Origin of the sequence: Bacillus sp. FSL R5-0416 (assembly GCF_037975425.1) — a bacterium.
Lineage (GTDB): Bacteria > Bacillota > Bacilli > Bacillales > Bacillaceae > Bacillus > Bacillus subtilis.
On the sequence record NZ_CP150252.1, the window covers coordinates 102,501 to 158,438 of the forward strand.

Below are 55,938 nucleotides of genomic sequence, written 5' to 3' on the forward strand. Positions count from 1 at the left end.
GACGACTGGATCGAAGAAAAAGTTGATTATGCATTCAATGAGCAAAGAGGATACTTAACCAGCTGTCCTACAAACGTAGGTACAGGTTTAAGGGCTTCGGTCATGATGCATCTGCCGGCACTGGTTTTAACTAGGCAAATAAATCGAATTATACCGGCAATTAATCAATTAGGCTTAGTTGTTAGAGGAATTTATGGGGAAGGCAGCGAAGCAGTAGGGAATATCTTTCAAATTTCAAATCAGATCACGCTTGGTAAGTCAGAGCAGGATATTGTAGAGGATCTTAACAGTGTTGCTGCTCAGTTGATTGAACAAGAACGATCTGCCCGAGAAGCGATTTATCAAACTTCTAAAATCGAACTTGAGGATCGGGTATATCGGTCTTATGGGGTCTTGTCTAATTGCCGGATGATAGAATCGAAAGAAACTGCAAAGTGCCTTTCAGATGTTCGGTTAGGCATAGACCTAGGCATTATAAAAGGACTTTCAAGCAACATACTTAACGAACTTATGATTTTGACGCAGCCAGGATTTTTACAGCAATACTCGGGAGGCGCTTTGCGTCCGAACGAAAGGGACATTCGAAGAGCGGCTCTCATCAGAGAACGGCTTCACTTAGAAATGAATGGGAAAAGACAGGAGGATGAATCGATATGATGTTTGGAAGATTTACAGAACGAGCTCAAAAAGTACTGGCGCTAGCACAGGAAGAAGCACTTCGGTTAGGTCATAATAACATTGGCACTGAGCATATTTTATTAGGACTGGTAAGAGAAGGAGAGGGCATTGCTGCTAAAGCTCTTCAAGCGCTTGGACTCGGTTCAGATAAAATTCAGAAAGAAGTAGAAAGTTTGATCGGGCGCGGGCAGGAAATGTCTCAAACGATTCATTATACTCCTAGAGCTAAAAAAGTCATTGAGCTTTCAATGGATGAGGCAAGAAAACTCGGTCATTCTTATGTTGGAACAGAACATATTCTTCTTGGTCTGATTCGTGAAGGAGAAGGTGTTGCTGCGAGAGTTCTGAATAATCTCGGTGTCAGCTTAAATAAAGCAAGACAGCAGGTGCTCCAGCTTCTAGGAAGTAATGAAACAGGATCATCAGCGGCAGGAACAAACAGCAATGCGAATACGCCTACGCTTGACAGCTTGGCAAGAGACTTAACTGCTATTGCGAAGGAAGACAGCCTTGACCCTGTAATCGGCAGAAGCAAGGAGATCCAGCGTGTCATTGAAGTGTTAAGCCGCAGAACGAAAAACAACCCTGTTCTCATTGGGGAACCAGGTGTAGGTAAAACGGCAATCGCAGAAGGTTTGGCACAGCAAATTATCAATAATGAAGTACCCGAAATTTTGCGTGATAAACGTGTGATGACATTAGACATGGGAACAGTTGTTGCCGGCACAAAATACCGCGGAGAATTTGAGGATCGCCTGAAGAAGGTCATGGATGAAATTCGCCAGGCAGGAAATATCATTCTATTCATCGATGAACTCCATACATTAATCGGGGCAGGCGGAGCAGAAGGTGCTATTGATGCATCTAATATTTTAAAACCTTCACTTGCTCGCGGCGAACTCCAATGTATTGGTGCAACGACTCTTGATGAGTACCGTAAATATATTGAAAAAGATGCAGCACTGGAACGCCGTTTTCAGCCGATTCAGGTTGATCAGCCATCTGTAGATGAAAGTATTCAAATTTTACAAGGTCTGCGTGACAGATACGAAGCCCACCACCGCGTTTCTATCACTGATGATGCCATTGAAGCTGCGGTTAAGCTTTCTGACAGATATATTTCTGACCGCTTCCTTCCGGATAAAGCAATTGACTTGATCGATGAAGCAGGTTCAAAGGTGAGACTGCGCTCATTTACAACGCCTCCTAACTTAAAAGAGCTTGAGCAGAAGCTTGATGAGGTTCGCAAAGAGAAGGATGCGGCAGTGCAAAGCCAAGAGTTTGAAAAAGCTGCTTCCTTGCGTGATACTGAACAACGCCTGCGCGAGCAAGTAGAGGATACGAAGAAATCATGGAAAGAGAAGCAAGGGCAGGAAAACTCAGAGGTTACTGTGGATGATATTGCGATGGTTGTATCCAGCTGGACCGGTGTGCCTGTATCTAAAATCGCCCAAACTGAAACTGATAAGCTTCTCAATATGGAAAACATTCTTCATTCCCGCGTCATCGGCCAGGATGAAGCGGTTGTAGCTGTTGCAAAAGCCGTCAGACGTGCGAGAGCAGGATTGAAAGATCCTAAACGCCCAATCGGCTCATTCATTTTCTTAGGCCCTACAGGTGTAGGTAAAACAGAGCTTGCACGAGCACTTGCTGAATCCATTTTTGGCGATGAAGAATCCATGATCAGAATTGATATGTCTGAATACATGGAAAAACACTCAACTTCAAGACTTGTTGGTTCACCTCCAGGATATGTGGGATATGATGAAGGCGGTCAATTGACAGAGAAAGTCAGAAGAAAACCTTACTCTGTCGTGCTTCTTGATGAGATCGAGAAAGCGCACCCTGATGTCTTCAATATCCTTCTGCAAGTTCTTGAAGACGGACGATTGACTGATTCTAAAGGACGCACAGTCGATTTCCGCAATACCATTCTGATCATGACATCAAACGTCGGAGCAAGTGAGCTGAAACGCAATAAATATGTCGGCTTTAACGTTCAGGATGAAACTCAAAATCATAAAGACATGAAAGATAAAGTGATGGGTGAATTGAAACGAGCGTTCAGACCTGAGTTCATCAACCGTATTGATGAAATCATTGTCTTCCATTCACTTGAGAAAAAACATCTTACTGAAATTGTGTCATTAATGTCTGATCAATTAACGAAACGCCTGAAAGAACAAGATCTTTCTATCGAATTGACAGATGCAGCAAAAGCGAAAGTCGCGGAAGAGGGCGTTGACCTGGAATACGGTGCCCGTCCGTTAAGAAGAGCGATCCAAAAACATGTCGAGGATCGTTTATCTGAAGAACTCCTCAGAGGAAATATTCATAAAGGACAGCATATTGTTCTTGATGTAGAAGATGGCGAATTTGTCGTAAAAACGACTGCTAAAACGAATTAATATAGAAGACGGAAATGAGGCATACAGCATGTAAGTGTATGCCTCACTTTCATATCAAGAAATAGAACAAGGGAGAGGTCTTACACTATATATGGCTAAAACAAAATCGAAATTCATCTGCCAATCCTGCGGCTACGAGTCTCCAAAATGGATGGGGAAATGTCCGGGCTGCGGTGCTTGGAATACAATGGTGGAAGAAATGATTAAAAAAGCACCGGCCAATCGGAGAGCGGCTTTTTCTCATTCTGTTCAAACTGTACAGAAACCTTCACCTATTACATCAATCGAAACATCAGAAGAACCCCGCGTCAAAACCCAGCTTGGCGAGTTTAACAGAGTACTCGGCGGAGGTGTCGTTAAAGGCTCCCTCGTTTTAATTGGCGGTGATCCTGGTATCGGAAAGTCAACGCTATTACTGCAGGTTTCCGCTCAATTATCAGGCTCATCAAACAGTGTCCTGTATATTTCGGGAGAAGAATCTGTAAAGCAAACGAAGCTGCGAGCAGACCGTCTTGGCATTAATAATCCGTCACTACATGTTTTATCTGAAACCGATATGGAGTATATTTCGTCTGCTATACAAGAGATGAATCCAGCGTTTGTCGTTGTTGACTCTATTCAAACGGTTTACCAAAGCGATATTACATCGGCTCCAGGCAGTGTGTCACAGGTCAGAGAATGTACTGCTGAGCTGATGAAAATCGCAAAAACAAAAGGTATTCCGATTTTTATCGTAGGGCACGTGACGAAAGAAGGGTCTATTGCAGGTCCGAGACTGTTGGAGCATATGGTTGACACTGTTTTATATTTTGAAGGAGAACGCCACCATACTTTCCGTATTTTGCGGGCTGTAAAAAACCGTTTCGGATCTACAAACGAAATGGGCATTTTCGAAATGCGGGAAGAGGGGCTCACTGAGGTTTTGAATCCTTCGGAAATTTTCTTAGAAGAACGCTCTGCTGGTTCCGCAGGCTCGAGTATCACTGCCTCTATGGAGGGCACTAGACCGATTCTCGTTGAAATTCAGGCGCTCATCTCGCCAACAAGCTTTGGCAACCCAAGGCGTATGGCAACGGGAATAGACCATAACAGGGTTTCTCTGTTAATGGCTGTGTTAGAAAAAAGAGTTGGACTGCTGCTGCAAAATCAGGATGCTTATTTGAAAGTGGCTGGCGGCGTTAAGCTTGATGAACCGGCAATTGATCTTGCGATTGTGATTAGTATCGCATCAAGTTTTAGAGACACACCTCCAAATCCTGCAGATTGTTTTATTGGAGAAGTGGGATTAACCGGAGAAGTCCGGCGGGTTTCAAGAATTGAACAGCGTGTGAAAGAAGCGGCAAAGCTTGGCTTTAAACGCATGATCATACCCGCGGCAAATCTGGACGGATGGACAAAACCAAAAGGGATTGAGGTTATCGGAGTAGCAAATGTTGCAGAAGCGCTTCGTACTTCATTAGGAGGATAATAGATGGAAAAAGAGAAAAAAGGGGCGAAACACGAGTTAGACCTGTCATCTATATTGCAGTTTGTTGCTCCGGGTACACCGCTCAGAGCGGGGATGGAAAACGTCTTGAGAGCAAATACAGGCGGTCTGATTGTTGTTGGATATAATGATAAAGTAAAAGAAGTGGTGGACGGCGGCTTTCACATAAACACGGCTTTTTCTCCGGCGCATTTATATGAGTTGGCTAAAATGGATGGAGCGATCATTTTAAGTGATTCGGGTCAAAAGATCCTCTACGCGAATACTCAGCTGATGCCGGATGCCACAATTTCTTCATCAGAAACAGGAATGCGGCACAGAACTGCCGAAAGAGTAGCTAAGCAAACTGGCTGTCTTGTAATCGCTATTTCTGAAAGAAGAAATGTCATAACGTTATATCAGGAAAACATGAAGTATACACTAAAAGACATAGGATTTATTTTAACCAAGGCGAACCAAGCCATTCAAACACTTGAAAAGTATAAGACAATCCTCGATAAAACGATTAATGCACTGAACGCGTTAGAGTTTGAGGAACTTGTTACCTTCAGTGATGTCTTGTCTGTCATGCATCGTTATGAAATGGTACTGAGAATCAAAAACGAAATTAATATGTATATCAAAGAGCTGGGGACAGAAGGGCATCTGATCAAACTGCAAGTCATTGAATTGATTACGGATATGGAAGAAGAGGCCGCTTTATTTATTAAGGACTATGTAAAAGAAAAGATTAAAGATCCGTTTGTTCTCTTGAAGGAGCTGCAGGATATGTCCAGTTATGATCTGCTGGATGATTCCATTGTGTATAAGCTTCTCGGTTACCCTGCTTCTACTAATCTTGATGATTATGTATTGCCGAGAGGATACAGGCTGTTAAATAAGATACCGCGTCTTCCGATGCCGATTGTTGAAAATGTTGTAGAAGCATTTGGAGTCCTGCCAAGGATTATTGAGGCGAGTGCAGAAGAATTAGATGAAGTAGAGGGAATCGGTGAAGTACGAGCCCAAAAAATCAAAAAAGGATTAAAACGCCTGCAAGAGAAGCATTATTTAGACAGACAACTGTGATTTCGGTTAAAACCTTATGAATACGGGTATATTAATGTTGGTTTTTGTTTATTCTGATATTCGTAGGATGCATAAGACTTTGTGAAATTAAAATGTTAAAAAAGGAGGTGGGGGTATGTTAAAACGAATAGTTCAGGCGTTCTTCATTATTTTTGGCGGCGTTGTTGGTATATTTTTGATACCTGAATTGTTTGTACTGTTAAATATACAGGACATACCTTTAATAACAAACGCATATACGTCTGCGGCAATAGGAGCAATTATCTTTTTTCTCATCAGTATATGGGGTACAGAATACGTTGTGAACTGGGTGAAGTGGATAGAGGATTCATTGTTAAAAGCGCCGGTTCCAGATTTGTTATTTGGAAGTCTTGGCTTAGTTTTTGGACTTATAATTGCTTATCTTATCGTAAATGTTATTCCTTTAGACAATATACCTTACCGCATATTCAGCACAATAATTCCTGTATTTTTGGCTTTCTTCCTCGGTTATCTCGGCTTCCAGGTGGGCTTTAAGAAAAAGGATGAATTGATCAGCCTGTTTTCCATTTCCGCCAGAATGCAAAAGAAAAAAGGAACAGCTGATGAAGAACATGAGGTTCAAGACAAGAAGCTGAAAATTTTGGACACTAGTGTTATTATTGATGGGAGAATAGCAGATATTTGTCAGACTGGTTTTTTAGAGGGAGTTATCGTGATTCCGCAGTTTGTCCTTGAGGAATTGCAGCATATTGCAGACTCTTCAGATGTTTTAAAACGAAACAGAGGACGCCGCGGTCTTGATATCCTGAACCGCATTCAGAAAGAATTAGACATTGAAGTTGAAATTTACGAAGGCGACTTTGAAGATATTCAGGAGGTTGACAGCAAGCTCGTCAAACTTGCTAAGCTGACATCCGGGGTCGTTGTGACGAATGATTTTAATTTAAATAAAGTGTGCGAGCTTCAGAAGGTAGCAGTATTAAACATTAATGACCTTGCCAATGCGGTCAAGCCTGTTGTGCTTCCTGGCGAGGAAATGAATGTTCAGGTCATTAAGGACGGGAAAGAGCATAATCAGGGAGTTGCCTACTTGGATGACGGTACGATGATTGTCGTTGAAGAAGGACGCAATTATATCGGCAAGCATATTGATGTACTCGTCACAAGTGTGCTGCAGACAGCAGCGGGACGAATGATTTTTGCGAAGCCTAAGCTGTTGGAGAAGGCGCTGTAAAGGGAGAAAAAACAATGAGTTATGATGTGGTGATTCCTGCAGCCGGTCAGGGAAAGCGGATGAAGGCAGGGAGAAATAAACTGTTCATTGAGCTGAAAGGAGACCCGGTGATCATACACACGTTAAGAGTGTTTGACAGCCACCGGCAGTGCGAAAAAATCATCTTGGTGATTAACGAGCTGGAGCGGGAGCACTTTCAGCAAATGCTGACCGATTATCCGTTTCAAACATCGATTGAGCTTGTTGCAGGCGGAGATGAGCGTCAGCACAGTGTGTATAAGGGGCTGAAAGCCGTAAAGCAGGAAAAGATTGTCCTTGTACATGACGGTGCCCGCCCATTTATAAAACATGAACAAATTGACGAACTGATCGCAGAGGCGGAACAGACAGGAGCGGCCATCCTTGCTGTTCCGGTAAAAGATACGATTAAACGCGTTCAAGATTTACAAGTCAGTGAGACGATTGAACGTTCAAGCTTGTGGGCTGTCCAAACGCCACAAGCTTTTCGTCTTTCTTTATTGATGAAGGCTCACGCTGAGGCCGAGCGTAAGGGATTTTTAGGGACGGATGACGCCAGCCTCGTTGAACAGATGGAGGGCGGTTCGGTCCGTGTTGTAGAAGGCAGCTATACAAATATTAAGCTGACGACGCCAGACGATTTGACGTCAGCTGAAGCTATCATGGAATCAGAAAGTGGGAATAAACATGTTTAGAATTGGACAAGGATTTGATGTGCATCAATTAGTTGAGGGCCGTCCTCTCATTATTGGCGGAATTGAAATCCCGTACGAAAAAGGGCTGCTTGGCCATTCTGATGCAGACGTATTGCTGCATACTGTCGCTGACGCCTGCCTGGGAGCTGTGGGTGAAGGAGACATCGGCAAGCATTTTCCTGACACAGATCCCGAGTTCAAGGACGCAGATTCTTTCAAATTACTTCAGCATGTCTGGGGAATCGTGAAACAGAAGGGGTATGTCCTTGGGAACATTGATTGCACCATCATAGCGCAAAAGCCGAAGATGCTGCCGTACATAGAAGATATGAGAAAAAGAATTGCTGAAGGCCTTGAGGCAGAAGTTTCTCAAGTAAATGTAAAAGCAACAACGACAGAAAAGCTTGGATTTACAGGCCGGGCGGAAGGAATAGCGGCTCAGGCGACAGTACTGATACAAAAAGGCTAACTTGTTTTGATGCCGGGTCTATTTGGTGGTAGAATAGATTCATACATTTTTGCCTGAGGCCATACATGACATGAAAGGAAGTATTTGAAAATGGGAAACGAAGTACGCGTCCGTTATGCACCGAGTCCAACCGGACATTTGCATATTGGAAATGCCAGAACGGCGCTTTTTAATTATTTATTTGCCCGCAATCAAGGCGGTAAGTTTATCATTCGAGTTGAGGATACAGATAAAAAGCGCAATATTGAGGGCGGAGAACAAAGCCAGCTGAATTATCTGAAGTGGCTAGGTATTGACTGGGATGAGAGTGTGGATGTCGGAGGAGAGTACGGCCCATACCGTCAGTCCGAGCGTAACGATATCTATAAAGTGTACTATGAAGAGCTTCTTGAAAAAGGGCTTGCTTATAAATGTTACTGTACGGAAGAAGAGCTTGAAAAAGAGCGTGAAGAACAGATTGCCCGCGGAGAAATGCCTCGTTATTCCGGAAAACACAGAGACCTGACTCAGGAAGAACAGGAGAAATTTATCGCTGAAGGCAGAAAACCAAGTATTCGTTTCCGCGTGCCGGAAGGAAAAATTATCGCCTTCAATGATATCGTAAAAGGCGAAATTTCTTTTGAATCAGATGGCATCGGCGACTTTGTTATTGTGAAAAAGGACGGAACGCCGACTTACAACTTCGCGGTAGCGATTGATGACTACTTAATGAAAATGACACACGTGCTGCGCGGTGAGGATCATATTTCTAACACACCGAAACAGATTATGATTTATCAAGCATTCGGATGGGATATTCCTCAGTTCGGACACATGACGCTGATCGTAAACGAAAGCCGTAAAAAGCTCAGTAAACGTGATGAATCCATTATTCAATTCATCGAGCAGTACAAAGAGCTTGGCTACCTGCCAGAAGCGCTGTTCAACTTTATCGGACTGCTAGGCTGGTCACCGGTTGGAGAAGAAGAGCTTTTCACAAAAGAGCAGTTTATTGAAATTTTTGATGTAAATCGTTTATCTAAATCACCAGCTTTGTTTGATATGCATAAGCTAAAATGGGTTAACAACCAATATGTGAAGAAGCTGGATCTTGATCAGGTTGTTGAACTGACGCTTCCGCATTTGCAAAAAGCGGGCAAAGTTGGCACTGAGCTTTCTGCTGAAGAACAAGAGTGGGTTCGTAAACTGATTTCCCTGTATCATGAGCAATTAAGCTACGGTGCGGAAATTGTTGAGCTGACTGATTTGTTCTTTACGGATGAGATCGAGTATAATCAAGAAGCGAAAGCTGTTCTGGAAGAAGAACAGGTTCCTGAAGTGCTCAGTACATTCGCAGCGAAGCTTGAAGAGCTTGAGGAGTTCACTCCGGATAACATCAAAGCATCGATCAAAGCAGTGCAGAAAGAAACTGGCCATAAAGGGAAAAAACTGTTTATGCCGATTCGTGTTGCTGTAACAGGGCAAACTCACGGTCCGGAACTGCCGCAATCAATTGAATTGATCGGTAAAGAGACTGCAATTCAGCGTTTAAAAAATATCTAAATAAATGATTGTTGACAGGGAAGAGTATAAAGCTTTAGGCCATTACAGAAAGGATCTCCATTGGCTGAGAGAGATCCATGAGCCGGGTTTTAGAAGTGCGCCCTTAAGACCTTTGAAGAACGTTTTTTGAAACCAGTATTCAAAGGCGGCCGCCGCCGTTACAGGCTGAAGTTGGGAGAGCAGAAGTCTGCTTTTCAAACAGAGTGGAACCGCGCGGTTAAAGCGTCTCTGTCATGTTTACATGCAGAGACGCTTTTTTTATTGGGTAGAGGAAATCAGATAGAGAAACGGGGGGAAGCATGTGTTTTTTAGAATGCTCAAAGAAGACATTGATACTGTGTTCGATCAAGATCCCGCAGCAAGAAGCTATTTTGAAGTGATTTTAACTTATTCCGGTTTACATGCTATATGGGCGCATCGGATTGCACATGCTTTATATAAACGAAAATTTTATTTCCTTGCACGCCTTATATCTCAAGTAAGCCGATTTTTTACCGGGATAGAAATCCACCCCGGCGCTACAATCGGGAGAAGATTTTTCATAGACCACGGCATGGGGGTTGTCATTGGGGAGACATGTGAAATCGGCAATAACGTAACCGTTTTTCAGGGGGTTACCCTCGGGGGAACGGGGAAAGAAAAGGGAAAAAGGCACCCAACGATTAAAGATGACGCATTGATAGCCACAGGTGCTAAAGTGCTCGGTTCTATTACGGTCGGTGAAGGCTCAAAGATTGGGGCTGGTTCAGTAGTGCTGCATGATGTTCCTGATTTTTCAACAGTTGTCGGTATCCCTGGACGGGTCGTTGTACAAAATGGCAAGAAAGTAAGACGCGATTTAAACCATCAGGATTTGCCCGATCCAGTTGCTGACCGCTTTAAGTCTTTGGAACAGCAGATTTTAGAGCTGAAGGCAGAACTTGAAGACAGAAAAGAAAGGATCAATCAAAAATGACAATCACACTTTATAATACATTGACTAGACAGAAGGAAACATTCGTTCCTCTTGAAGAGGGAAAAGTGAAAATGTATGTATGCGGACCCACGGTTTACAATTACATTCATATCGGGAACGCGCGTCCGGCAATCGTTTACGATACAGTTAGAAACTATTTAGAGTATAAAGGCTATGATGTGCAGTATGTCTCTAACTTCACAGACGTAGACGATAAATTAATTAAAGCGGCAAATGAACTCGGTGAGGATGTACCCACCATTTCAGAGCGTTTTATTAAAGCATACTTTGAAGACGTAGGTGCGCTCGGCTGCCGAAAAGCCGACCTTCATCCGCGAGTAATGGAGAACATGGATGCCATTATCGAATTCGTAGATCAGCTCGTGAAAAAGGGCTACGCATATGAATCAGAAGGTGACGTATATTTCAAAACCAGAGCATTTGAAGGGTACGGAAAGCTTTCTCAGCAATCAATCGATGAACTTAGATCAGGTGCACGCATCCGAGTCGGCGAGAAAAAAGAAGATGCTCTTGATTTCGCACTGTGGAAAGCGGCAAAAGAAGGAGAAATTTCTTGGGATAGCCCTTGGGGGAAAGGACGTCCGGGCTGGCACATTGAATGCTCAGCAATGGTGAAAAAGTATCTCGGTGACCAGATTGATATCCATGCGGGCGGACAGGATTTAACATTCCCTCACCATGAAAACGAAATTGCGCAATCTGAGGCGCTGACAGGCAAAACGTTTGCGAAGTACTGGCTTCATAATGGTTATATCAATATTGATAATGAAAAAATGTCAAAATCACTAGGCAACTTTGTGCTTGTGCATGACATCATTAAACAGCATGATCCGCAGCTTTTGAGATTCTTTATGCTATCTGTTCATTATCGCCATCCGATTAACTATTCAGAAGAGCTTCTGCAGAATACGAAAAGCGCGTTCAACCGTTTAAAAACAGCGTACAGCAATCTTCAGCACCGTCTGAACAGCAGTACGAATTTAACCGAAGATGACGATCAATGGTTTGAAAAAGTTGAAGAACACCGCAAAGCATTCGAAGAAGCGATGGACGATGATTTTAATACGGCGAATGCGATTTCTGTCTTGTTCGACTTAGCGAAACACGCCAATTACTATCTTCAGAAAGATCATACGGCTGATCATGTGATTACGGCGTTTATTGAGATGTTTGACCGCATTGTTTCTGTCCTTGGTTTTTCGTTGGGTGAGCAGGAACTTCTCGATCAAGAGATTGAAGACTTAATCGAAAAGCGAAATGAAGCGCGCCGGAATCGCGATTTTGCATTGTCAGACCAGATCCGCGACCAGCTGAAAAGCATGAATATCATTCTTGAAGATACGGCTCAAGGCACTCGCTGGAAACGGGGAGAATAACAGATGCTTGAATTTGATACGATAAAAGATTCTAAGCAGCTTAACGGTCTTGCGCTTGCTTATATAGGTGATGCCATTTTTGAAGTGTATGTCAGGCATCACCTGCTTAAGCAGGGCTTTACCAAACCAAATGATCTTCATAAGAAATCAAGCCGGATTGTTTCAGCAAAGTCACAGGCTGAGATCCTATTTTTTCTGCAGAATCAATCATTTTTTACGGAAGAAGAGGAAGCGGTGCTGAAAAGAGGCAGAAATGCCAAGTCAGGGACAACACCTAAAAATACAGATGTTCAGACGTACCGCTACAGTACAGCATTTGAAGCGCTTCTGGGCTACCTTTTTCTAGAGAAAAAAGAGGAACGACTTAGTCAGCTCGTAGCCGAAGCTATACAATTCGGGACGTCAGGGAGGAAAACAAATGAGTCAGCAACATGATTACGTCATAGGGAAAAATGCAGTGATCGAGACGTTAAAATCTGATCGGAAGCTGTATAAGCTGTGGATGGCGGAAAACACCGTAAAGGGACAAGCACAGCAAGTGATTGAGCTTGCCAAAAAGCAGGGAATCACGATTCAATACGTCCCGAGAAAAAAACTCGATCAAATGGTGACAGGACAGCATCAGGGCGTAGTGGCACAGGTTGCAGCGTATGAATATGCAGAACTGGACGATTTATATAAAGCAGCCGAAGAAAAAAATGAACAGCCTTTCTTCCTCATTCTGGACGAGCTTGAAGACCCTCATAATCTTGGTTCCATTATGAGGACAGCAGATGCGGTCGGCGCTCATGGCATCGTCATTCCAAAACGGAGAGCTGTCGGGCTGACAACAACAGTGGCAAAAGCTTCAACAGGAGCAATTGAGCACATTCCTGTAGCAAGAGTCACCAATTTGGCACGGACGTTAGAAGAGATGAAAGAGCGGGGAATCTGGGTTGTCGGAACGGATGCGTCCGCGCGTGAGGATTACCGTAATATGGACGGCAATATGCCTTTGGCTCTAGTCATCGGAAGTGAAGGAAAAGGGATGGGCCGTCTTGTAAAGGAAAAGTGCGATTTTCTCATTAAACTCCCGATGGCCGGAAAGGTAACTTCACTAAATGCATCTGTCGCGGCTGGTCTTTTGATGTATGAAGTCTACCGGAAACGAAACCCTCTGGGAGAATAAAGACCCATGGATATCCTGTTAGTAGACGGGTACAACATGATTGGAGCCTGGCCGCAGCTGAAGGATTTAAAAGCGAACAGTTTTGAAGAGGCGAGAGACGTACTGATTCAGAAAATGGCGGAATATCAATCGTATACAGGAAACAGGGTTATTGTTGTTTTTGACGCGCATCTCGTAAAAGGGCTTGAGAAAAAACAGACCAACCATAGAGTTGAAGTAATTTTTACAAAAGAAAATGAGACGGCTGATGAGCGGATAGAAAAGCTCGCTCAGGCTTTGAATAATATTGCGACTCAAATTCACGTTGCGACCTCTGACTATACTGAGCAGTGGGCGATTTTCGGACAGGGGGCATTGCGGAAATCGGCCCGGGAGCTTTTGAGAGAGGTAGAAACGATTGAAAGGCGAATAGAGAGACGGGTAAGAAAAATCACTTCCGAAAAGCCGGCGGGTAAAATTGCTTTATCGGAAGAGGTTTTGAAAACGTTTGAAAAGTGGAGGCGGGGAGACTTAGATTAAGTTGACGCTTTTTTGCCCAATACTGTATAATATTTCTATCTACGTGCGCCGGGGGGATCGGAGTGAATCTACAGAACAACAAGGGAAAATTCAACAAAGAGCAGTTTTGCCAGTTGGAGGACGAGCAGGTCATTGAAAAGGTTCATGTTGGGGACAGTGATGCGTTAGATTACTTGATTACGAAGTACCGAAACTTTGTTCGGGCAAAAGCAAGATCCTATTTCTTAATAGGGGCGGACAGAGAGGATATTGTTCAGGAAGGCATGATAGGCCTCTATAAGTCTATTCGTGACTTCAAAGAGGACAAGCTTACCTCATTCAAAGCTTTCGCAGAATTATGTATTACCCGCCAAATTATTACCGCAATAAAGACAGCTACTCGCCAGAAACACATTCCTTTGAATTCCTACGTCTCATTAGATAAACCGATTTTTGATGAAGAATCAGACCGAACGCTGCTGGATGTCATTTCAGGAGCGAAAACCTTAAATCCTGAGGAAATGATCATTAATCAGGAAGAATTTGATGATATTGAAATGAAAATGGGAGAACTATTAAGTGATTTAGAGAGAAAAGTACTCGTCTTATATCTCGATGGGAGAAGTTACCAAGAGATTTCTGATGAACTGAACCGACATGTGAAATCGATCGACAATGCCCTTCAGCGTGTGAAACGCAAGCTGGAGAAGTACTTGGAAATTCGCGAAATCAGTTTGTAATAGGAATTTATGCTATATTGACAGTATTTTTCTGACTATGATATGTTACTAAAGATAAGAACTAATGTCTATTTAGAAAAAGGTGTAATGACATGAGAAAAAAGATTACGTTAGCATGCAAGACATGCGGAAACCGTAATTATACGACAATGAAGAGCTCTGCATCAGCGGCTGAGCGATTAGAAGTAAAGAAATACTGCAGTACTTGCAATTCACATACAGCTCATCTTGAAACAAAATAGTTTTTGCGCTTTTAAATTGTGGAGGTCTTTTACATGCGTATTATGAAATTCTTTAAAGATGTTGGGAAAGAAATGAAAAAGGTAAGCTGGCCTAAAGGAAAAGAGTTAACGCGTTATACCATTACGGTAATTTCAACAGTTATCTTTTTTGTTATCTTTTTTGCCCTCCTTGACACAGGAATTTCTCAATTAATTCGTTTAATAGTTGAATAATGATCAGCAATACGTGCTATAATAGATCATAATATTACTTGCCAAAACCCGTTCAGCGGGTTTTTTATTGTGGCTTAAAATGAAAGTTATCATAGGCTTGCCGCCTATTTTTTGAAGCGTTATGGTAATTCACTAAAACCAAATGCGGGGAGGGAAGGACTGGACAGTCCTGAATAGAATGGAAAAGAATTGGTATGTTGTTCACACGTACTCTGGTTATGAGAATAAAGTAAAAGCCAACTTGGAAAAACGTGTTGAATCAATGGGGATGCAGGATAAAATTTTCCGTGTAGTCGTACCCGAAGAAGAAGAAACAGATATCAAAAACGGCAAGAAAAAAGTCGTGAAAAAGAAAGTATTCCCTGGTTATGTGCTTGTTGAAATTGTAATGACAGACGACTCTTGGTATGTCGTCCGCAACACGCCGGGCGTTACTGGATTCGTAGGATCTGCCGGGTCAGGTTCAAAACCGACGCCGCTTCTTCCGGGCGAAGCAGAAACCATTCTGAAGAGAATGGGCATGGATGAACGAAAAACTGATATTGACTTTGAACTGAAAGAGACAGTGAAAGTAATAGACGGACCTTTTGCTAACTTTACAGGATCAATTGAAGAGATTGATTATGATAAAAGCAAGGTCAAAGTTTTCGTTAATATGTTTGGCCGTGAAACGCCGGTTGAGCTGGAATTTACCCAAATCGATAAATTGTAATGTGAAAAAACTTGAAATTGCTATATATAAATGATAATATAGCAAAGGTACGTCTTGGACTTATCCAAGGCAACTAGCATGATATTTCGTCATTCATATAAAGAATGAAACCTTGAGTGGGAGGGTTTACCCTATTACCACATCACGGACTTAAGGAGGTGTGTCTCGTGGCTAAAAAAGTAGTTAAAGTTGTAAAATTGCAAATTCCTGCTGGAAAAGCTAACCCAGCACCACCAGTTGGACCTGCACTTGGTCAAGCCGGTGTTAACATCATGGGATTCTGTAAGGAGTTTAACGCTCGTACAGCTGACCAAGCTGGTTTAATCATTCCTGTTGAAATTTCGGTTTACGAAGACCGTTCATTTACATTTATTACAAAAACTCCACCTGCTGCAGTATTGCTTAAAAAAGCAGCTGGAATTGAGTCTGGTTCTGGTGAACCAAACCGTAATAAAGTGGCAACCGTTAAGCGCGATAAAGTACGCGAAATCGCTGAAACGAAAATGCCTGACTTAAACGCAGCAGACGTTGAAGCGGCAATGCGCATGGTTGAAGGTACTGCCCGCAGTATGGGTATTGTAATCGAGGATTAATTTGTTTCTTGTCGGGTTGCGAGTTTTAACAAGTTCGCAACCCTTATTCGTGGGAGGTTATTCCGCTATAACCACATAAGGAGGAAATTTTAAAATGGCTAAAAAAGGTAAAAAGTACGTTGAAGCTGCTAAGCTTGTAGACCGTTCTAAAGCTTACGACGTCTCTGAAGCAGTAGCTCTCGTTAAAAAAACAAACACAGCTAAATTCGACGCTACAGTTGAAGTGGCTTTCCGTTTAGGGGTTGACCCTCGTAAAAACGACCAGCAAATCCGTGGAGCAGTTGTGCTTCCAAACGGAACTGGTAAAACTCAGCGCGTTCTCGTTTTCGCAAAAGGCGAAAAAGCGAAAGAAGCTGAAGCTGCTGGTGCAGATTTCGTAGGCGATACTGACTACATCAACAAAATTCAACAAGGCTGGTTCGATTTCGATGTTATCGTAGCTACACCTGACATGATGGGTGAAGTTGGTAAAATTGGTCGTGTACTTGGACCAAAAGGTTTAATGCCAAACCCTAAAACTGGTACAGTTACTTTCGAAGTTGAGAAAGCGATCGGCGAAATCAAAGCTGGTAAAGTTGAATACCGCGTTGATAAAGCTGGAAACATTCATGTTCCTATCGGTAAAGTTTCTTTCGAGGATGAAAAACTTGTTGAGAACTTCACAACAATGTACGATACAATCCTTAAAGCTAAACCTGCTGCAGCTAAAGGCGTTTACGTGAAAAATGTTGCTGTAACTTCTACTATGGGACCTGGTGTCAAAGTAGACTCTTCAACTTTTAACGTAAAATAATATTGACATGACATCAACATTCTGATATTATTCAAAATGTTGTAAAATAGAATATCATTTATACCGTAGACAGTAGGGGCCTAACCGCTTAATTATCCTACCGAGGTGTATATTATCACAGCTATTACGTTACGTATGCTTGTATATACAGCCTCCATGTCTCATGGAGGCTTTTTATATGGAATCCGTCGTCTCAGTCGTGATCACCTAACGGTATAAGTGTTACACAAGAATCTACAGGAGGTGTAACCATGAGCAGCGCAATTGAAACAAAAAAAGTTGTTGTTGAAGAAATTGCTTCTAAACTGAAAGAAAGTAAATCAACGATCATCGTTGACTATCGCGGACTTAACGTTTCTGAAGTAACTGAACTTCGTAAACAGCTTCGCGAAGCTAACGTTGAGTTCAAAGTTTACAAAAATACGATGACTCGCCGTGCGGTTGAACAAGCTGAGCTTAATGGTTTGAATGATTTCTTAACTGGACCGAACGCGATCGCATTCAGCACTGAAGATGTTGTCGCTCCGGCTAAAGTTCTTAATGACTTCGCTAAAAATCACGAAGCTCTTGAAATCAAAGCTGGTGTTATCGAAGGTAAAGTTTCTACTGTTGAAGAAGTGAAAGCTCTTGCTGAACTTCCATCACGCGAAGGCTTGCTTTCTATGTTGCTTAGCGTACTTCAAGCTCCAGTTCGCAACCTTGCTCTTGCTGCAAAAGCTGTGGCAGAACAAAAGGAAGAACAAGGCGCTTAATCTAATCAGTTTTTCATAAATTAAAACAAAATGGAGGAATTACAAATGGCTTTAAATATCGAAGAAATCATTGCTTCCGTTAAAGAAGCAACTGTACTTGAATTGAACGACCTAGTAAAAGCAATCGAAGAAGAATTTGGCGTAACTGCTGCTGCTCCTGTAGCTGTAGCTGGCGGAGCTGCTGCAGGCGGAGCTGCTGAAGAGCAAAGCGAATTCGATCTTATCCTTGCTGGTGCAGGATCTCAAAAAATCAAAGTTATCAAAGTTGTACGTGAAATCACTGGTCTTGGCTTGAAAGAAGCTAAAGAACTTGTTGACAACACTCCAAAACCACTTAAAGAAGGTATTGCTAAAGAAGAAGCTGAAGAGCTTAAAGCTAAACTTGAAGAAGTTGGCGCTTCTGTAGAAGTTAAGTAATCTTCACTTACCTGTAGGGGAAGCTCGCTTTTATGAGGCGAGCTTTTTCTTTGCCATTCTTTAAGCCATGAAAAAAGGAGGTTCTAATAATGAGTGAGCACTATTATTCAGAAAAACCTTCAGTAAAAAGCAACAAGCAAACCTGGTCTTTTAGGCTTCGGAATAAAGATTTCACGTTTACCAGCGACAGCGGGGTTTTTTCTAAAAAAGAAGTTGATTTCGGCTCCCGCCTGCTGATTGATTCTTTTGAAGAGCCTGAGGTTGAGGGCGGCATTTTGGATGTAGGCTGCGGGTACGGCCCGATTGGTTTATCGCTCGCCAGCGACTTTAAAGACCGGACTATCCACATGATTGACGTTAATGAGAGAGCCGTAGAACTATCAAATGAAAATGCGGAACAGAACGGAATAACAAACGTTAAGATTTATCAAAGCGATTTGTTTTCAAACGTTGATTCTGCTCAAACATTTGCTTCTATTCTTACAAATCCCCCAATCCGAGCCGGAAAAAAAGTTGTCCATGCTATCTTTGAGAAAAGCGCTGAACACTTAAAAGCTTCAGGTGAATTGTGGATCGTCATACAGAAAAAGCAAGGCGCGCCTTCTGCCATTGAAAAGCTCGAGGAACTGTTCGATGAAGTTTCCGTCGTTCAAAAAAAGAAAGGCTATTATATCATAAAAGCAAAAAAAGTTTGACTCGGTATTTTAACTATGTTAATATTGTAAAATGCCAATGTATATATTTTGCTTGATATGATGAATTGTCAATATCTATGTATAAATTATACAAGTATGGAAATGCTAATAAAATCGGTATTTGTTTTTGGATGTGGTTTTCTTAATTAGAAACCCTTTTTTCTTTTGTCTTGTAAAAGTATTTTCTTTCTTTGGAAGAAATGCTTATTACACATATAATACGCATGATTTGAGGGGTGAATCAGTTGACAGGTCAACTAGTTCAGTATGGACGACACCGCCAGCGCAGAAGCTATGCTCGCATTAGCGAAGTGTTAGAATTACCAAATCTCATTGAAATTCAAACCTCTTCTTATCAGTGGTTTCTTGATGAGGGTCTTAGAGAGATGTTTCAAGACATATCACCAATTGAGGATTTCACTGGTAACCTCTCTCTTGAGTTCATTGATTATAGTTTAGGTGAGCCTAAATATCCTGTAGAGGAATCAAAAGAACGTGATGTGACTTACTCAGCTCCGCTAAGAGTGAAGGTTCGTTTAATTAACAAAGAAACTGGAGAGGTAAAAGACCAAGATGTCTTCATGGGTGATTTCCCTATTATGACAGATACAGGTACTTTTATCATTAACGGTGCGGAACGTGTTATCGTTTCCCAGCTTGTTCGGTCTCCAAGTGTATATTTCAGTGGTAAAGTAGACAAAAACGGTAAAAAAGGTTTTACCGCAACTGTCATTCCAAACCGTGGCGCATGGTTAGAATACGAAACTGATGCGAAAGATGTTGTTTATGTCCGCATTGATCGCACACGTAAGTTGCCGGTTACGGTTCTTTTGCGTGCTCTCGGCTTCGGCTCCGATCAAGAGATTCTTGATCTCATAGGAGAAAACGAATACCTGCGAAATACGCTTGATAAAGATAACACAGAAAACAGCGACAAAGCGTTGCTGGAAATTTACGAGCGTCTCCGTCCTGGAGAGCCGCCTACAGTAGAAAATGCGAAAAGCTTGCTTGATTCTCGTTTCTTTGATCCGAAACGATACGATCTTGCCAATGTAGGACGCTATAAAATTAATAAAAAACTTCATATTAAGAATCGCCTCTTCAATCAGAGACTTGCTGAAACGCTTGTTGATCCTGAAACAGGAGAAATCCTTGCTGAAAAAGGCCAGATTCTTGATAGAAGAACACTTGATAAAGTACTGCCATACTTAGAAAACGGAATCGGTTTTAGAAAGCTGTATCCGAATGGCGGCGTTGTTGAAGATGAAGTGACTCTTCAATCAATTAAAATCTTTGCTCCGACTGATCAAGAAGGAGAACAGGTTATTAATGTAATCGGCAATGCTTACATCGAAGAAGAGATTAAAAACATCACGCCTGCTGATATTATTTCTTCAATCAGTTACTTCTTCAACTTGCTGCACGGAGTAGGCGACACAGATGATATCGATCATCTTGGAAACCGCCGTTTACGTTCTGTAGGCGAGCTTCTTCAGAACCAATTCCGTATCGGTTTAAGCCGTATGGAGCGTGTGGTTCGTGAGAGAATGTCAATTCAAGATACGAATACAATTACGCCTCAGCAGCTGATCAATATTCGTCCTGTTATTGCGTCCATTAAAGAGTTCTTTGGAAGCTCACAGCTTTCTCAATTCATGGATCAGACGAACCCGCTTGCTGAATTAACGCACAAGCGTCGTCTGTCAGCATTAGGACCGGGCGGATTGACACGTGAGCGTGCCGGAATGGAAGTGCGTGACGTTCACTACTCCCACTATGGCCGTATGTGTCCGATTGAAACGCCTGAGGGCCCGAACATCGGTTTGATCAACTCACTATCATCTTATGCAAAAGTAAACCGTTTTGGCTTTATTGAAACGCCATATCGCCGCGTTGACCCTGAAACCGGGAAGGTAACGGGCAGAATCGATTACTTAACTGCTGATGAAGAGGATAACTATGTTGTCGCTCAAGCGAATGCTCGTCTTGATGACGAAGGCGCCTTTATTGATGACAGCATCGTAGCTCGTTTCCGCGGGGAGAACACTGTTGTTTCCAGAAACCGTGTAGACTACATGGATGTATCGCCTAAGCAGGTTGTATCTGCTGCGACAGCATGTATCCCGTTCTTAGAAAACGATGACTCCAACCGTGCCCTCATGGGAGCGAACATGCAGCGTCAGGCTGTGCCTTTGATGCAGCCGGAAGCTCCATTTGTTGGAACTGGTATGGAATACGTATCAGGAAAAGACTCTGGTGCCGCTGTTATTTGTAAACACCCTGGTATCGTTGAACGCGTAGAAGCGAAAAACGTTTGGGTTCGCCGTTATGAAGAAGTAGACGGTCAAAAAGTAAAAGGAAACCTGGATAAATACAGCCTGCTGAAATTTGTCCGCTCTAACCAAGGTACGTGCTACAACCAGCGTCCGATCGTAAGTGTCGGCGATGAAGTGGCAAAAGGAGAAATCCTTGCTGACGGTCCTTCTATGGAGCTTGGTGAACTTGCACTTGGCCGTAACGTAATGGTCGGCTTCATGACATGGGATGGCTACAACTATGAGGATGCCATCATCATGAGTGAACGCCTAGTGAAGGATGATGTTTATACATCTATCCACATTGAAGAATACGAATCAGAAGCACGTGATACGAAACTTGGACCTGAAGAAATCACTCGCGATATTCCAAACGTCGGTGAAGATGCGCTTCGCAATCTTGATGACCGTGGAATCATCCGTATTGGGGCAGAAGTAAAAGACGGAGATCTTCTTGTTGGTAAAGTAACGCCTAAAGGCGTAACTGAACTGACTGCAGAAGAACGCCTTCTTCACGCCATTTTTGGCGAGAAAGCCCGCGAGGTTCGTGATACTTCTCTTCGTGTGCCTCATGGCGGCGGCGGAATTATCCATGACGTTAAAGTCTTCAACCGTGAAGACGGAGACGAACTTCCTCCAGGTGTTAACCAGTTAGTACGCGTTTATATCGTTCAGAAACGTAAGATTTCTGAAGGGGATAAAATGGCCGGTCGTCACGGTAACAAAGGTGTTATCTCTAAGATTCTTCCTGAAGAGGATATGCCTTACCTTCCTGACGGCACACCAATTGATATCATGCTTAACCCGCTGGGCGTACCATCACGTATGAACATCGGGCAGGTATTGGAACTTCACATGGGTATGGCCGCTCGTTACCTTGGCATTCACATTGCATCTCCTGTATTTGACGGAGCGCGAGAAGAGGATGTCTGGGAAACACTTGAAGAAGCCGGCATGTCTCGTGACGCCAAAACAGTGCTTTACGACGGACGTACTGGAGAGCCGTTTGATAACCGTGTATCTGTAGGTATCATGTACATGATCAAACTAGCTCACATGGTTGACGATAAACTTCATGCACGCTCTACAGGCCCTTACTCACTTGTTACGCAGCAGCCTCTTGGCGGTAAAGCGCAATTTGGCGGACAGCGTTTTGGTGAGATGGAGGTTTGGGCACTTGAAGCTTACGGTGCGGCTTACACTCTTCAAGAAATTCTGACTGTTAAGTCTGATGACGTGGTTGGACGTGTGAAAACATACGAAGCCATCGTTAAAGGCGACAATGTTCCTGAACCAGGTGTTCCGGAATCATTCAAAGTATTAATCAAAGAACTTCAAAGCTTAGGTATGGATGTCAAAATCCTTTCTGGTGATGAAGAAGAAATAGAAATGAGAGATTTAGAAGACGAAGAAGATGCGAAACAAGCTGACGGCCTGGCATTATCAGGTGATGAAGAGCCGGAAGAAACAGCATCTGCAGACGTTGAACGCGATGTAGTAACAAAAGAATAATCTCTAGTTATAAAGGCAAGTGACATCGGTTAATCCGAAGAAAAAAGGGAGGTAGGCCCCTTGCTAGATGTGAACAATTTTGAGTATATGAACATCGGTCTTGCTTCACCAGATAAAATCCGTTCATGGTCTTTTGGTGAAGTGAAAAAGCCTGAAACGATAAACTATCGTACGTTAAAACCTGAAAAGGACGGTCTATTTTGCGAACGCATTTTCGGACCGACTAAGGACTGGGAATGTCATTGCGGGAAGTACAAGCGAGTTCGTTATAAAGGCGTAGTTTGTGACCGCTGCGGAGTCGAAGTAACACGGGCTAAAGTCCGTCGTGAGAGAATGGGGCACATTGAACTGGCTGCCCCAGTTTCCCACATTTGGTATTTCAAAGGTATTCCAAGCCGTATGGGTCTTGTGCTGGATATGTCACCTCGTGCTTTAGAAGAAGTCATTTACTTTGCTTCTTACGTTGTAACTGATCCGGCGAATACACCGCTTGAAAAGAAACAGCTTCTGTCTGAGAAAGAATACCGTGCTTATCTTGATAAATACGGTAATAAATTCCAAGCATCTATGGGTGCTGAAGCAATTCATAAACTTCTTCAAGATATCGATCTTGTCAAAGAAGTTGATATGTTAAAAGAAGAGCTGAAAACTTCACAAGGACAACGACGTACTCGTGCGATCAAACGTCTTGAAGTTTTAGAAGCCTTCCGTAACTCAGGAAACAAGCCTTCTTGGATGATCCTTGATGTGCTTCCTGTTATTCCTCCGGAGCTTAGACCGATGGTTCAGCTAGATGGCGGACGTTTTGCGACTTCTGATTTGAATGACCTTTATCGTCGTGTCATCAACCGTAACAATCGTTTGAAACGCCTTTTGGACCTTGGTGCGCCTAGCATCATCGTTCAAAACGAAAAGCGTATGCTTCAAGAGGCTGTCGATGCCTTAATTGACAACGGCCGCCGTGGACGCCCTGTAACAGGCCCTGGTAACAGACCGTTAAAATCTCTTTCTCACATGCTGAAAGGGAAGCAAGGCCGTTTCCGTCAAAACCTTCTTGGTAAACGTGTCGATTACTCCGGACGTTCTGTAATCGTTGTTGGTCCTCATTTGAAAATGTACCAATGCGGATTACCGAAGGAAATGGCGCTTGAACTTTTCAAACCTTTCGTTATGAAAGAACTTGTTGAAAAAGGTCTTGCTCACAACATTAAGAGTGCGAAACGCAAAATTGAGCGCGTACAGCCTGAAGTTTGGGATGTACTAGAATCAGTTATTAAGGAGCATCCGGTACTGCTGAACCGTGCCCCTACACTTCACAGATTAGGTATCCAGGCGTTTGAACCAACGCTTGTTGAAGGACGCGCAATCCGTCTTCACCCGCTCGTATGTACAGCTTACAACGCTGACTTTGACGGTGACCAAATGGCGGTTCACGTACCATTATCTGCTGAAGCACAAGCTGAAGCACGCATCTTGATGCTTGCTGCTCAAAACATCTTGAACCCTAAAGATGGTAAACCGGTTGTAACACCGTCTCAGGATATGGTACTAGGTAACTATTACCTGACACTTGAGCGTGCCGGTGCTGTCGGTGAAGGTATGGTCTTCAAGAATACAGACGAAGCGCTTCTTGCTTATCAAAACGGATATGTTCACCTTCATACGAGAGTAGCTGTTGCAGCTAACTCACTTAAGAATGTGACATTTACCGAAGAACAGCGCTCAAAATTGTTAATTACAACTGTCGGTAAGCTTGTCTTCAATGAAATTCTTCCGGAATCATTCCCTTACATGAATGAACCAACGAAGAGCAACATTGAAGAGAAAACACCTGACCGTTTCTTCTTAGAAAAAGGTGCTGACGTTAAAGCTGTTATCGCACAGCAGCCAATCAATGCGCCGTTTAAAAAAGGCATTCTGGGTAAAATCATCGCGGAAATCTTTAAACGATTCCATATTACTGAAACGTCTAAAATGCTTGACCGCATGAAAAACCTAGGCTTCAAATATTCAACTAAAGCTGGTATTACAGTTGGGGTTTCTGACATCGTCGTACTCGATGATAAACAAGAAATTCTTGAGGAAGCGCAAAGCAAAGTTGACAACGTTATGAAGCAGTTCCGCCGCGGTCTTATCACTGAAGAAGAACGCTATGAGAGAGTCATCTCTATCTGGAGTGCTGCAAAAGACGTTATCCAAGGCAAACTGATGAAATCACTTGATGAACTCAACCCGATCTACATGATGAGTGACTCTGGTGCCCGTGGTAACGCATCTAACTTTACGCAGCTTGCCGGAATGCGCGGCCTGATGGCCAACCCGGCTGGACGTATCATTGAGTTGCCGATCAAATCAAGTTTCCGTGAAGGTCTGACAGTATTGGAGTACTTTATCTCCACACACGGTGCGCGTAAAGGTCTTGCCGATACCGCTCTTAAAACTGCTGACTCAGGTTACCTTACACGCCGTCTCGTTGACGTTGCGCAGGATGTTATCATCCGTGAAACTGATTGCGGAACTGACCGAGGCATTCTTGCTAAGCCTCTTAAAGAAGGAACTGAAACAATTGAGCGCTTAGAAGAACGCTTAATCGGACGTTTTGCAAGAAAACAAGTGAAGCACCCTGAAACAGGTGAAGTGCTTGTGAATGAAAACGAACTGATCGATGAAGATAAAGCACTGGAGATTGTCGAAGCCGGCATTGAAGAAGTGTGGATCCGTTCTGCCTTCACATGTAATACGCCTCATGGTGTATGTAAACGATGCTATGGCCGAAATCTTGCAACTGGCTCCGATGTTGAAGTCGGTGAAGCTGTCGGAATCATTGCTGCCCAATCAATCGGTGAGCCTGGTACACAGTTAACAATGCGTACATTCCATACAGGCGGGGTTGCTGGAGACGACATCACACAGGGTCTTCCGCGTATCCAAGAGCTTTTCGAAGCGCGTAATCCGAAAGGTCAGGCAACAATTACAGAAATCGACGGTACAGTCGTTGAGATCAATGAAGTTCGTGACAAGCAACAGGAAATTGTGGTTCAAGGCGCAGTGGAAACACGTTCTTATACGGCACCTTACAACTCCCGCCTGAAAGTAGCGGAAGGAGATAAAATTACTCGAGGCCAAGTACTGACAGAAGGTTCAATCGATCCGAAAGAACTTCTTAAAGTGACTGACCTGACAACTGTTCAAGAGTATCTTCTCCATGAGGTTCAAAAGGTTTACCGTATGCAGGGTGTTGAAATCGGTGATAAACACGTAGAAGTAATGGTTCGCCAGATGCTTCGCAAAGTACGCGTAATTGATGCCGGTGACACTGATGTGCTTCCAGGTACATTGCTTGATATTCACCAATTTACTGAAGCGAACAAAAAGGTATTACTTGAAGGCAATCGACCTGCCACAGGCCGTCCTGTCTTACTCGGTATTACAAAAGCATCTCTTGAAACTGATTCATTCTTATCTGCTGCTTCCTTCCAGGAAACAACACGTGTCCTTACAGATGCAGCGATCAAAGGTAAGCGTGACGAGCTTCTCGGCTTGAAAGAGAATGTTATCATCGGTAAGCTTGTTCCAGCTGGTACAGGAATGATGAAATACCGTAAAGTAAAACCAGTATCAAATGTTCAGCCGACTGACGATATGGTCCCGGTTGAATAACTGATTTAATGCTGCTGAAAGACTGCAAAAACAGTCTTTCAGCAGATATATTTATGAAAAAGTCACTCTATGAGAAGAACGAATCTAAAAAATGTCATACCTTGTTGACATTCGTCTCCTAGAATGATAATATAACCAAGGTGCTCGAAATAAACCTGTTACTTTGGAGGATATGTTTATGTCTTATGATAAAGTATCACAGGCCAAATCAATTATTATTGGTACGAAGCAAACAGTGAAAGCTCTAAAGCGAGGTTCAGTAAAGGAAGTAGTCGTTGCAAAAGACGCAGATCCGATACTCACGTCAAGTGTTGTTTCACTTGCTGAAGATCAAGGTATCTCTGTCTCAATGGTTGAATCCATGAAAAAGCTCGGCAAAGCCTGCGGAATTGAGGTAGGAGCAGCCGCTGTTGCCATTATTTTATAACGTACTTTTGTTTTTGCGTAAGATTCCATCTTGTGTAAAGACATTGTTTTTTGCCTTTTGATGAACCACCTGGGTATGTGGGTTATAAAACGTAATGAAGGGAGGAAAAATTCATGCCTACAATTAATCAGCTAATTCGCAAAGGACGCGTGAGTAAAGTAGAAAACTCAAAGTCTCCTGCACTTAACAAAGGATACAACAGCTTTAAAAAAGAGCACACTAACGTATCTTCTCCACAAAAACGCGGGGTATGTACTCGTGTTGGTACAATGACACCGAAAAAACCGAACTCAGCACTTCGTAAATATGCTCGTGTTCGTTTGACTAACGGAATCGAGGTTACTGCTTACATTCCTGGTATCGGTCACAACCTACAAGAGCACAGTGTTGTACTTATCCGCGGCGGACGTGTAAAAGACTTACCAGGGGTACGTTACCACATCGTTCGTGGTGCGCTTGATACTGCTGGAGTTGAAAACCGTGCACAAGGCCGTTCTAAATACGGTACGAAAAAACCTAAAGCAAAATAATATACGAAAATACGCATAATTGATGAAGGGAGGATATTCAGATGCCACGTAAAGGTCCTGTAGCAAAAAGAGATGTTTTACCTGATCCGATTTACAACTCTAAGCTTGTATCTCGTCTAATCAACAAAATGATGATCGATGGTAAAAAAGGTAAGTCTCAAACAATCCTATACAAGTCATTCGATATCATTAAAGAACGTACTGGCAATGATGCAATGGAGGTTTTCGAACAAGCATTGAAAAACATCATGCCTGTACTTGAAGTAAAAGCACGCCGTGTAGGTGGTGCGAACTACCAAGTTCCTGTAGAAGTTCGTCCTGAACGTCGTACGACTCTTGGACTTCGCTGGTTAGTTAACTACGCTCGTCTTCGCGGAGAAAAAACGATGGAAGAGCGTTTAGCTAACGAAATCCTTGACGCAGCTAACAACACTGGTGCTGCTGTTAAGAAACGTGAAGACACTCATAAGATGGCTGAAGCAAACAAAGCATTTGCTCACTATCGCTGGTAGGATTTATAGATTAACAAAACACAATTTCCTAATAAGGAAGGAGAAATTACCCAATGGCAAGAGAGTTCTCCTTAGAAAAAACTCGTAATATCGGTATCATGGCTCACATCGATGCCGGTAAAACGACAACTACAGAACGTATCTTGTTCTATACTGGTCGTATCCACAAAATTGGTGAAACTCATGAAGGAGCTTCACAAATGGACTGGATGGAGCAGGAACAAGAACGTGGTATCACAATCACTTCCGCTGCGACAACTGCACAGTGGAAAGGATACCGCGTAAACATCATCGATACTCCAGGACACGTAGACTTCACAGTTGAAGTTGAACGTTCTCTTCGTGTACTTGATGGTGCTGTTGCTGTACTTGACGCGCAATCAGGCGTTGAGCCTCAAACAGAAACTGTTTGGCGTCAGGCAACAACTTATGGAGTACCGCGTATCGTTTTTGTTAACAAAATGGACAAAATCGGTGCAGACTTCCTTTACTCTGTAGGAACTTTAAGAGACCGTCTTCAAGCAAACGCTCATGCAATTCAATTGCCGATCGGTGCTGAAGATAACTTCGAAGGTATCATTGACCTTGTAGAAAACGTTGCGTATTTCTACGAAGATGACCTCGGAACTCGTTCTGATGCAAAAGAAATCCCTGAAGAGTACAAAGAGCAAGCTGAAGAGCTTCGCAACAGCCTTATTGAAGCTGTATGTGAGCTTGATGAAGAGCTTATGGATAAGTACCTTGAGGGTGAAGAAATCACAATTGATGAGTTAAAAGCAGGAATTCGTAAAGGTACATTAAATGTTGAATTCTATCCTGTTCTTGTTGGTTCTGCCTTCAAAAACAAAGGTGTTCAACTAGTACTTGATGCTGTTCTTGACTACCTTCCTGCACCAACTGACGTTGCTGCAATCAAAGGTACACGTCCTGATACAAATGAAGAGATTGAGCGTCATTCTTCTGACGAAGAGCCATTCTCTGCATTAGCATTTAAAGTTATGACTGACCCTTACGTTGGTAAGTTGACGTTCTTCCGTGTGTACTCTGGAACACTTGATTCTGGTTCATACGTGAAAAACTCTACTAAAGGCAAACGTGAGCGTGTTGGCCGTATTCTTCAAATGCACGCTAACAGCCGTGAAGAAATCTCTACTGTATACGCAGGGGATATCGCAGCTGCTGTAGGTCTAAAAGATACAACTACTGGAGATACTCTATGTGATGAGAAGGATCTTGTTATCCTTGAGTCAATGGAATTCCCAGAACCAGTTATCGACGTTGCTATTGAGCCTAAATCAAAAGCTGACCAAGATAAAATGGGTATCGCTTTAGCGAAACTTGCTGAAGAAGATCCTACATTCCGTACTCAAACAAACCCAGAAACTGGCCAAACGATCATCTCTGGTATGGGTGAACTTCACCTTGATATCATTGTTGACCGTATGAAACGCGAATTTAAAGTAGAAGCCAACGTTGGTGCTCCTCAAGTTGCGTACCGTGAAACATTCCGTACCGGTGCAAAAGTTGAAGGTAAATTCGTACGTCAGTCTGGTGGACGCGGTCAGTTCGGACACGTTTGGATCGAATTCGAACCAAACGAAGAAGGCGCTGGCTTTGAATTTGAAAATGCGATTGTCGGTGGGGTTGTTCCTCGTGAATACATCCCAGCTGTTCAAGCAGGTCTGGAAGATGCACTTGAAAATGGTGTACTAGCAGGCTTCCCGCTTATCGACATTAAAGCTAAACTTTTCGACGGTTCTTACCATGATGTTGACTCAAACGAAATGGCATTTAAAGTTGCTGCTTCTATGGCATTGAAAAATGCAGTCAGCAAATGTAACCCAGTTCTTCTTGAACCAATCATGAAAGTGGAAGTGGTTATTCCAGAAGAATACATGGGAGATATCATGGGTGATATCACTTCACGTCGCGGACGCGTAGAAGGTATGGAAGCACGCGGTAACGCTCAAGTTGTTCGCGCTATGGTTCCTCTTGCTGAAATGTTCGGTTACGCTACTGCACTTCGTTCTAATACGCAAGGTCGCGGTACGTTCACTATGCACATGGATCACTACGAAGAAGTGCCGAAGAGCGTCGCAGAAGAAATTATCAAAAAAAATAAAGGCGAATAATTGATTTTGCCGCTTAACTCAAGTATAACTACTATTGTAAGATGAGGAAGTGAAAGCTTTCTTTCACTTCCTATCACTCTATACATTACTAATTAAAAGCTCTTAAGGAGGATTTTAGAATGGCTAAAGAAAAATTCGACCGTTCCAAATCACATGCCAATATTGGTACAATTGGACACGTTGACCATGGTAAAACAACTTTAACTGCTGCTATCACAACAGTACTTCATAAGAAATCTGGTAAAGGTACAGCTATGGCGTACGATCAAATTGATGGTGCTCCAGAAGAACGTGAGCGCGGTATCACAATCTCTACTGCACACGTTGAGTACGAAACTGAAACTCGTCACTATGCACACGTTGACTGCCCAGGACACGCTGACTATGTTAAAAACATGATCACTGGTGCTGCGCAAATGGACGGAGCTATCCTTGTAGTATCTGCTGCTGATGGCCCAATGCCACAAACTCGTGAGCACATCCTTCTTTCTAAAAACGTTGGTGTACCATACATCGTTGTATTCTTAAACAAATGCGACATGGTAGACGACGAAGAGCTTCTTGAACTAGTTGAAATGGAAGTTCGCGATCTTCTTAGCGAATACGACTTCCCTGGTGATGATGTACCAGTTGTTAAAGGTTCTGCTCTTAAAGCTCTTGAAGGAGACGCTGAGTGGGAAGCTAAAATCTTCGAACTTATGGATGCGGTTGATGAGTACATCCCAACTCCAGAACGCGACACTGAAAAACCATTCATGATGCCAGTTGAGGACGTATTCTCAATCACTGGTCGTGGTACAGTTGCTACTGGCCGTGTAGAACGCGGACAAGTTAAAGTCGGTGACGAAGTTGAAATCATCGGTCTTCAAGAAGAGAACAAGAAAACAACTGTTACAGGTGTTGAAATGTTCCGTAAGCTTCTTGATTATGCTGAAGCTGGTGACAACATTGGTGCCCTTCTTCGCGGTGTATCTCGTGAAGAAATCCAACGTGGTCAAGTACTTGCTAAACCAGGTACAATCACTCCACACAGCAAATTCAAAGCTGAAGTTTACGTTCTTTCTAAAGAAGAGGGTGGACGTCATACTCCATTCTTCTCTAACTACCGTCCTCAGTTCTACTTCCGTACAACTGACGTAACTGGTATCATCCATCTTCCAGAAGGCGTAGAAATGGTTATGCCTGGAGATAACACTGAAATGAACGTTGAACTTATTTCTACAATCGCTATCGAAGAAGGAACTCGTTTCTCTATTCGTGAAGGCGGACGTACTGTTGGTTCAGGCGTTGTTTCTACAATCACTGAGTAATAGTATGATTTTAAACGAGACCCCTACGGGTCTCGTTTTTTGTTTGCTTATCTTTTTCTTGTATAATAGGATCTATCATATTCGAGGGGTTAATATTTATGATTCCTGAAAAGAAATCAATCGCAATCATGAAAGAACTAAGCATTGGAAATACAAAGCAAATGCTGATGATTAATGGAGTTGACATGAAAAATCCATTGCTGCTTTTTTTACATGGCGGGCCGGGAACGCCGCAAATCGGATATGTTAGACATTATCAAAAAGAGCTGGAACAGTATTTTACAGTAGTTCATTGGGATCAGAGAGGATCGGGGCTTTCTTATTCTAAGCGAATTTCGCATCACTCTATGACAATAAATCACTTCATTAAAGATACAATCCAAGTCACTCAATGGCTTTTAGCTCATTTTTCAAAATCAAAACTTTACCTAGCCGGTCATTCTTGGGGGTCAATACTGGCGCTTCATGTTCTGCAGCAGTGTCCTGATTTATTTTACGCGTATTATGGAATCAGCCAGGTTGTTAACCCTCACGATGAAGAATCAACTGCTTATCAACATATTCGTGAAATTTCTGAATCAAAAAAAGCAAGCTTATTATCTTTCCTCACACGTTTCATTGGTGCTCCGCCTTGGAAGCAGGATATCCAGCACCTTATCTATCGGTTTTGTGTCGAGCTTAGCAGGGGAGGATTCACTCGTCGTCATCGTCAATCTCTAGCTGTTATATTTCAAATGCTTACTGGCAATGAGTATGGAGTGCGGAATATGCACAGCTTCTTTAATGGATTGCGCTTCAGTAAAAAACATTTAACTGATGAGTTGTACCGGTTTAATGCTTTTACATCAGTTCCTTCTATTAAAGTACCGTGTGTTTTCATTTCAGGGAAACATGACTTAATTGTTCCTGCTGAAATATCGAAACAGTATTATCATAAACTTGAGGCACCCGAAAAGCGCTGGTTTCAATTTGAGAACTCAGCTCACACCCCGCATATTGAGGAACCGTCATTATTCGCGAACACATTAAGTCGGCATGCACGACACCATTTATGATAGATCCTTGATAAATAAGAAAAACCCCTGTATAATAAAAAAAGTGTGCAAACCATGCATATTTTAAATAAGTCTTGCAACATGCGCCTATTTTCTGTATAATGGTGTATGTTGGTCTTTGACTGCGATGAAGTGAGAGGTTGCTGACACACCCGGCCGCTTTGCCATGGCAAGGTGTTCAGGTTTTTCTCACGGAGAACTGTCTAACGTGATGTAGGCGAAAAGGAGGGAAAATAATGGCAAAACAAAAAATTCGTATTCGTTTGAAAGCATATGATCATAGAATCCTTGATCAATCTGCAGAGAAGATTGTTGAAACGGCAAAACGTTCTGGTGCCAGCGTATCTGGTCCGATTCCGTTGCCAACTGAAAAATCAGTTTACACAATCCTTCGTGCGGTGCACAAATACAAAGATTCTCGTGAGCAATTTGAAATGCGTACACATAAACGTTTAATCGACATTGTGAACCCAACACCACAAACTGTTGATGCTCTTATGCGATTAGACTTACCATCTGGTGTCGATATCGAAATTAAACTTTAATTCTAAAATATAGAATGATCTTAATAGGAGGTGTGACGAATGACCAAAGGAATCTTAGGAAGAAAAATTGGTATGACGCAAGTATTCGCTGAGAATGGTGATCTTATTCCGGTAACTGTTATCGAGGCTGCTCCAAACGTTGTTCTTCAAAAGAAAACAGCTGAAAACGACGGTTATGAAGCAATCCAGCTTGGTTTTGACGACAAGCGTGAAAAGCTTTCTAACAAACCTGAAAAAGGGCACGTTGCAAAAGCGGAAACTGCTCCTAAGCGCTTCGTTAAAGAATTACGCGGAGTGGAAATGGATGCGTATGAAGTTGGTCAGGAAGTCAAGGTTGAAATTTTCTCTGCTGGAGAAATCGTAGATGTAACAGGAGTATCTAAAGGTAAAGGTTTCCAAGGTGCGATCAAGCGCCACGGACAATCTCGCGGACCTATGTCTCACGGTTCACGCTACCACCGTCGTCCTGGTTCAATGGGACCTGTAGATCCTAACCGTGTATTCAAAGGTAAATTATTACCTGGACGTATGGGCGGAGAGCAAATCACTGTTCAAAACCTTGAAATCGTAAAAGTTGATGCAGAACGCAATCTTCTTTTGATCAAAGGTAACGTACCTGGTGCGAAGAAATCTTTAATCACTGTTAAAAGTGCTGTTAAATCTAAATAATTCTCTTAGGAAAGGAGGAAATTGATTATGCCAAAAGTAGCATTATACAACCAAAACGGTTCTACTGCTGGTGACATCGAATTAAACGCTTCTGTATTTGGTATCGAACCAAATGAGAGTGTTGTATTCGACGCTATTCTTATGCAAAGAGCTTCCTTACGTCAAGGAACTCACAAAGTAAAAAATCGTTCTGAAGTACGCGGCGGAGGTCGTAAACCATGGCGTCAAAAAGGTACTGGACGTGCCCGTCAAGGTTCAATCCGTTCACCGCAATGGCGCGGAGGTGGTGTCGTATTCGGCCCAACACCACGCAGCTATTCTTATAAATTACCTAAAAAAGTTCGCCGCTTGGCAATCAAATCAGTATTGTCTTCTAAAGTGAACGACAACAACATCATCGTTCTTGAAGATCTTACTCTTGATACGGCTAAAACAAAAGAAATGGCAGCTATCCTTAAAGGATTATCTGTTGAGAAAAAAGCTTTAATCGTAACTGCGGATGCAAACGAAGCAGTAGCTTTATCTGCTCGTAACATTCCTGGAGTTACTGTTGTTGAAGCTAACGGAATCAACGTTTTAGACGTTGTCAACCACGAGAAGCTTCTGATTACAAAAGCAGCGGTTGAAAAAGTAGAGGAGGTGCTTGCATAATGAAAGATCCTCGTGATGTTCTAAAGCGCCCCGTCATTACTGAACGTTCTGCTGATTTAATGACTGAAAAGAAATATACTTTTGAAGTTGATGTAAGAGCTAACAAAACAGAAGTGAAAGACGCGGTTGAAAGCATCTTTGGAGTGAAAGTTGACAAAGTCAACATCATGAACTACAAAGGTAAATCAAAACGTGTTGGACGCTACACTGGTATGACTAGCCGTCGCAGAAAAGCGATCGTAAAACTTACTGCAGACAGCAAAGAAATCGAAATTTTTGAAGCTTAATTATCTGTAAAAAGAAGGAGGGAAATTCAAAATGGCGATTAAAAAGTATAAACCGACCTCTAATGGACGTCGTGGCATGACAACTTCAGATTTTGCTGAAATCACGACTGACAAGCCGGAAAAATCCTTGCTTGCTCCCCTTCACAAAAAAGGCGGACGTAACAACCAAGGTAAATTGACTGTACGTCACCAAGGTGGCGGACATAAACGCCAATACCGTGTTATCGACTTCAAACGCGATAAAGATGGTATACCTGGACGCGTTGCTACAGTTGAATACGATCCAAACCGTTCAGCTAACATCGCTCTAATCAACTATGCAGACGGAGAAAAACGTTACATTCTTGCTCCTAAAGGAATTCAAGTAGGTACTGAAATCATGTCAGGTCCTGAAGCTGACATTAAAGTAGGTAATGCACTTCCACTTATCAACATCCCTGTTGGTACAGTTGTGCATAACATTGAATTAAAACCTGGTAAAGGCGGACAGCTTGTACGTTCAGCTGGTACATCTGCTCAGGTTCTTGGTAAAGAAGGTAAATACGTTCTTGTACGTCTTAACTCTGGTGAAGTTCGCATGATCCTTTCTGCTTGCCGTGCTTCTATCGGTCAAGTAGGTAACGAACAGCACGAACTTATCAACATTGGTAAAGCTGGACGTTCTCGCTGGAAAGGCATCCGTCCTACAGTTCGTGGTTCTGTAATGAACCCTAACGATCACCCACACGGTGGTGGTGAAGGACGTGCGCCAATCGGACGTAAATCACCAATGTCTCCATGGGGCAAACCAACTCTTGGATTCAAGACTCGTAAGAAAAAGAACAAATCCGATAAATTTATCGTACGTCGTCGTAAAAATAAATAACGGGGTTGTCTACGGTTCTTTTCGGACCGTAGTGCAATCACGAAGGGAGGTTCCAAAATGGCTCGCAGCTTAAAAAAAGGACCATTTGTCGATGGACACTTGATGACTAAAATCGAGAAATTAAATGAAACAGACAAGAAACAAGTCGTAAAAACTTGGTCTCGTCGTTCTACTATTTTCCCACAGTTTATTGGTCACACAATCGCAGTCTATGACGGACGTAAACACGTGCCTGTATTCATCTCTGAAGATATGGTAGGGCACAAGTTGGGTGAATTCGCTCCAACTCGTACGTACAAAGGTCATGCTAGTGATGACAAAAAAACAAGACGCTAAGAGAGGAGGCTTTTAAATGCAAGCTAAAGCTGTTGCAAGAACAGTCCGTATTGCTCCTCGTAAAGCACGTCTAGTAATGGACCTGATTCGAGGCAAGCAAGTAGGTGAGGCAGTATCAATCTTGAACCTTACACCAAGAGCTGCTTCTCCAATTATCGAGAAAGTATTAAAATCCGCTATTGCAAATGCTGAGCATAACTATGAAATGGACGCTAACAACCTGGTTATTTCTCAAGCATTCGTTGACGAAGGCCCTACGTTAAAAAGATTCCGCCCACGTGCTATGGGACGTGCGAGCCAAATCAACAAACGTACGAGCCACATTACAATCGTTGTATCAGAAAAGAAGGAGGGATAAGTAGTGGGTCAAAAGGTAAATCCAGTCGGTCTTCGTATCGGAGTCATTCGTGATTGGGAATCTAAGTGGTACGCTGGTAAAGATTACGCTGACTTCCTGCACGAAGATTTAAAAATTCGTGAATACATTAGCAAACGCCTTTCTGACGCTTCTGTTTCTAAAGTAGAAATCGAGCGTGCAGCAAACCGCGTTAACATTACGATCCACACAGCTAAGCCTGGTATGGTTATCGGTAAAGGCGGTTCTGAAGTCGAAGCACTTCGCAAAGCCCTTAACAGCCTTACTGGCAAGCGTGTACACATTAACATTCTTGAAATCAAAAGAGCAGATCTTGATGCACAGCTAGTTGCTGACAACATCGCTCGTCAATTAGAAAACCGTGTTTCTTTCCGCCGTGCGCAGAAACAACAAATCCAACGTACTATGCGTGCTGGAGCACAAGGTGTGAAAACAATGGTTTCTGGTCGTCTTGGCGGTGCAGATATCGCTCGTTCTGAATACTACAGTGAAGGAACTGTTCCATTGCACACATTACGTGCGGACATTGACTATGCAACATCTGAAGCTGATACTACTTACGGTAAGCTTGGTGTAAAAGTCTGGATCTATCGTGGAGAGGTTCTTCCTACTAAGAAGAAAACTGAGGAAGGAGGAAAATAATATGTTATTACCAAAACGCGTTAAATATCGCAGAGAGCATCGCGGAAAAATGCGTGGCCGTGCGAAAGGCGGTACTGAAGTACATTTCGGAGAATTCGGTATCCAAGCTCTAGAAGCTTCTTGGATTACTAACCGTCAAATCGAAGCTGCACGTATTGCGATGACTCGTTACATGAAACGTGGCGGTAAAGTTTGGATCAAAATTTTCCCTTCTAAACCTTACACTGCTAAACCACTTGAGGTACGTATGGGATCCGGTAAAGGGGCTCCAGAAGGTTGGGTAGCTGTTGTAAAACCGGGCAAAGTTTTATTTGAAATTTCTGGTGTGTCTGAAGAGGTTGCTCGTGAAGCGCTTCGCCTTGCATCTCACAAATTGCCAATTAAAACGAAGTTCGTAAAACGTGAAGAAATTGGTGGTGAATCAAATGAAAGCTAATGAAATTCGTGACCTTACCACTGCTGAAATTGAACAAAAAGTAAAGTCTCTTAAAGAAGAACTTTTCAATCTTCGCTTTCAATTAGCGACAGGACAACTTGAAAATACTGCTCGCATTCGTGAAGTGCGCAAAGCTATCGCGCGCATGAAAACTGTGATTCGTGAAAGAGAAATTGCTGCTAATAAATAATCACTGAGGGGAGGTCGTGAGCATGAGCGAACGTAACCAACGCAAAGTTTACCAAGGCCGTGTTGTTTCTGACAAAATGGATAAAACCATTACTGTTGTTGTTGAGACATACAAAAAACATACACTTTACGGTAAACGCGTAAAATACTCAAAAAAATTCAAAGCACATGATGAAAATAATCAAGCTAAAATCGGTGACATCGTTAAGATCATGGAAACTCGTCCATTGTCTGCAACTAAGCGTTTCCGTCTAGTTGAAGTTGTCGAAGAAGCTGTTATTATCTAATAAAGTTCGGAATTCTTTTTCCGAAGGGAGGTAACAAATAATGATTCAACAAGAGACTCGTTTAAAAGTAGCTGACAACTCTGGCGCACGTGAAGTACTTACTATTAAAGTTCTTGGTGGTTCTGGACGTAAAACAGCTAACATTGGTGATGTAATTGTTTGCACGGTTAAACAAGCAACACCAGGAGGCGTTGTCAAAAAAGGTGAAGTCGTAAAAGCTGTTATCGTTCGCACTAAAAGCGGAGCGCGCAGAAGTGACGGTTCATACATCAGCTTCGATGAGAATGCATGTGTTATCATCCGTGACGACAAGAGCCCACGCGGAACTCGTATCTTCGGACCAGTTGCTCGTGAATTGCGTGAAAACAACTTTATGAAAATTGTTTCTCTAGCTCCAGAAGTTATCTAATGAAATAAATGCCTTACTCAAGGAGGTGCGATCAGGATGCATGTAAAAAAAGGCGATAAAGTTATGGTTATCTCTGGTAAAGATAAAGGCAAACAAGGAACAATCCTTGCTGCTTTCCCTAAAAAGGACCGCGTTTTAGTTGAAGGTGTTAACATGGTAAAGAAACACTCTAAACCAACTCAAGCTAACCCTCAAGGCGGTATTTCTAATCAAGAGGCGCCAATTCATGTATCAAACGTTATGCCGCTCGATCCTAAAACAGGTGAAGTGACTCGCGTAGGATACAAAGTGGAAGATGGCAAAAAAGTTCGTGTAGCAAAAAAATCTGGGCAAGTTCTAGATAAATAGTATTAAAAGGAAGGGAGGTCTATCTCATGAACCGCCTTAAAGAAAAGTACAATAAAGAAATTGCACCTGCTTTAATGACTAAGTTCAACTATGATTCAGTCATGCAAGTGCCTAAAATCGAAAAAATCGTAATCAACATGGGTGTTGGTGACGCTGTTCAAAACGCCAAAGCAATCGACAGTGCTGTTGAAGAATTAACGTTTATCGCAGGTCAAAAACCTGTCGTTACTCGTGCGAAGAAATCAATTGCTGGATTCCGTCTTCGTGAGGGAATGCCTATCGGTGCGAAAGTAACTCTTCGCGGAGAGCGCATGTATGATTTCCTTGATAAACTTATTTCTGTATCTTTACCGCGTGTACGTGACTTCCGCGGGGTTTCTAAAAAATCTTTCGACGGTCGCGGTAACTACACACTTGGTATCAAAGAACAGTTAATCTTCCCTGAAATTGACTACGATAAAGTAACAAAGGTTCGCGGAATGGACATCGTTATCGTAACAACTGCTAATACTGACGAAGAAGCTCGTGAGCTATTAACTCAAGTAGGTATGCCGTTCCAGAAATAATCAATGAAAGGGAGGCGAAATCGTGGCTAAAAAGTCTATGATTGCGAAACAACAACGTACACCAAAGTTTAAAGTACAAGAGTACACACGCTGTGAACGCTGCGGACGTCCGCATTCAGTCATTCGTAAATTTAAACTTTGCCGTATTTGTTTCCGTGAGCTTGCATATAAAGGACAAATTCCTGGCGTGAAAAAAGCCAGCTGGTAATCCCCAAGAAAGGGAAGGAGGTAATTATATAATGGTTATGACAGATCCAATTGCAGATATGCTAACTCGTATTCGCAATGCAAACATGGTACGTCATGAGAAGCTTGAAATTCCTGCTTCTAAATTGAAAAGAGAAATTGCTGAAATTTTAAAGCGTGAAGGTTTCATTCGTGACGTTGAGTTCGTAGAAGACAGCAAACAAGGTATCATCCGCGTTTTCTTGAAATACGGACAAAACAACGAGCGCGTTATCACTGGTCTTAAAAGAATCAGCAAGCCTGGTTTGCGTGTTTATGCTAAATCTAATGAAGTACCTCGCGTACTTAACGGTCTTGGAATCGCGATTATTTCTACATCACAAGGTGTTTTAACGGACAAAGAAGCCCGTGCAAAACAAGCTGGTGGAGAAGTTCTAGCATACGTTTGGTAAGAAGTTTAACATGAATGGAGGTGTTTGGTATGTCTCGTGTAGGTAAGAAGCTACTTGAGATTCCTTCTGATGTTACAGTAACGTTAAATGATAACAACACTGTAGCTGTGAAAGGACCAAAAGGAGAATTAACTCGTACGTTTCACCCTGATATGGAGATTAAAGTAGAGGACAATGTGCTTACAGTCGCTCGTCCTTCTGATCAAAAAGAGCACCGTGCCCTGCATGGTACGACTCGCAGTCTGCTTGGCAACATGGTTGAAGGTGTATCTAAAGGATTTGAAAGAGGTTTGGAATTAGTCGGTGTCGGTTACCGTGCTTCTAAATCCGGAAATAAACTTGTTTTAAACGTTGGATACTCTCATCCTGTTGAGATCGTTCCTGAAGAAGGCATCGAAATCGAAGTTCCTTCTCAAACAAAAGTAGTTGTAAAAGGTACAGACAAAGAACGCGTAGGAGCTATTGCTGCTAACATCCGCGCTGTACGTTCTCCAGAGCCTTACAAAGGTAAAGGAATCCGCTACGAAGGTGAAGTTGTTCGCCGTAAAGAAGGTAAATCTGCTAAGTAAGATCGCTTAAAGTGAAGAAAGGAGTGACCTAGATGATTACGAAAACTAGCAAAAATGCTGCTCGTCTTAAAAGACACGCTCGTGTTCGCGCTAAACTTTCCGGTACTGCTGAAAGACCGCGCCTGAACGTTTTCCGTTCTAACAAGCACATTTACGCTCAAATCATCGATGATGTAAATGGTGTAACACTTGCTAGTGCATCTACTCTCGATAAAGACTTGAACGTTGAAAGCACTGGAGATACTTCTGCTGCTACTAAAGTTGGAGAATTAGTTGCAAAACGCGCTGCTGAAAAAGGCATTTCTGACGTAGTATTTGACCGTGGCGGATACTTATACCATGGACGTGTAAAAGCTTTGGCTGATGCCGCTCGTGAAGCTGGACTTAAATTTTAATAAAAGAAGGAGGGACACATGATTATGCGTCGTATTGACCCAAGCAAATTAGAGTTAGAAGAACGCTTAGTTACGGTTAACCGCGTAGCGAAAGTTGTTAAAGGTGGTCGTCGTTTCCGCTTCGCAGCTCTAGTCGTTGTCGGTGACAAAAACGGACACGTAGGATTCGGTACTGGTAAAGCACAAGAAGTACCAGAAGCGATCCGCAAAGCTGTTGAAGATGCGAAAAAGAATTTGATTGAAGTACCAATGGTTGGAACTACAATTCCACACGAAATCATCGGACGTTTCGGTGCAGGTAACATCTTGTTAAAACCTGCTTCTGAAGGTACTGGAGTTATCGCTGGAGGCCCTGTACGTGCGGTACTTGAGCTAGCTGGTGTAGCTGATATCCTTTCTAAGTCTTTAGGTTCTAACACACCGATCAACATGATTCGTGCAACACTTCAAGGTTTAAGTGAACTTAAACGTGCTGAAGACGTTGCGAAGCTTCGTGGAAAATCTGTAGAAGAACTGTTAGGATAAGGAGGGAACATTAATGGCTAAATTAGAAATTACCCTCAAACGAAGTGTAATCGGTCGCCCGGAAGACCAACGCGTTACTGTAAGAACACTTGGTTTAAAGAAAACAAACCAAACTGTTGTTCATGAAGACAACGCTGCGATCCGTGGTATGATTAATAAAGTATCTCATTTAGTTTCTGTTAAAGAACAATAAAAATATTTGATCGGATAAGGAGGTGTCCTAATGAAACTTCATGAATTAAAACCTTCAGAAGGTTCACGCAAAACGCGTAATCGCGTAGGTCGTGGTATTGGTTCTGGCAACGGTAAAACAGCTGGTAAAGGTCACAAAGGTCAAAACGCTCGTTCTGGCGGCGGTGTACGCCCTGGATTCGAGGGGGGACAAATGCCTTTATTCCAACGTCTTCCTAAACGCGGTTTCACTAACATCAACCGCAAGGAATACGCTGTAGTCAACCTAGACAAATTGAACGGTTTTGCAGAAGGAACGGAAGTCACTCCTGAACTTCTTCTAGAGACTGGTGTTATTAGCAAACTTAATGCAGGAGTAAAGATTCTTGGCAACGGTAAATTAGAGAAAAAATTAACTGTAAAAGCCAATAAATTCTCTGCTTCTGCGAAAGAAGCTGTTGAAGCTGCTGGCGGTACAGCTGAGGTGATCTAACTTGTTTAAAACAATCTCCAACTTTATGCGTGTGAGTGATATCAGGAATAAAATCATATTCACTTTACTCATGCTTATCGTCTTTCGCATAGGTGCGTTTATTCCTGTGCCTTACGTTAACGCTGAAGCGTTACAGGCGCAGTCTCAAATGGGTGTTTTTGATCTCCTTAATACATTTGGCGGCGGTGCGCTTTACCAATTTTCCATTTTCGCAATGGGAATTACTCCTTATATCACGGCTTCGATCATCATTCAGCTGCTTCAGATGGATGTTGTACCGAAGTTTACCGAGTGGTCTAAGCAAGGTGAAGTTGGCCGCCGTAAATTAGCTCAGTTCACAAGGTACTTTACGATTGTGCTTGGTTTCATCCAAGCATTAGGTATGTCATATGGGTTTAACAATCTGGCAAACGGTATGCTGATCGAAAAATCCGGTGTATCGACATATCTTATCATTGCTTTAGTGCTCACTGGCGGAACTGCCTTTTTAATGTGGCTTGGGGAACAAATTACTTCTCATGGAGTAGGCAACGGAATATCGATCATTATCTTCGCGGGGATTGTGTCTAGTATTCCAAAAACAATTGGGCAAATATATGAGACTCAATTTGTCGGCAGCAACGATCAGTTGTTTATTCATATTGTGAAAGTCGCACTTCTTGTGATTGCGATTTTAGCAGTTATTGTTGGAGTTATTTTCATTCAGCAAGCCGTACGGAAAATTGCGATTCAATATGCTAAAGGCACAGGTCGTTCACCTGCTGGCGGAGGTCAGTCTACACACCTTCCATTGAAAGTGAATCCTGCAGGGGTTATTCCGGTAATCTTTGCGGTTGCGTTTTTGATAACGCCGCGGACGATCGCGTCATTCTTTGGAACAAACGATGTGACAAAGTGGATTCAAAACAACTTTGATAATACGCATCCGGTGGGTATGGCGATATATGTTGCGTTGATTATTGCCTTTACGTACTTTTATGCTTTTGTACAGGTAAACCCTGAACAAATGGCTGATAACCTTAAAAAACAGGGTGGCTATATCCCGGGGGTTCGTCCAGGGAAAATGACTCAAGATAGAATTACGAGCATTTTGTATCGACTTACGTTTGTGGGTTCTATATTCTTAGCCGTGATTTCCATTCTTCCTATCTTTTTCATTCAATTCGCTGGATTGCCTCAAAGTGCACAAATTGGCGGAACATCTTTGTTAATTGTTGTCGGGGTAGCCTTGGAGACAATGAAACAACTAGAAAGCCAGTTGGTGAAACGAAACTACCGTGGATTTATGAAAAACTAGAGGAAATGGATTTATCCATTCCCTCTTAATAAAGAGAGGACGGGGGAAATCCGAATGAACTTAGTCTTAATGGGGCTTCCTGGTGCCGGTAAAGGCACACAGGGCGAACGAATTGTTGAGGATTATGGGATTCCTCATATCTCAACAGGAGATATGTTCCGTGCTGCTATGAAAGAAGAAACACCACTCGGACTCGAAGCAAAATCTTATATTGATAAGGGAGAGCTCGTACCTGACGAAGTCACAATCGGAATTGTAAAAGAGAGACTTGGCAAAGATGATTGTGAAAGAGGTTTTCTTCTGGACGGATTTCCGCGAACAGTCGCTCAAGCCGAAGCTCTTGAAGAAATTCTTGAGGAATACGGCAAGCCGATTGATTATGTCATTAACATTGAAGTCGACAAAGACGCTCTTATGGAACGTCTGACTGGACGCAGAATTTGCAGTGTTTGCGGCACAACCTATCATTTAGTCTTTAATCCGCCGAAAACGCCGGGTATTTGTGATAAAGACGGAGGCGAACTCTATCAACGGGCAGATGATAATGAGGAAACAGTCTCTAAACGGCTTGAGGTAAACATGAAGCAAACTCAGCCTTTACTCGATTTCTATTCAGAGAAAGGTTATCTTGCAAACGTGAATGGCCAGCAGGACATTCAAGACGTTTATGCAGATGTGAAGGATCTTCTTGGAGGATTAAAAAAATGATTATCTGTAAAACCCCACGTGAACTTGGTATCATGCGGGAAGCAGGGCGAATCGTGGCTTTAACTCATGAAGAGTTAAAAAAGCACATTAAACCAGGAATCTCGACAAAAGAATTGGATCAAATTGCCGAACGTTTTATTAAGAAGCAGGGTGCAATCCCATCTTTTAAGGGGTATAATGGGTTTCGCGGGAGCATTTGCGTATCAGTTAATGAAGAACTCGTTCACGGCATACCTGGCAGCAGGGTGCTGAAGGACGGTGACATCATCAGTATTGATATCGGTGCTAAATTAAATGGTTATCATGGTGACTCTGCATGGACATATCCGGTAGGAAACATCAGCGATGATGACAAAAAACTTCTGGAAGTGACAGAGGAGTCTTTATATAAAGGCTTGCAGGAAGCAAAACCAGGTGAACGTTTGTCGAATATTTCCCACGCAATACAAACGTATGTCGAAAATGAGCAGTTTTCAGTTGTTAGGGAGTATGTCGGACATGGTGTTGGTCAAGACTTGCATGAGGACCCGCAAATTCCTCATTACGGTCCGCCCAACAAAGGACCACGGCTTAAACCTGGCATGGTTCTCGCTATTGAACCTATGGTGAACGCTGGCAGCCGCTACGTGAAAACATTGGCTGATAACTGGACGGTTGTAACGGTAGATGGGAAAAAGTGTGCTCATTTTGAACATACGATTGCGATTACGGAAACGGGTTTTGATATACTGACGAGAGTCTAGATGATGAAAATAATTCCGAAGACAGATGTTTTTCAAGCTTGATAGGGCAGAAAGCTTGGATGAACATTGGCAAGACCGAATTCATCTTGCTGCTTGTCGTTGGAATTTTAACCATCATCAATGTACTAACAGCAGACGGAGAAAAGCGTACATTTCATTCTCCTAAGAAAAAGAATATCAATCATTTAACCCTTTATGATTGCGTATCTCCGGAAGTTCAGAACAGTATAAACGAAACAGGGCGTGTGACAAACTTCTTTTGAAATTTGTCAGAAAGCAAGTTACTGATTTGAAGAAGGGAGAACACTTGAATGGCGAAAGACGATGTAATTGAAGTGGAAGGTACTATAGTCGAAACACTGCCAAACGCGATGTTCAAAGTTGAACTTGAAAATGGCCACACTGTTTTGGCTCATGTATCTGGTAAAATCCGCATGCACTTCATTCGCATTTTACCTGGAGACAAAGTTACGGTAGAATTATCTCCATATGACTTAACTCGTGGCAGGATTACGTACCGTTACAAATAAAGCACTCCGGAAACTGAAGGAGGTTGGAAACACATGAAAGTGAGACCATCAGTTAAACCAATCTGCGAAAAATGTAAAGTTATTCGCAGAAAAGGAAAAGTAATGGTGATCTGTGAAAATCCAAAGCATAAACAAAAACAAGGATAATTTATAAGGAGGTGCCCAGAGAATGGCTCGTATTGCTGGTGTAGATATCCCACGTGACAAACGTGTTGTTATTTCTTTAACATACATCTTCGGAATTGGCCGCACAACGGCTCAGCAAGTTTTAAAAGAAGCTGGAGTTTCAGAAGATACTCGTGTGCGCGATCTTACTGAAGAAGAACTTGGTAAAATCCGTGATATTATTGACAAACTGAAAGTAGAAGGTGACCTTCGCCGTGAAGTTTCTCTTAATATCAAACGTCTGATCGAAATCGGAAGCTACCGCGGAATCCGTCATCGCAGAGGATTACCTGTTCGCGGACAAAACTCTAAAAACAATGCGCGTACTCGTAAAGGTCCGCGTCGTACTGTAGCTAACAAGAAAAAATAAGTAAGGGAGGTTCTTAAACAATGGCTGCTGCTCGTAAATCTAACACGCGTAAACGTCGCGTGAAAAAGAATATTGAGTCTGGAATTGCTCATATTCGTTCAACTTTCAATAACACGATCGTTACGATCACTGACACTCATGGTAATGCTATTTCTTGGTCTAGTGCCGGAGCTTTAGGATTCAGAGGTTCTCGTAAATCTACTCCTTTTGCTGCGCAAATGGCTGCAGAAACAGCTGCTAAAGGTTCAATCGAACATGGTCTTAAAACTCTAGAGGTTACTGTTAAAGGACCTGGTTCAGGCCGTGAAGCTGCAATTCGTGCACTTCAAGCTGCTGGACTAGAAGTCACTGCTATCAGAGACGTAACTCCTGTTCCTCATAACGGATGCCGTCCACCAAAACGTCGCCGCGTGTAATTTGTTTGTATAGATTTTGTGTCCCTGTCAATAATGGGTTATGATACAGTTATTTATGAAACGAATGCACCGACTCGTTGCCTGAGCACATACGGGACTAAACAATGGGGAATTTCGGATGGAATCTCATATGATTCTATTCGAGGTTTCGACGTTTTGAAGGAGGGTTTTAAGTAATGATCGAGATTGAAAAACCAAAAATCGAAACGGTTGAAATCAGCGACGATGCCAAATTTGGTAAGTTTGTCGTAGAGCCACTTGAGCGTGGATATGGTACAACTCTGGGTAACTCCTTACGTCGTATCCTCTTATCCTCACTCCCTGGTGCCGCTGTAACATCAATCCAGATAGATGGTGTACTGCACGAATTCTCGACAATTGAAGGCGTTGTGGAAGATGTTACAACGATTATCTTACACATTAAAAAGCTTGCATTGAAAATCTACTCTGATGAAGAGAAGACGCTAGAAATTGATGTACAGGGTGAAGGAACTGTAACGGCAGCTGATATTACACACGATAGTGATGTAGAGATCTTAAATCCTGATCTTCATATCGCGACTCTTGGTGAGAATGCGAGTTTCCGAGTTCGCCTTACTGCTCAAAGAGGACGTGGGTATACGCCTGCTGACGCAAACAAGAGAGACGATCAGCCAATCGGCGTGATTCCGATCGATTCTATCTATACGCCAGTTTCTCGTGTATCTTATCAGGTAGAGAACACTCGTGTAGGCCAAGTTGCAAACTATGATAAACTTACACTTGATGTTTGGACTGATGGAAGCACTGGACCGAAAGAAGCAATTGCGCTTGGTTCAAAGATTTTAACTGAACACCTTAATATATTCGTTGGTTTAACTGACGAAGCTCAACATGCTGAAATCATGGTTGAAAAAGAAGAAGATCAAAAAGAGAAAGTTCTTGAAATGACAATTGAAGAATTGGATCTTTCTGTTCGTTCTTACAACTGCTTAAAGCGTGCGGGTATTAACACGGTTCAAGAGCTTGCGAACAAGACGGAAGAAGATATGATGAAAGTTCGAAATCTAGGACGCAAATCACTTGAAGAAGTGAAAGCGAAACTAGAAGAACTTGGACTCGGACTTCGCAAAGACGATTGACTAGTTTCCCTTGTGAACTAGGATTTTCGTGTGTTTATTATTCAGAAACAGCATTCCAATAAAGGAGGGGACATCACATGTCATACAGAAAACTAGGACGTACGAGTGCACAGCGTAAAGCTATGCTTCGTGATCTTACAACTGATTTGATCATCAACGAAAGAATCGAAACAACTGAAACACGTGCGAAAGAACTTCGCTCTGTAGTTGAAAAAATGATCACGCTTGGCAAACGCGGTGATCTTCACGCTCGCCGTCAAGCTGCTGCATACATCCGCAACGAGGTTGCAAACGAAGAAAATAACCAAGATGCACTTCAAAAATTATTCTCTGACATTGCAACTCGTTACGAGGAGCGCCAAGGCGGATACACACGTATTATGAAGCTTGGTCCTCGCCGTGGTGACGGAGCACCAATGGCAATTATCGAATTGGTTTAATCACATATTTTTGTGTATCTAAAGAAGGGCGGGACAGTTTCTAACTGGATCTATGCCCTTTTTTTAGATACTGCAACTTTTAATAGAGAGAAAAGCAGAGCATTAGCTGAGAGGAGGCCGGTTTTCCATGAATCAAAATCAGTTGATATCGGTAGAGGATATCGTATTTCGATATCGGAAGGACGCAGAAAGACGAGCACTAGACGGCGTCTCCCTGCAGGTGTATGAGGGTGAATGGCTTGCAATCGTAGGTCATAACGGTTCAGGGAAATCAACACTGGCCCGGGCATTGAATGGTTTAATTCTTCCTGAATCAGGCGACATTGAGGTTGCCGGGATTCAATTGACAGAGGAATCTGTTTGGGAAGTGCGTAAGAAGATAGGTATGGTCTTTCAAAATCCGGATAACCAATTTGTCGGAACGACTGTTCGCGATGATGTGGCTTTTGGTTTAGAAAACAATGGTGTACCGCGGGAAGAAATGATTGAGAGAGTAGACTGGGCAGTAAAACAGGTGAATATGCAAGATTTTCTCGATCAAGAGCCGCACCATCTCTCCGGAGGCCAAAAGCAGAGAGTTGCGATTGCGGGGGTTATTGCCGCACGTCCTGATATTATTATCTTAGATGAAGCAACATCCATGCTTGATCCGATCGGGCGAGAAGAAGTGCTTGAAACGGTAAGACATTTAAAAGAGCAGGGCATGGCGACTGTCATATCCATTACACATGATCTGAATGAGGCAGCAAAAGCAGACAGGATCATTGTCATGAATGGCGGTAAAAAATATGCTGAAGGGCCGCCTGAAGAGATTTTTAAATTGAATAAAGAACTTGTTCGAATTGGGCTTGATTTACCCTTCTCATTTCAGCTTAGCCAGCTTTTAAGAGAAAATGGACTGGCTTTGGAAGAAAACCATTTGACTCAGGAAGGGCTGGTGAAAGAGCTGTGGACATTACAATCAAAGATGTAGAGCATCGTTATCAGATGAAGACGCCGTTTGAGCGCCTAGCACTGTATGATATCAATGCATCGATTAAAGAAGGAAGCTACGTAGCCGTTATCGGGCATACAGGCTCTGGTAAGTCCACTCTTCTTCAGCACCTAAATGGTCTCCTGAAGCCGACGAAGGGACAGATATCACTAGGCAGCACTGTCATTCAGGCAGGGAAAAAGAATAAAGAACTGAAAAAACTTCGTAAAAAAGTCGGAATCGTTTTCCAATTTCCTGAGCATCAATTATTCGAAGAAACAGTTCTTAAAGATATTTCATTCGGACCGATGAACTTTGGTGTTAAAAAAGAAGATGCTGAACAAAAAGCGAGAGAGATGCTGCAGCTTGTAGGTTTATCAGAAGAGCTTTTGGACAGGTCACCCTTTGAATTAAGCGGGGGACAAATGCGCAGAGTTGCAATTGCCGGCGTACTTGCAATGGACCCTGAAGTGCTTGTTCTGGATGAACCGACTGCAGGATTGGACCCAAGAGGGCGAAAAGAGATTATGGACATGTTTTATGAGCTTCATCAACGTGGGAACCTGACGACGATCCTTGTGACACACAGCATGGAGGATGCAGCTGCATACGCTGATGAAATGATTGTTATGCATAAAGGAACGATACAAGCATCAGGCAGTCCGCGTGATCTGTTTTTAAAGGGTGAAGAGATGGCCGGCTGGGGGCTGGATCTTCCTGAAACAATAAAATTCCAAAGACACCTTGAAGCTGCACTGGGTGTGAGATTTAATGAGCCTATGCTCACAATTGAAGATGCCGCTGCTGAAATCCGCGCTCTTTTTCAGGGGGAGAAGACTTTATGATGGACAGCATGATTATCGGTAAGTATGTACCGGGTACTTCACTTGTGCACCGGCTTGACCCCAGAACAAAACTGATCACGATCTTTTTATTTGTCTGCATCGTATTCTTAGCCAATAATGTTCAGACATATGCGTTGCTTGGTTTATTTACAATTGGCGTCGTTTCTTTAACAAGAGTTCCATTCTCTTTTTTAATGAAAGGGCTGAAGCCAATTATCTGGATTGTCCTTTTTACGTTCCTTCTTCACATCCTTATGACACATGAAGGACCGATTATCTTTCAAATAGGTTTTTTCAAAGTCTATGAGGGCGGTCTGGTTCAGGGGATATTCATTTCTCTTAGATTCGTCTATTTGATTTTAATCACAACTTTATTAACGCTTACGACTACACCGATTGAGATTACCGATGGAATGGAGCAGCTGCTGAACCCATTGAAAAAATTAAAGCTTCCTGTTCATGAGCTGGCTCTTATGATGTCAATTTCTTTACGGTTTATTCCGACACTGATGGAGGAGACAGATAAGATCATGAAGGCTCAGATGGCGCGGGGCGTTGATTTTACAAGCGGGCCTGTCAAAGAAAGAGTGAAGGCTATTGTCCCGCTTCTTGTCCCGCTCTTCGTCAGCGCATTTAAACGCGCCGAAGAGCTTGCGGTGGCAATGGAAGCAAGAGGCTATCAAGGCGGAGAAGGACGTACGAAATATAGAAAGCTTGTATGGACAGGAAAAGACACTTCTGTCATTGTCAGCTTAATTGTATTAGCTGCTTTGTTATTTTTCTTAAGGGCTTAGAGGTGCTGTATGAGACTGAAATGCACGATTTCTTATGACGGACATTTGTTTAACGGTTATCAGGTTCAGCCGGGCAAAAGAACGGTTCAGGATGAACTGGAGAAGGCTTTGGCTGTCCTGCATAAGTCAAAAGACAGAATTCCGGTCGTTTCGTCTGGAAGAACAGACAGCGGGGTTCACGCAGCCGGACAGGTGATTCATTTTGACACTCCACTGTCTATCCCGGCTGAGAGATGGCCATATGCCTTAAATGCACTGCTTCCGGACGATATCGCAGTCAAACAGGCAGAAATTGCGGATGATGGGTTCCATGCACGATTTAGCGCAGTCAAAAAAGAATATCGCTACTTTGTATACACGGAGAAACACCCGGACGTATTTAAACGGCATTACGCTTACCATTTTTCATATCGCCTTAATGTGCAGGACATGAGAGAAGCGGCAAAGCATCTTATAGGGACACATGATTTTACGAGCTTTTGCGCGGCTAAAACAGAAGTGCAGGACAAGGTAAGAACGATATACGAACTTGATTGGACTGAGACGGCTGACGGCCTGCAAATGCGGATCACAGGCAGCGGTTTCTTATATAATATGGTCAGAATTATTGCGGGTACTTTGCTTGATGCAGGTATTGGAAAAATTTCTCCCGATGAGGTGAAATCCATGCTGGAAGCGAAGGATCGCGAAGCGGCAGGGCGCACAGCGCCGGGGCACGGGCTATATTTATGGAACGTTTACTATGACAACTAAACCAGGTGTATAATATTTTCTTGACAGAGTCTGCATAAAGTTATAAGATATCATATGGTATGTATTTCAACCCCACGATAAGCCCCGGAACTTATTGTGTTGTGAAATAGAACGTAATCGAAGTTTATTGAAAATGACAGATCATTTAGGAGGGAAATTCAATGCGTACAACACCTATGGCTAACGCAAGTACTATTGAACGCAAGTGGTTAGTTGTTGATGCTGCTGGCAAGACTTTAGGTCGTCTTTCTTCAGAAGTTGCAGCTATCCTTCGCGGAAAACACAAACCAACTTACACACCACACGTTGATACTGGAGATCATGTGATCATCATCAACGCTGAAAAAATCGAGTTAACTGGTAAAAAGTTAACTGACAAAATCTACTACCGTCACACTCAACATCCAGGCGGATTAAAATCAAGAACTGCTCTTGAAATGCGTACAAACTACCCTGAGAAAATGCTTGAGCTTGCTATCAAAGGCATGCTTCCAAAAGGTTCTCTAGGTCGTCAAATGTTCAAAAAATTGAACGTATACCGTGGTTCTGAGCATCCACACGAAGCACAAAAACCTGAAGTTTACGAACTTCGCGGTTAATTAAAAAGGAGGTTACCAATTTGGCACAGGTTCAATATTACGGTACTGGCCGTCGTAAAAGCTCTGTAGCGCGTGTGCGTTTAGTTCCAGGAGAAGGCCGTATCGTCGTTAATAATCGTGAAATCAGCGAACATATCCCATCTGCAGCTTTAATCGAAGATATCAAACAACCATTAACTTTGACTGAAACAGCTGGCACTTATGATGTTTTAGTAAACGTACATGGAGGCGGCTTATCTGGTCAAGCTGGAGCAATCCGTCACGGTATCGCTCGTGCTTTGCTTGAAGCAGATCCAGAATACCGTACAACGCTTAAACGTGCAGGTCTTCTGACTCGTGACGCTCGTATGAAAGAACGTAAAAAATACGGTCTTAAAGGCGCTCGTCGTGCACCTCAGTTCTCAAAACGTTAATTTTACGTTTTCAAAAAGCTCTCGACCTTGGTTGGGAGCTTTTTTCTTTTAATATAACGTGGCCAGCTCCGCATAAAAATAACACTGAATGGACGCTTGACGGGGTTAAACAATTTGTTTGTTTATAAACGGTCTCACTGTAAAAATCATGATAGCTTTCATTTTTATTCAATTGGAAGTTCGGTCAATGTTTATTATCGTTATGTCGACAGCCCAGCTCCATTTAACCACTGTATCTCATCCGTTAAAGTTCACTGCTGATTAACCCGGAGAAACAATAGCTCTCATTGCTAATGGCTTTATGTAACGAAGTAAAAGTAAATCTGATGATATAAATCACATATCTCCTTTGTGATTTTTTTGCGTTTTTATGAACTTTTTTCTAAATATGCAAAGGGAAAGCGATATCAATCTAGAAATATTTGTTATACTCTATACATTAAAGTAAGGAGAAGATTCATGAATGCGTTAGTAGCTCATAATAGCAAAGCCTGGGATAAAAAAGTAGAAACAGGCAATGAATGGACTGTTGCTGCTGAGCAGCAGGTTATCGAACAAGCAAAAAAAGGTAATTGGGATATAAGGGTAACGCCAATGAAAGATGTACCGAAGGATTGGTTTCCGCCTATCAAAGGTCTGAAAGTACTCTGTTTAGCCTCAGGCGGTGGCCAGCAGGGTCCAGTTTTGGCAGCCGCAGGTGCGGATGTCACCGTATTAGATAACTCAGAAAAACAGCTGAATCAGGATAGAATGGTTGCTGAGCGAGATGGTCTCACGATACACACTGTCAAAGGAAGCATGGACGATTTAAGTGTATTTAATGATGAATCATTTGATGTCATTGTACATCCTGTTGCCAATGTTTTTGTTGAGAATGTCCTCCCGGTATGGAAGGAAGCGCACCGTGTGTTGAAAAGGAACGGTGTTCTAATCTCGGGTTTTGTCAATCCTGTTGTATTTCTGTTTGATACAGAATTAGAACAGCAAGGTGTTTTAAAAGTAAAACACTCCATTCCATATGCTGACCCAGAAGATCTTCCGAAACATAGAGTGAAAAAACTGATCGAAAATAATGAGGCTCTGGAATTCGGCCATTCCTTAGAAGACCAAATCAAAGGCCAAATTGATGCTGGTTTTATCGTTACTGGTTTTTATGAAGATAAAGGCGGGTTTGTATTAGACCAATATATCCATACATATTCTGCAACAAGAAGCGTGAAAGTATGAAAAGCAGCGACCTGTTAGAGGGGCTGCTTTTTTTATAACTAATTACAGAACGTTTGTTCCTGACCCTGCAGAAAGTTGATTTTTTATCGATTTTACACCTTCATTTGGGCGAATTTCCAACCGAATTCGGGCATTGTTTCATTATCCAAACCTCAAAATAATCGATAAAAGGAGAGTGAATTTATATGGCAGAAGTACTGTCTTTTATGGATGTGAAACGCCAAAAGGATTTTGAATTAGAAAAGAACTTGCTCAAAGAACTCTCTCTGAGACAAATTATCCAGTCTGTTAAGGATTGTTTGGAACCATTATTTCCATTTTTACATGATGAACGAGATATTATTACTGAAGGCTGTATTGATTTTGCGATTGAAGCTTATTTGTTAGGCGGGCGTTTTGGGATATTCGGCTATTACGGAGAATCCATGCAAAGTATCAGTGCCCGCTCTGCAAGAGAAGAAGAAGAGCTGCGTATGGAGTTTTTTGATTATCTCTATAATTGGATACACGAGCAATACGCAACATTTGATAAAAACACGGTTTATGAAGCGGCACGCAAGTTCATTAAAGATTGGTGGACAGCGGGGTTTGTTCAAAGAGAAAAACAGTGTAAGCTTCGCATGCGATAATCATATTTCCCGGCCCTGTCCCATAGTTATGTAATAACGGACAAGCGGGAGGGGAAGGGATGAGGAAAAAGCTTAAATGGCTCAGTTTTTTGCTAGGCTTCATCGTATTACTATTTCTGTTCAAATATCAGTTCAGCAATAACGACTCTTGGAAGCCGTGGAGCCTGCCCTTGAGCGGTAAAATCATTTATCTAGATCCAGGTCATGGCGGGCCTGACGGCGGAGCAGTCGGCGGAAAGCTGTTAGAGAAGGATGTTACCCTGGAAGTGGCCTTTAGAGTCAGGGATTATCTTCAAGAACAAGGAGCGCTTGTTATCATGACCAGAGAAAGTGATACTGATCTCGCTCCAGAAGGAACAAAAGGCTATAGTCGACGAAAAGCTGAGGATCTAAGACAACGAGTCAAATTAATAAACCATTCAGAGGCGGAGCTCTATATCAGCATTCATCTTAATGCGATTCCGTCACAAAAATGGAGCGGAGCCCAAAGCTTTTATTACGGGAAATATGCGGAAAATGAGAAAGTCGCAAAATACATCCAAGATGAGCTGAGAAGAAATCTGGAAAACACAACCCGGAAAGCAAAGCGGATTCATGGTATCTACTTAATGCAAAACGTCACCAAACCGGGGGCGCTTATAGAAGTCGGATTTTTATCCAATCCAAACGAAGCAACGCTGCTCGGTAAACCGAAATATCAAGACAAGGTGGCATCTTCCATATATAAAGGCATTTTGCGATATTTCACAGAAAAAGGAGACCCTCCGGAGTAATGGAGGGTTTTCTTGTGGTTCTAAGCATAAGACACCCGCCATTTATGTATGATATAATAATAATTGTAAACGAATACACAAAAGGGTGAGGTTCGATGATAAGAGAAGATGAAGTAAGAAAACTAGTCGGAGAAATGCGCGAACCTTTTCTTCAAAGACCTCTGGGAGAATTGGATGCCGTTAAGGAAATTAAAATAAAGCCTGAAAAACGGCATATCAGTGTAAAAGTCGCTCTTGCAAAAACAGGAACTGCAGAACAAATGCAGATTCAGCAAGAGATCGTAAACGTATTAAAAGGGGCAGGAGCTGAGACAGTCGGCCTTCGATTTGAAGAGCTGCCTGAAGAAACGGTTGCTAAATTCCGGGCGCCGTCAGCTGAGAAAAAAACATTATTAAATATGGATAACCCGCCAGTCTTTCTTGCTGTAGCAAGTGGAAAAGGCGGCGTAGGCAAGTCAACTGTGTCAGTAAACCTAGCTATTTCTCTGGCTCGTCTAGGGAAAAAGGTTGGTTTAATTGATGCGGATATTTATGGGTTCAGTGTGCCGGACATGATGGGTATCACTGTGCGTCCAACAATTGAAGGAGAGAAACTTCTTCCTGTTGAACGCTTTGGAGTAAAGGTCATGTCAATGGGCTTTTTCGTAGAAGAAAATGCTCCGGTCGTATGGAGAGGGCCGATGCTCGGCAAAATGCTGAATAACTTTTTCCATGAAGTAGAGTGGGGAGAAGTAGACTATATTGTTCTTGATCTTCCGCCTGGTACAGGGGACGTTGCTCTCGATGTACATACAATGCTTCCGAGCTGCAAAGAAATTATCGTATCTACGCCACATCCGACAGCTGCTTTTGTCGCGGCCAGAGCGGGCTCTATGGCGATTAAAACCGATCATGAGGTCGTGGGTGTCATAGAGAACATGGCTTATTATGAAAGTGCAACGACAGGGGAAAGAGAATATGTGTTTGGAAAAGGCGGAGGAGATAAACTGGCTGAGGAACTAAACGTGCCTTTACTCGGCAGAATCCCATTGAAACAGCCCGATTGGGATAAGGACCAATTTGCTCCGTCTGTTTATGACGAAAATCATCCAATCGGAGAAATATATCAGGACATCGCAAAAAAAATAGATGCAAAAATGTCAGTGCAGGTATAAAAGGTGAACCGGGATTCCAGATCCCGGCTTTCCCTTTATTCACTTTCTTTGGCCGTGTCTTTTGCTGCTTTTTTCAGTTCATCTTCGAACTGTTTTTTGTAAAGCGGACTAGAAAGTGTTTCGTTAATAACCTCTTCTAAATAACTGCGGAATTCTTGGCTTTTTGCCAGCTGGCTGTACTTTTTATCCATGCCGGGATCCTGCATAACGCTCATCAGCATCTTCTGGTAATCTGGATCCTTCATCAGCTTTTTAATCACTTTTTCATGCTCTGTTTGAAGAGTTTTGGCAAAGCCCTCAGCAAAATCAGTGTCTTCAAAGATGTTTTTCCAAAATTCTTCACCTTTTTTAGATGTGAGTGTTTTTTCTATTGTTCCTTTAAT

At 42.6% G+C, this 55,938-nt stretch carries 71 protein-coding genes, 1 pseudogene and 2 other annotated features (2 of these 74 running past the window's edge); of the genes and pseudogenes, 71 read left to right on the forward strand and 1 reads right to left on the reverse strand.

Going from position 1 to position 55,938, the window contains the following annotated elements; translation table 11 throughout:
* The 71 genes and pseudogenes from NYE20_RS00570 to salA form a co-directional block, all read left to right on the forward strand.
* Positions 1-657, forward strand: partial view of a protein arginine kinase gene (locus NYE20_RS00570; RefSeq protein WP_003235007.1) — the 3' portion only. The gene continues 435 nt to the left of window position 1, outside the view; 657 of the gene's 1,092 nt are visible here — the last part of the coding sequence; its start codon lies off the left edge, out of view; its stop codon occupies positions 655-657.
* On the forward strand, positions 654-3,086 hold the full coding sequence (gene clpC, locus NYE20_RS00575) for an ATP-dependent protease ATP-binding subunit ClpC (protein ID WP_014475592.1): 2,433 nt from the start codon (positions 654-656) through the stop codon (positions 3,084-3,086). Before NYE20_RS00570 ends, clpC begins: the two co-directional genes overlap by 4 nt.
* Positions 3,087-3,177: 91 nt before the next feature.
* Positions 3,178-4,554 (forward strand): DNA repair protein RadA, encoded by a 1,377-nt coding sequence (radA, locus tag NYE20_RS00580; RefSeq protein ID WP_014475593.1) that lies wholly within the window; start codon positions 3,178-3,180, stop codon positions 4,552-4,554.
* A gap of 3 nt (positions 4,555-4,557) precedes the next feature.
* The gene (gene disA, locus NYE20_RS00585) at positions 4,558-5,640 is read left to right on the forward strand and encodes a DNA integrity scanning diadenylate cyclase DisA (protein ID WP_003225736.1); all 1,083 of its coding nucleotides are present in this window, start codon (positions 4,558-4,560) and stop codon (positions 5,638-5,640) included.
* Positions 5,641-5,755: 115 nt separating this feature from the next.
* Positions 5,756-6,856 carry a PIN/TRAM domain-containing protein gene (locus tag NYE20_RS00590; RefSeq protein WP_003235014.1) on the forward strand — a complete coding sequence of 367 codons (1,101 nt, stop codon included), beginning with the start codon at positions 5,756-5,758 and terminating at the stop codon, positions 6,854-6,856.
* A 14-nt stretch (positions 6,857-6,870) separates the two neighbouring features.
* Positions 6,871-7,569, forward strand: coding sequence for a 2-C-methyl-D-erythritol 4-phosphate cytidylyltransferase (gene ispD / locus NYE20_RS00595; protein ID WP_161621301.1), 699 nt, complete (start codon positions 6,871-6,873; stop codon positions 7,567-7,569).
* Positions 7,562-8,038 (forward strand): 2-C-methyl-D-erythritol 2,4-cyclodiphosphate synthase, encoded by a 477-nt coding sequence (ispF, locus tag NYE20_RS00600; RefSeq protein WP_014475594.1) that lies wholly within the window; start codon positions 7,562-7,564, stop codon positions 8,036-8,038. The genes ispD and ispF overlap by 8 nt, the downstream gene beginning before the upstream one ends.
* 90 nt (positions 8,039-8,128) lie before the next feature.
* The gene (gene gltX, locus NYE20_RS00605; protein ID WP_014478617.1) at positions 8,129-9,580 is read left to right on the forward strand and encodes a glutamate--tRNA ligase; all 1,452 of its coding nucleotides are present in this window, start codon (positions 8,129-8,131) and stop codon (positions 9,578-9,580) included.
* A gap of 2 nt (positions 9,581-9,582) precedes the next feature.
* Positions 9,583-9,813 (forward strand) — a binding site (T-box leader).
* Positions 9,814-9,881: 68 nt separating this feature from the next.
* The gene (gene cysE / locus NYE20_RS00610) at positions 9,882-10,535 is read left to right on the forward strand and encodes a serine O-acetyltransferase (protein ID WP_003225749.1); all 654 of its coding nucleotides are present in this window, start codon (positions 9,882-9,884) and stop codon (positions 10,533-10,535) included.
* Positions 10,532-11,932, forward strand: a complete 1,401-nt coding sequence (cysS, locus tag NYE20_RS00615; protein ID WP_161621302.1) for a cysteine--tRNA ligase — start codon at positions 10,532-10,534, stop codon at positions 11,930-11,932. Before cysE ends, cysS begins: the two co-directional genes overlap by 4 nt.
* Positions 11,933-11,935: 3 nt before the next feature.
* On the forward strand, positions 11,936-12,367 hold the full coding sequence (locus NYE20_RS00620) for a mini-ribonuclease 3 (protein WP_004399685.1): 432 nt from the start codon (positions 11,936-11,938) through the stop codon (positions 12,365-12,367).
* A complete protein-coding gene (rlmB, locus tag NYE20_RS00625; RefSeq protein WP_014475598.1) occupies positions 12,351-13,100 on the forward strand; it encodes a 23S rRNA (guanosine(2251)-2'-O)-methyltransferase RlmB in 750 nt (249 codons plus the stop codon). Before NYE20_RS00620 ends, rlmB begins: the two co-directional genes overlap by 17 nt.
* 6 nt (positions 13,101-13,106) lie before the next feature.
* Positions 13,107-13,619 (forward strand): ribosome-dependent mRNA decay endonuclease Rae1/YacP, encoded by a 513-nt coding sequence (gene rae1, locus NYE20_RS00630; protein WP_003235032.1) that lies wholly within the window; start codon positions 13,107-13,109, stop codon positions 13,617-13,619.
* A gap of 62 nt (positions 13,620-13,681) precedes the next feature.
* The gene (sigH, locus tag NYE20_RS00635) at positions 13,682-14,338 is read left to right on the forward strand and encodes an RNA polymerase sporulation sigma factor SigH (RefSeq protein ID WP_003225758.1); all 657 of its coding nucleotides are present in this window, start codon (positions 13,682-13,684) and stop codon (positions 14,336-14,338) included.
* Between the two features lie 92 nt (positions 14,339-14,430).
* Positions 14,431-14,580, forward strand: coding sequence for a 50S ribosomal protein L33 (gene rpmG, locus NYE20_RS00640; RefSeq protein ID WP_003156421.1), 150 nt, complete (start codon positions 14,431-14,433; stop codon positions 14,578-14,580).
* Between the two features lie 33 nt (positions 14,581-14,613).
* Positions 14,614-14,793, forward strand: coding sequence for a preprotein translocase subunit SecE (secE, locus tag NYE20_RS00645; protein WP_004399676.1), 180 nt, complete (start codon positions 14,614-14,616; stop codon positions 14,791-14,793).
* A 178-nt stretch (positions 14,794-14,971) separates the two neighbouring features.
* Positions 14,972-15,505, forward strand: coding sequence for a transcription termination/antitermination protein NusG (gene nusG / locus NYE20_RS00650; protein WP_003225764.1), 534 nt, complete (start codon positions 14,972-14,974; stop codon positions 15,503-15,505).
* 167 nt (positions 15,506-15,672) lie between these two features.
* Complete coding sequence (gene rplK / locus NYE20_RS00655) at positions 15,673-16,098, forward strand: 50S ribosomal protein L11 (RefSeq protein ID WP_003156430.1); 426 nt, start codon at positions 15,673-15,675, stop codon at positions 16,096-16,098.
* 94 nt (positions 16,099-16,192) lie between these two features.
* On the forward strand, positions 16,193-16,891 hold the full coding sequence (rplA, locus tag NYE20_RS00660; protein WP_003235040.1) for a 50S ribosomal protein L1: 699 nt from the start codon (positions 16,193-16,195) through the stop codon (positions 16,889-16,891).
* A gap of 45 nt (positions 16,892-16,936) precedes the next feature.
* Positions 16,937-17,077, forward strand: a sequence feature (ribosomal protein L10 leader region).
* 65 nt (positions 17,078-17,142) lie between these two features.
* Positions 17,143-17,643, forward strand: a complete 501-nt coding sequence (rplJ, locus tag NYE20_RS00665) for a 50S ribosomal protein L10 (protein ID WP_003235042.1) — start codon at positions 17,143-17,145, stop codon at positions 17,641-17,643.
* A 45-nt stretch (positions 17,644-17,688) separates the two neighbouring features.
* On the forward strand, positions 17,689-18,060 hold the full coding sequence (gene rplL / locus NYE20_RS00670) for a 50S ribosomal protein L7/L12 (protein WP_003156436.1): 372 nt from the start codon (positions 17,689-17,691) through the stop codon (positions 18,058-18,060).
* Positions 18,061-18,149: 89 nt separating this feature from the next.
* Positions 18,150-18,755 (forward strand): class I SAM-dependent methyltransferase, encoded by a 606-nt coding sequence (locus NYE20_RS00675; RefSeq protein WP_003235045.1) that lies wholly within the window; start codon positions 18,150-18,152, stop codon positions 18,753-18,755.
* Between the two features lie 245 nt (positions 18,756-19,000).
* Complete coding sequence (gene rpoB, locus NYE20_RS00680; protein ID WP_161621303.1) at positions 19,001-22,582, forward strand: DNA-directed RNA polymerase subunit beta; 3,582 nt, start codon at positions 19,001-19,003, stop codon at positions 22,580-22,582.
* A gap of 60 nt (positions 22,583-22,642) precedes the next feature.
* Complete coding sequence (rpoC, locus tag NYE20_RS00685) at positions 22,643-26,242, forward strand: DNA-directed RNA polymerase subunit beta' (RefSeq protein ID WP_004399688.1); 3,600 nt, start codon at positions 22,643-22,645, stop codon at positions 26,240-26,242.
* A 178-nt stretch (positions 26,243-26,420) separates the two neighbouring features.
* Positions 26,421-26,669 (forward strand): 50S ribosomal protein L7ae-like protein, encoded by a 249-nt coding sequence (locus NYE20_RS00690; RefSeq protein ID WP_003225778.1) that lies wholly within the window; start codon positions 26,421-26,423, stop codon positions 26,667-26,669.
* Between the two features lie 113 nt (positions 26,670-26,782).
* Positions 26,783-27,199, forward strand: coding sequence for a 30S ribosomal protein S12 (gene rpsL / locus NYE20_RS00695; protein WP_003225781.1), 417 nt, complete (start codon positions 26,783-26,785; stop codon positions 27,197-27,199).
* Between the two features lie 41 nt (positions 27,200-27,240).
* Complete coding sequence (rpsG, locus tag NYE20_RS00700; protein ID WP_003225784.1) at positions 27,241-27,711, forward strand: 30S ribosomal protein S7; 471 nt, start codon at positions 27,241-27,243, stop codon at positions 27,709-27,711.
* Positions 27,712-27,764: 53 nt separating this feature from the next.
* Positions 27,765-29,843 (forward strand): elongation factor G, encoded by a 2,079-nt coding sequence (fusA, locus tag NYE20_RS00705; protein ID WP_003235056.1) that lies wholly within the window; start codon positions 27,765-27,767, stop codon positions 29,841-29,843.
* A 119-nt stretch (positions 29,844-29,962) separates the two neighbouring features.
* Positions 29,963-31,153 carry an elongation factor Tu gene (gene tuf / locus NYE20_RS00710; protein WP_003235058.1) on the forward strand — a complete coding sequence of 397 codons (1,191 nt, stop codon included), beginning with the start codon at positions 29,963-29,965 and terminating at the stop codon, positions 31,151-31,153.
* 98 nt (positions 31,154-31,251) lie between these two features.
* On the forward strand, positions 31,252-32,208 hold the full coding sequence (locus NYE20_RS00715; RefSeq protein WP_103804240.1) for an alpha/beta hydrolase: 957 nt from the start codon (positions 31,252-31,254) through the stop codon (positions 32,206-32,208).
* Between the two features lie 236 nt (positions 32,209-32,444).
* Positions 32,445-32,753, forward strand: a complete 309-nt coding sequence (gene rpsJ / locus NYE20_RS00720; RefSeq protein ID WP_003156464.1) for a 30S ribosomal protein S10 — start codon at positions 32,445-32,447, stop codon at positions 32,751-32,753.
* A 39-nt stretch (positions 32,754-32,792) separates the two neighbouring features.
* Positions 32,793-33,422, forward strand: coding sequence for a 50S ribosomal protein L3 (gene rplC, locus NYE20_RS00725; protein ID WP_004399671.1), 630 nt, complete (start codon positions 32,793-32,795; stop codon positions 33,420-33,422).
* Positions 33,423-33,449: 27 nt separating this feature from the next.
* Complete coding sequence (rplD, locus tag NYE20_RS00730; protein WP_003225792.1) at positions 33,450-34,073, forward strand: 50S ribosomal protein L4; 624 nt, start codon at positions 33,450-33,452, stop codon at positions 34,071-34,073.
* Positions 34,073-34,360 carry a 50S ribosomal protein L23 gene (rplW, locus tag NYE20_RS00735; protein ID WP_003156467.1) on the forward strand — a complete coding sequence of 96 codons (288 nt, stop codon included), beginning with the start codon at positions 34,073-34,075 and terminating at the stop codon, positions 34,358-34,360. Before rplD ends, rplW begins: the two co-directional genes overlap by 1 nt.
* Before the next feature lie 31 nt (positions 34,361-34,391).
* Positions 34,392-35,225 (forward strand): 50S ribosomal protein L2, encoded by an 834-nt coding sequence (gene rplB, locus NYE20_RS00740; RefSeq protein ID WP_003225795.1) that lies wholly within the window; start codon positions 34,392-34,394, stop codon positions 35,223-35,225.
* 57 nt (positions 35,226-35,282) lie between these two features.
* On the forward strand, positions 35,283-35,561 hold the full coding sequence (rpsS, locus tag NYE20_RS00745; RefSeq protein ID WP_003156472.1) for a 30S ribosomal protein S19: 279 nt from the start codon (positions 35,283-35,285) through the stop codon (positions 35,559-35,561).
* 16 nt (positions 35,562-35,577) lie between these two features.
* Positions 35,578-35,919, forward strand: a complete 342-nt coding sequence (rplV, locus tag NYE20_RS00750) for a 50S ribosomal protein L22 (RefSeq protein ID WP_003156475.1) — start codon at positions 35,578-35,580, stop codon at positions 35,917-35,919.
* Between the two features lie 3 nt (positions 35,920-35,922).
* Positions 35,923-36,579: a 30S ribosomal protein S3 gene (gene rpsC, locus NYE20_RS00755; RefSeq protein WP_003242001.1), complete on the forward strand. Its 657-nt coding sequence runs from the start codon at positions 35,923-35,925 to the stop codon at positions 36,577-36,579.
* Between the two features lies 1 nt (position 36,580).
* Positions 36,581-37,015, forward strand: coding sequence for a 50S ribosomal protein L16 (gene rplP, locus NYE20_RS00760; RefSeq protein ID WP_003225801.1), 435 nt, complete (start codon positions 36,581-36,583; stop codon positions 37,013-37,015).
* Entirely contained in the window at positions 37,005-37,205 is a 201-nt protein-coding gene (gene rpmC / locus NYE20_RS00765) for a 50S ribosomal protein L29 (RefSeq protein ID WP_003156482.1), read from the forward strand. Before rplP ends, rpmC begins: the two co-directional genes overlap by 11 nt.
* 22 nt (positions 37,206-37,227) lie before the next feature.
* A complete protein-coding gene (gene rpsQ, locus NYE20_RS00770) occupies positions 37,228-37,491 on the forward strand; it encodes a 30S ribosomal protein S17 (RefSeq protein ID WP_003225804.1) in 264 nt (87 codons plus the stop codon).
* Positions 37,492-37,531: 40 nt separating this feature from the next.
* Positions 37,532-37,900 carry a 50S ribosomal protein L14 gene (gene rplN / locus NYE20_RS00775; RefSeq protein ID WP_003225805.1) on the forward strand — a complete coding sequence of 123 codons (369 nt, stop codon included), beginning with the start codon at positions 37,532-37,534 and terminating at the stop codon, positions 37,898-37,900.
* A 36-nt stretch (positions 37,901-37,936) separates the two neighbouring features.
* Positions 37,937-38,248 (forward strand): 50S ribosomal protein L24, encoded by a 312-nt coding sequence (gene rplX / locus NYE20_RS00780; RefSeq protein WP_003156486.1) that lies wholly within the window; start codon positions 37,937-37,939, stop codon positions 38,246-38,248.
* 26 nt (positions 38,249-38,274) lie between these two features.
* Positions 38,275-38,814, forward strand: a complete 540-nt coding sequence (rplE, locus tag NYE20_RS00785) for a 50S ribosomal protein L5 (RefSeq protein WP_003225809.1) — start codon at positions 38,275-38,277, stop codon at positions 38,812-38,814.
* A gap of 22 nt (positions 38,815-38,836) precedes the next feature.
* Positions 38,837-39,022: a 30S ribosomal protein S14 gene (gene rpsN, locus NYE20_RS00790; RefSeq protein WP_003156488.1), complete on the forward strand. Its 186-nt coding sequence runs from the start codon at positions 38,837-38,839 to the stop codon at positions 39,020-39,022.
* A 31-nt stretch (positions 39,023-39,053) separates the two neighbouring features.
* On the forward strand, positions 39,054-39,452 hold the full coding sequence (rpsH, locus tag NYE20_RS00795; RefSeq protein WP_003241998.1) for a 30S ribosomal protein S8: 399 nt from the start codon (positions 39,054-39,056) through the stop codon (positions 39,450-39,452).
* A 29-nt stretch (positions 39,453-39,481) separates the two neighbouring features.
* Entirely contained in the window at positions 39,482-40,021 is a 540-nt protein-coding gene (gene rplF, locus NYE20_RS00800) for a 50S ribosomal protein L6 (RefSeq protein ID WP_004399690.1), read from the forward strand.
* 32 nt (positions 40,022-40,053) lie between these two features.
* Positions 40,054-40,416 (forward strand): 50S ribosomal protein L18, encoded by a 363-nt coding sequence (gene rplR / locus NYE20_RS00805; RefSeq protein ID WP_003225816.1) that lies wholly within the window; start codon positions 40,054-40,056, stop codon positions 40,414-40,416.
* Positions 40,417-40,440: 24 nt separating this feature from the next.
* On the forward strand, positions 40,441-40,941 hold the full coding sequence (gene rpsE / locus NYE20_RS00810) for a 30S ribosomal protein S5 (protein ID WP_003328273.1): 501 nt from the start codon (positions 40,441-40,443) through the stop codon (positions 40,939-40,941).
* A 13-nt stretch (positions 40,942-40,954) separates the two neighbouring features.
* Entirely contained in the window at positions 40,955-41,134 is a 180-nt protein-coding gene (rpmD, locus tag NYE20_RS00815; protein WP_003156497.1) for a 50S ribosomal protein L30, read from the forward strand.
* Between the two features lie 30 nt (positions 41,135-41,164).
* Positions 41,165-41,605, forward strand: coding sequence for a 50S ribosomal protein L15 (gene rplO, locus NYE20_RS00820; protein WP_003225819.1), 441 nt, complete (start codon positions 41,165-41,167; stop codon positions 41,603-41,605).
* Between the two features lies 1 nt (position 41,606).
* Positions 41,607-42,902 (forward strand): preprotein translocase subunit SecY, encoded by a 1,296-nt coding sequence (secY, locus tag NYE20_RS00825; protein ID WP_004399662.1) that lies wholly within the window; start codon positions 41,607-41,609, stop codon positions 42,900-42,902.
* A 54-nt stretch (positions 42,903-42,956) separates the two neighbouring features.
* Positions 42,957-43,610, forward strand: coding sequence for an adenylate kinase (locus NYE20_RS00830; RefSeq protein WP_003241987.1), 654 nt, complete (start codon positions 42,957-42,959; stop codon positions 43,608-43,610).
* The gene (gene map / locus NYE20_RS00835; RefSeq protein ID WP_003225828.1) at positions 43,607-44,353 is read left to right on the forward strand and encodes a type I methionyl aminopeptidase; all 747 of its coding nucleotides are present in this window, start codon (positions 43,607-43,609) and stop codon (positions 44,351-44,353) included. Before NYE20_RS00830 ends, map begins: the two co-directional genes overlap by 4 nt.
* Before the next feature lie 59 nt (positions 44,354-44,412).
* Positions 44,413-44,687: pseudogene (locus NYE20_RS00840) on the forward strand (ribosome-binding protein ybzG).
* A complete protein-coding gene (infA, locus tag NYE20_RS00845) occupies positions 44,665-44,883 on the forward strand; it encodes a translation initiation factor IF-1 (protein WP_003156508.1) in 219 nt (72 codons plus the stop codon). Before NYE20_RS00840 ends, infA begins: the two are co-directional and overlap by 23 nt.
* A 33-nt stretch (positions 44,884-44,916) precedes the next feature.
* A complete protein-coding gene (gene rpmJ / locus NYE20_RS00850) occupies positions 44,917-45,030 on the forward strand; it encodes a 50S ribosomal protein L36 (protein WP_003156543.1) in 114 nt (37 codons plus the stop codon).
* A 22-nt stretch (positions 45,031-45,052) separates the two neighbouring features.
* The gene (rpsM, locus tag NYE20_RS00855; RefSeq protein WP_003235095.1) at positions 45,053-45,418 is read left to right on the forward strand and encodes a 30S ribosomal protein S13; all 366 of its coding nucleotides are present in this window, start codon (positions 45,053-45,055) and stop codon (positions 45,416-45,418) included.
* A gap of 20 nt (positions 45,419-45,438) precedes the next feature.
* The gene (gene rpsK / locus NYE20_RS00860; RefSeq protein ID WP_009966385.1) at positions 45,439-45,834 is read left to right on the forward strand and encodes a 30S ribosomal protein S11; all 396 of its coding nucleotides are present in this window, start codon (positions 45,439-45,441) and stop codon (positions 45,832-45,834) included.
* A gap of 176 nt (positions 45,835-46,010) precedes the next feature.
* Entirely contained in the window at positions 46,011-46,955 is a 945-nt protein-coding gene (locus NYE20_RS00865; protein ID WP_003225835.1) for a DNA-directed RNA polymerase subunit alpha, read from the forward strand.
* A 77-nt stretch (positions 46,956-47,032) separates the two neighbouring features.
* Positions 47,033-47,395 carry a 50S ribosomal protein L17 gene (gene rplQ, locus NYE20_RS00870; RefSeq protein WP_003225836.1) on the forward strand — a complete coding sequence of 121 codons (363 nt, stop codon included), beginning with the start codon at positions 47,033-47,035 and terminating at the stop codon, positions 47,393-47,395.
* 127 nt (positions 47,396-47,522) lie between these two features.
* A complete protein-coding gene (locus NYE20_RS00875; protein ID WP_004399689.1) occupies positions 47,523-48,368 on the forward strand; it encodes an energy-coupling factor ABC transporter ATP-binding protein in 846 nt (281 codons plus the stop codon).
* Positions 48,344-49,213 carry an energy-coupling factor ABC transporter ATP-binding protein gene (locus NYE20_RS00880; protein ID WP_032726595.1) on the forward strand — a complete coding sequence of 290 codons (870 nt, stop codon included), beginning with the start codon at positions 48,344-48,346 and terminating at the stop codon, positions 49,211-49,213. The genes NYE20_RS00875 and NYE20_RS00880 overlap by 25 nt, the downstream gene beginning before the upstream one ends.
* Entirely contained in the window at positions 49,210-50,007 is a 798-nt protein-coding gene (locus NYE20_RS00885; protein ID WP_004399656.1) for an energy-coupling factor transporter transmembrane protein EcfT, read from the forward strand. The genes NYE20_RS00880 and NYE20_RS00885 overlap by 4 nt, the downstream gene beginning before the upstream one ends.
* A gap of 9 nt (positions 50,008-50,016) precedes the next feature.
* Complete coding sequence (gene truA, locus NYE20_RS00890) at positions 50,017-50,760, forward strand: tRNA pseudouridine(38-40) synthase TruA (protein WP_004399657.1); 744 nt, start codon at positions 50,017-50,019, stop codon at positions 50,758-50,760.
* A gap of 161 nt (positions 50,761-50,921) precedes the next feature.
* The gene (rplM, locus tag NYE20_RS00895) at positions 50,922-51,359 is read left to right on the forward strand and encodes a 50S ribosomal protein L13 (protein WP_003241966.1); all 438 of its coding nucleotides are present in this window, start codon (positions 50,922-50,924) and stop codon (positions 51,357-51,359) included.
* A 20-nt stretch (positions 51,360-51,379) separates the two neighbouring features.
* Positions 51,380-51,772, forward strand: coding sequence for a 30S ribosomal protein S9 (rpsI, locus tag NYE20_RS00900; protein ID WP_004399691.1), 393 nt, complete (start codon positions 51,380-51,382; stop codon positions 51,770-51,772).
* A gap of 459 nt (positions 51,773-52,231) precedes the next feature.
* Positions 52,232-52,999 (forward strand): class I SAM-dependent methyltransferase, encoded by a 768-nt coding sequence (locus NYE20_RS00905; protein ID WP_021482000.1) that lies wholly within the window; start codon positions 52,232-52,234, stop codon positions 52,997-52,999.
* 185 nt (positions 53,000-53,184) lie between these two features.
* The gene (locus tag NYE20_RS00910; protein ID WP_003235118.1) at positions 53,185-53,628 is read left to right on the forward strand and encodes a YbaK family protein; all 444 of its coding nucleotides are present in this window, start codon (positions 53,185-53,187) and stop codon (positions 53,626-53,628) included.
* A 59-nt stretch (positions 53,629-53,687) separates the two neighbouring features.
* Complete coding sequence (cwlD, locus tag NYE20_RS00915; RefSeq protein ID WP_015252979.1) at positions 53,688-54,401, forward strand: N-acetylmuramoyl-L-alanine amidase CwlD; 714 nt, start codon at positions 53,688-53,690, stop codon at positions 54,399-54,401.
* Positions 54,402-54,496: 95 nt separating this feature from the next.
* Positions 54,497-55,555 carry an iron-sulfur carrier protein/transcriptional regulator SalA gene (gene salA, locus NYE20_RS00920; RefSeq protein WP_032726589.1) on the forward strand — a complete coding sequence of 353 codons (1,059 nt, stop codon included), beginning with the start codon at positions 54,497-54,499 and terminating at the stop codon, positions 55,553-55,555.
* Between the two features lie 35 nt (positions 55,556-55,590).
* Here the strand turns inward: salA and gerD are convergent, their stop codons facing one another.
* Positions 55,591-55,938, reverse strand: the 3' portion of a protein-coding gene (gerD, locus tag NYE20_RS00925; protein ID WP_003235126.1) for a spore germination lipoprotein GerD. Its footprint extends 210 nt past the window's final position; 348 of the gene's 558 nt are visible here — the last part of the coding sequence; the start codon falls outside the window, past its right edge; the stop codon is at positions 55,591-55,593.

Bases quoted from the DNA above. Each gene is read 5' to 3' on its own strand.
- clpC (WP_014475592.1), top strand. From the start codon at position 654: ATGATGTTTGGAAGATTTACAGAACGAGCTCAAAAAGTACTGGCGCTA.
- radA (WP_014475593.1), top strand. From the start codon at position 3,178: ATGGCTAAAACAAAATCGAAATTCATCTGCCAATCCTGCGGCTACGAG.
- disA (WP_003225736.1), top strand. From the start codon at position 4,558: ATGGAAAAAGAGAAAAAAGGGGCGAAACACGAGTTAGACCTGTCATCT.
- NYE20_RS00590 (WP_003235014.1), top strand. From the start codon at position 5,756: ATGTTAAAACGAATAGTTCAGGCGTTCTTCATTATTTTTGGCGGCGTT.
- ispD (WP_161621301.1), top strand. From the start codon at position 6,871: ATGAGTTATGATGTGGTGATTCCTGCAGCCGGTCAGGGAAAGCGGATG.
- ispF (WP_014475594.1), top strand. From the start codon at position 7,562: ATGTTTAGAATTGGACAAGGATTTGATGTGCATCAATTAGTTGAGGGC.
- gltX (WP_014478617.1), top strand. From the start codon at position 8,129: ATGGGAAACGAAGTACGCGTCCGTTATGCACCGAGTCCAACCGGACAT.
- cysS (WP_161621302.1), top strand. From the start codon at position 10,532: ATGACAATCACACTTTATAATACATTGACTAGACAGAAGGAAACATTC.
- NYE20_RS00620 (WP_004399685.1), top strand. From the start codon at position 11,936: ATGCTTGAATTTGATACGATAAAAGATTCTAAGCAGCTTAACGGTCTT.
- rlmB (WP_014475598.1), top strand. From the start codon at position 12,351: ATGAGTCAGCAACATGATTACGTCATAGGGAAAAATGCAGTGATCGAG.
- rae1 (WP_003235032.1), top strand. From the start codon at position 13,107: ATGGATATCCTGTTAGTAGACGGGTACAACATGATTGGAGCCTGGCCG.
- rpmG (WP_003156421.1), top strand. From the start codon at position 14,431: ATGAGAAAAAAGATTACGTTAGCATGCAAGACATGCGGAAACCGTAAT.
- secE (WP_004399676.1), top strand. From the start codon at position 14,614: ATGCGTATTATGAAATTCTTTAAAGATGTTGGGAAAGAAATGAAAAAG.
- nusG (WP_003225764.1), top strand. From the start codon at position 14,972: ATGGAAAAGAATTGGTATGTTGTTCACACGTACTCTGGTTATGAGAAT.
- rplA (WP_003235040.1), top strand. From the start codon at position 16,193: ATGGCTAAAAAAGGTAAAAAGTACGTTGAAGCTGCTAAGCTTGTAGAC.
- rplJ (WP_003235042.1), top strand. From the start codon at position 17,143: ATGAGCAGCGCAATTGAAACAAAAAAAGTTGTTGTTGAAGAAATTGCT.
- rplL (WP_003156436.1), top strand. From the start codon at position 17,689: ATGGCTTTAAATATCGAAGAAATCATTGCTTCCGTTAAAGAAGCAACT.
- NYE20_RS00675 (WP_003235045.1), top strand. From the start codon at position 18,150: ATGAGTGAGCACTATTATTCAGAAAAACCTTCAGTAAAAAGCAACAAG.
- NYE20_RS00690 (WP_003225778.1), top strand. From the start codon at position 26,421: ATGTCTTATGATAAAGTATCACAGGCCAAATCAATTATTATTGGTACG.
- rpsL (WP_003225781.1), top strand. From the start codon at position 26,783: ATGCCTACAATTAATCAGCTAATTCGCAAAGGACGCGTGAGTAAAGTA.
- rpsG (WP_003225784.1), top strand. From the start codon at position 27,241: ATGCCACGTAAAGGTCCTGTAGCAAAAAGAGATGTTTTACCTGATCCG.
- fusA (WP_003235056.1), top strand. From the start codon at position 27,765: ATGGCAAGAGAGTTCTCCTTAGAAAAAACTCGTAATATCGGTATCATG.
- tuf (WP_003235058.1), top strand. From the start codon at position 29,963: ATGGCTAAAGAAAAATTCGACCGTTCCAAATCACATGCCAATATTGGT.
- NYE20_RS00715 (WP_103804240.1), top strand. From the start codon at position 31,252: ATGATTCCTGAAAAGAAATCAATCGCAATCATGAAAGAACTAAGCATT.
- rpsJ (WP_003156464.1), top strand. From the start codon at position 32,445: ATGGCAAAACAAAAAATTCGTATTCGTTTGAAAGCATATGATCATAGA.
- rplC (WP_004399671.1), top strand. From the start codon at position 32,793: ATGACCAAAGGAATCTTAGGAAGAAAAATTGGTATGACGCAAGTATTC.
- rplD (WP_003225792.1), top strand. From the start codon at position 33,450: ATGCCAAAAGTAGCATTATACAACCAAAACGGTTCTACTGCTGGTGAC.
- rplW (WP_003156467.1), top strand. From the start codon at position 34,073: ATGAAAGATCCTCGTGATGTTCTAAAGCGCCCCGTCATTACTGAACGT.
- rplB (WP_003225795.1), top strand. From the start codon at position 34,392: ATGGCGATTAAAAAGTATAAACCGACCTCTAATGGACGTCGTGGCATG.
- rpsS (WP_003156472.1), top strand. From the start codon at position 35,283: ATGGCTCGCAGCTTAAAAAAAGGACCATTTGTCGATGGACACTTGATG.
- rplV (WP_003156475.1), top strand. From the start codon at position 35,578: ATGCAAGCTAAAGCTGTTGCAAGAACAGTCCGTATTGCTCCTCGTAAA.
- rplP (WP_003225801.1), top strand. From the start codon at position 36,581: ATGTTATTACCAAAACGCGTTAAATATCGCAGAGAGCATCGCGGAAAA.
- rpmC (WP_003156482.1), top strand. From the start codon at position 37,005: ATGAAAGCTAATGAAATTCGTGACCTTACCACTGCTGAAATTGAACAA.
- rpsQ (WP_003225804.1), top strand. From the start codon at position 37,228: ATGAGCGAACGTAACCAACGCAAAGTTTACCAAGGCCGTGTTGTTTCT.
- rplN (WP_003225805.1), top strand. From the start codon at position 37,532: ATGATTCAACAAGAGACTCGTTTAAAAGTAGCTGACAACTCTGGCGCA.
- rplX (WP_003156486.1), top strand. From the start codon at position 37,937: ATGCATGTAAAAAAAGGCGATAAAGTTATGGTTATCTCTGGTAAAGAT.
- rplE (WP_003225809.1), top strand. From the start codon at position 38,275: ATGAACCGCCTTAAAGAAAAGTACAATAAAGAAATTGCACCTGCTTTA.
- rpsH (WP_003241998.1), top strand. From the start codon at position 39,054: ATGGTTATGACAGATCCAATTGCAGATATGCTAACTCGTATTCGCAAT.
- rplF (WP_004399690.1), top strand. From the start codon at position 39,482: ATGTCTCGTGTAGGTAAGAAGCTACTTGAGATTCCTTCTGATGTTACA.
- rplR (WP_003225816.1), top strand. From the start codon at position 40,054: ATGATTACGAAAACTAGCAAAAATGCTGCTCGTCTTAAAAGACACGCT.
- rpsE (WP_003328273.1), top strand. From the start codon at position 40,441: ATGCGTCGTATTGACCCAAGCAAATTAGAGTTAGAAGAACGCTTAGTT.
- rpmD (WP_003156497.1), top strand. From the start codon at position 40,955: ATGGCTAAATTAGAAATTACCCTCAAACGAAGTGTAATCGGTCGCCCG.
- rplO (WP_003225819.1), top strand. From the start codon at position 41,165: ATGAAACTTCATGAATTAAAACCTTCAGAAGGTTCACGCAAAACGCGT.
- NYE20_RS00830 (WP_003241987.1), top strand. From the start codon at position 42,957: ATGAACTTAGTCTTAATGGGGCTTCCTGGTGCCGGTAAAGGCACACAG.
- map (WP_003225828.1), top strand. From the start codon at position 43,607: ATGATTATCTGTAAAACCCCACGTGAACTTGGTATCATGCGGGAAGCA.
- infA (WP_003156508.1), top strand. From the start codon at position 44,665: ATGGCGAAAGACGATGTAATTGAAGTGGAAGGTACTATAGTCGAAACA.
- rpmJ (WP_003156543.1), top strand. From the start codon at position 44,917: ATGAAAGTGAGACCATCAGTTAAACCAATCTGCGAAAAATGTAAAGTT.
- rpsM (WP_003235095.1), top strand. From the start codon at position 45,053: ATGGCTCGTATTGCTGGTGTAGATATCCCACGTGACAAACGTGTTGTT.
- rpsK (WP_009966385.1), top strand. From the start codon at position 45,439: ATGGCTGCTGCTCGTAAATCTAACACGCGTAAACGTCGCGTGAAAAAG.
- NYE20_RS00865 (WP_003225835.1), top strand. From the start codon at position 46,011: ATGATCGAGATTGAAAAACCAAAAATCGAAACGGTTGAAATCAGCGAC.
- rplQ (WP_003225836.1), top strand. From the start codon at position 47,033: ATGTCATACAGAAAACTAGGACGTACGAGTGCACAGCGTAAAGCTATG.
- NYE20_RS00875 (WP_004399689.1), top strand. From the start codon at position 47,523: ATGAATCAAAATCAGTTGATATCGGTAGAGGATATCGTATTTCGATAT.
- NYE20_RS00885 (WP_004399656.1), top strand. From the start codon at position 49,210: ATGATGGACAGCATGATTATCGGTAAGTATGTACCGGGTACTTCACTT.
- truA (WP_004399657.1), top strand. From the start codon at position 50,017: ATGAGACTGAAATGCACGATTTCTTATGACGGACATTTGTTTAACGGT.
- rplM (WP_003241966.1), top strand. From the start codon at position 50,922: ATGCGTACAACACCTATGGCTAACGCAAGTACTATTGAACGCAAGTGG.
- NYE20_RS00905 (WP_021482000.1), top strand. From the start codon at position 52,232: ATGAATGCGTTAGTAGCTCATAATAGCAAAGCCTGGGATAAAAAAGTA.
- NYE20_RS00910 (WP_003235118.1), top strand. From the start codon at position 53,185: ATGGCAGAAGTACTGTCTTTTATGGATGTGAAACGCCAAAAGGATTTT.
- cwlD (WP_015252979.1), top strand. From the start codon at position 53,688: ATGAGGAAAAAGCTTAAATGGCTCAGTTTTTTGCTAGGCTTCATCGTA.
- salA (WP_032726589.1), top strand. From the start codon at position 54,497: ATGATAAGAGAAGATGAAGTAAGAAAACTAGTCGGAGAAATGCGCGAA.